The 57,671-nt window shown below is 47.4% G+C and carries 43 protein-coding genes (2 of these 43 cut by a window edge); 27 read left to right on the top strand and 16 right to left on the bottom strand.

Going from position 1 to position 57,671, the window contains the following annotated elements; all coding sequences use genetic code 11:
• Positions 1 to 451: the start of a DUF4249 domain-containing protein gene (locus VGN67_RS21365; protein WP_327488952.1), read on the bottom strand. Its footprint begins 833 nt before the window's first position; 451 of the gene's 1,284 nt are visible here — the first part of the coding sequence; the start codon lies at positions 449 to 451; its stop codon lies off the left edge, out of view.
• A 118-nt stretch (positions 452 to 569) separates the two neighbouring features.
• Here VGN67_RS21365 and VGN67_RS21360 point away from each other — a divergent pair, with 118 nt between their 5' ends.
• From VGN67_RS21360 to VGN67_RS21340, 5 genes are all read left to right on the top strand, one after another.
• Positions 570 to 776, top strand: a complete 207-nt coding sequence (locus tag VGN67_RS21360) for a hypothetical protein (RefSeq protein WP_327488950.1) — start codon at positions 570 to 572, stop codon at positions 774 to 776.
• A gap of 187 nt (positions 777 to 963) precedes the next feature.
• Positions 964 to 1,347: a hypothetical protein gene (locus tag VGN67_RS21355; protein ID WP_327488949.1), complete on the top strand. Its 384-nt coding sequence runs from the start codon at positions 964 to 966 to the stop codon at positions 1,345 to 1,347.
• Positions 1,348 to 1,442: 95 nt separating this feature from the next.
• Positions 1,443 to 2,360 (top strand): TolB family protein, encoded by a 918-nt coding sequence (locus tag VGN67_RS21350; RefSeq protein WP_327488947.1) that lies wholly within the window; start codon positions 1,443 to 1,445, stop codon positions 2,358 to 2,360.
• A gap of 292 nt (positions 2,361 to 2,652) precedes the next feature.
• The gene (locus VGN67_RS21345; RefSeq protein WP_327488945.1) at positions 2,653 to 5,295 is read left to right on the top strand and encodes a PAS domain-containing sensor histidine kinase; all 2,643 of its coding nucleotides are present in this window, start codon (positions 2,653 to 2,655) and stop codon (positions 5,293 to 5,295) included.
• A 675-nt stretch (positions 5,296 to 5,970) separates the two neighbouring features.
• The gene (locus VGN67_RS21340) at positions 5,971 to 6,747 is read left to right on the top strand and encodes a type III pantothenate kinase (RefSeq protein WP_327488943.1); all 777 of its coding nucleotides are present in this window, start codon (positions 5,971 to 5,973) and stop codon (positions 6,745 to 6,747) included.
• Between the two features lies 1 nt (position 6,748).
• On the opposite strand, the gene VGN67_RS21335 is transcribed toward VGN67_RS21340, so the two are convergent.
• Positions 6,749 to 7,141, bottom strand: coding sequence for a gamma-glutamylcyclotransferase family protein (locus VGN67_RS21335; protein ID WP_327488942.1), 393 nt, complete (start codon positions 7,139 to 7,141; stop codon positions 6,749 to 6,751).
• A 173-nt stretch (positions 7,142 to 7,314) separates the two neighbouring features.
• Positions 7,315 to 7,515 carry a hypothetical protein gene (locus VGN67_RS21330; protein WP_327488941.1) on the bottom strand — a complete coding sequence of 67 codons (201 nt, stop codon included), beginning with the start codon at positions 7,513 to 7,515 and terminating at the stop codon, positions 7,315 to 7,317.
• 546 nt (positions 7,516 to 8,061) lie between these two features.
• Between VGN67_RS21330 and VGN67_RS21325 the strand changes: the two genes are divergently transcribed.
• The 4 genes from VGN67_RS21325 (at position 8,062) to VGN67_RS21310 (ending at position 13,602) form a co-directional block, all read left to right on the top strand.
• A complete protein-coding gene (locus tag VGN67_RS21325; RefSeq protein WP_327488940.1) occupies positions 8,062 to 8,847 on the top strand; it encodes a polysaccharide biosynthesis/export family protein in 786 nt (261 codons plus the stop codon).
• Positions 8,848 to 8,935: 88 nt separating this feature from the next.
• Positions 8,936 to 11,149, top strand: coding sequence for a GumC family protein (locus VGN67_RS21320; RefSeq protein ID WP_327488939.1), 2,214 nt, complete (start codon positions 8,936 to 8,938; stop codon positions 11,147 to 11,149).
• A 50-nt stretch (positions 11,150 to 11,199) separates the two neighbouring features.
• Positions 11,200 to 12,666 carry a lipopolysaccharide biosynthesis protein gene (locus tag VGN67_RS21315; protein ID WP_327488938.1) on the top strand — a complete coding sequence of 489 codons (1,467 nt, stop codon included), beginning with the start codon at positions 11,200 to 11,202 and terminating at the stop codon, positions 12,664 to 12,666.
• A gap of 51 nt (positions 12,667 to 12,717) precedes the next feature.
• Positions 12,718 to 13,602, top strand: a complete 885-nt coding sequence (locus VGN67_RS21310) for a glycosyltransferase family 2 protein (RefSeq protein WP_327488937.1) — start codon at positions 12,718 to 12,720, stop codon at positions 13,600 to 13,602.
• A gap of 2 nt (positions 13,603 to 13,604) precedes the next feature.
• Here VGN67_RS21310 and VGN67_RS21305 read toward each other — a convergent pair whose 3' ends face one another.
• The gene (locus VGN67_RS21305; RefSeq protein WP_327488936.1) at positions 13,605 to 14,996 is read right to left on the bottom strand and encodes an undecaprenyl-phosphate glucose phosphotransferase; all 1,392 of its coding nucleotides are present in this window, start codon (positions 14,994 to 14,996) and stop codon (positions 13,605 to 13,607) included.
• A gap of 349 nt (positions 14,997 to 15,345) precedes the next feature.
• Between VGN67_RS21305 and VGN67_RS21300 the strand changes: the two genes are divergently transcribed.
• Positions 15,346 to 16,074, top strand: coding sequence for a GAF domain-containing protein (locus VGN67_RS21300; RefSeq protein WP_327488935.1), 729 nt, complete (start codon positions 15,346 to 15,348; stop codon positions 16,072 to 16,074).
• 91 nt (positions 16,075 to 16,165) lie between these two features.
• Here VGN67_RS21300 and VGN67_RS21295 read toward each other — a convergent pair whose 3' ends face one another.
• From VGN67_RS21295 to VGN67_RS21280, 4 genes are all read right to left on the bottom strand, one after another.
• Positions 16,166 to 17,293 carry a DUF1972 domain-containing protein gene (locus tag VGN67_RS21295; RefSeq protein ID WP_327488934.1) on the bottom strand — a complete coding sequence of 376 codons (1,128 nt, stop codon included), beginning with the start codon at positions 17,291 to 17,293 and terminating at the stop codon, positions 16,166 to 16,168.
• 105 nt (positions 17,294 to 17,398) lie between these two features.
• The gene (locus VGN67_RS21290) at positions 17,399 to 18,082 is read right to left on the bottom strand and encodes a GAF domain-containing protein (protein WP_327488933.1); all 684 of its coding nucleotides are present in this window, start codon (positions 18,080 to 18,082) and stop codon (positions 17,399 to 17,401) included.
• A 96-nt stretch (positions 18,083 to 18,178) separates the two neighbouring features.
• A complete protein-coding gene (locus VGN67_RS21285) occupies positions 18,179 to 19,276 on the bottom strand; it encodes a glycosyltransferase family 4 protein (protein ID WP_327488932.1) in 1,098 nt (365 codons plus the stop codon).
• A gap of 115 nt (positions 19,277 to 19,391) precedes the next feature.
• The gene (locus VGN67_RS21280; protein ID WP_327488931.1) at positions 19,392 to 20,261 is read right to left on the bottom strand and encodes a glycosyltransferase family 2 protein; all 870 of its coding nucleotides are present in this window, start codon (positions 20,259 to 20,261) and stop codon (positions 19,392 to 19,394) included.
• A 468-nt stretch (positions 20,262 to 20,729) separates the two neighbouring features.
• Here VGN67_RS21280 and VGN67_RS21275 point away from each other — a divergent pair, with 468 nt between their 5' ends.
• Positions 20,730 to 21,740 carry a glycoside hydrolase family 16 protein gene (locus VGN67_RS21275; protein WP_327488930.1) on the top strand — a complete coding sequence of 337 codons (1,011 nt, stop codon included), beginning with the start codon at positions 20,730 to 20,732 and terminating at the stop codon, positions 21,738 to 21,740.
• A 65-nt stretch (positions 21,741 to 21,805) separates the two neighbouring features.
• Here VGN67_RS21275 and VGN67_RS21270 read toward each other — a convergent pair whose 3' ends face one another.
• Positions 21,806 to 22,954, bottom strand: a complete 1,149-nt coding sequence (locus VGN67_RS21270; protein WP_327488929.1) for an EpsG family protein — start codon at positions 22,952 to 22,954, stop codon at positions 21,806 to 21,808.
• Between the two features lie 173 nt (positions 22,955 to 23,127).
• Positions 23,128 to 24,756 (bottom strand): catalase, encoded by a 1,629-nt coding sequence (locus VGN67_RS21265; RefSeq protein WP_327488928.1) that lies wholly within the window; start codon positions 24,754 to 24,756, stop codon positions 23,128 to 23,130.
• 521 nt (positions 24,757 to 25,277) lie between these two features.
• Between VGN67_RS21265 and VGN67_RS24635 the strand changes: the two genes are divergently transcribed.
• The 7 genes from VGN67_RS24635 (at position 25,278) to VGN67_RS21225 (ending at position 36,228) form a co-directional block, all read left to right on the top strand.
• Positions 25,278 to 25,658, top strand: coding sequence for an SPW repeat domain-containing protein (locus VGN67_RS24635; protein WP_422664347.1), 381 nt, complete (start codon positions 25,278 to 25,280; stop codon positions 25,656 to 25,658).
• Between the two features lie 221 nt (positions 25,659 to 25,879).
• Complete coding sequence (locus VGN67_RS21250; protein ID WP_327488927.1) at positions 25,880 to 26,311, top strand: MarR family winged helix-turn-helix transcriptional regulator; 432 nt, start codon at positions 25,880 to 25,882, stop codon at positions 26,309 to 26,311.
• Between the two features lie 2 nt (positions 26,312 to 26,313).
• The gene (locus tag VGN67_RS21245) at positions 26,314 to 28,779 is read left to right on the top strand and encodes an outer membrane beta-barrel protein (protein ID WP_327488926.1); all 2,466 of its coding nucleotides are present in this window, start codon (positions 26,314 to 26,316) and stop codon (positions 28,777 to 28,779) included.
• 354 nt (positions 28,780 to 29,133) lie between these two features.
• Entirely contained in the window at positions 29,134 to 32,970 is a 3,837-nt protein-coding gene (locus VGN67_RS21240; RefSeq protein ID WP_327488925.1) for a PVC-type heme-binding CxxCH protein, read from the top strand.
• 113 nt (positions 32,971 to 33,083) lie between these two features.
• Positions 33,084 to 34,121 carry a formylglycine-generating enzyme family protein gene (locus VGN67_RS21235; protein WP_327488924.1) on the top strand — a complete coding sequence of 346 codons (1,038 nt, stop codon included), beginning with the start codon at positions 33,084 to 33,086 and terminating at the stop codon, positions 34,119 to 34,121.
• Between the two features lie 443 nt (positions 34,122 to 34,564).
• Entirely contained in the window at positions 34,565 to 35,905 is a 1,341-nt protein-coding gene (locus tag VGN67_RS21230) for an MFS transporter (RefSeq protein ID WP_327488923.1), read from the top strand.
• Between the two features lie 140 nt (positions 35,906 to 36,045).
• Positions 36,046 to 36,228, top strand: a complete 183-nt coding sequence (locus VGN67_RS21225; RefSeq protein WP_327488922.1) for a hypothetical protein — start codon at positions 36,046 to 36,048, stop codon at positions 36,226 to 36,228.
• A 42-nt stretch (positions 36,229 to 36,270) separates the two neighbouring features.
• Here VGN67_RS21225 and VGN67_RS21220 read toward each other — a convergent pair whose 3' ends face one another.
• The 4 genes from VGN67_RS21220 to VGN67_RS21205 all read right to left on the bottom strand — a co-directional run bounded on the left by VGN67_RS21220 (position 36,271) and on the right by VGN67_RS21205 (position 45,072).
• Complete coding sequence (locus VGN67_RS21220; RefSeq protein WP_327488921.1) at positions 36,271 to 42,420, bottom strand: PAS domain S-box protein; 6,150 nt, start codon at positions 42,418 to 42,420, stop codon at positions 36,271 to 36,273.
• A 269-nt stretch (positions 42,421 to 42,689) separates the two neighbouring features.
• Positions 42,690 to 43,664 (bottom strand): DUF1259 domain-containing protein, encoded by a 975-nt coding sequence (locus VGN67_RS21215; protein WP_327488920.1) that lies wholly within the window; start codon positions 43,662 to 43,664, stop codon positions 42,690 to 42,692.
• Between the two features lie 108 nt (positions 43,665 to 43,772).
• Positions 43,773 to 44,177 carry a hypothetical protein gene (locus VGN67_RS21210; protein ID WP_327488919.1) on the bottom strand — a complete coding sequence of 135 codons (405 nt, stop codon included), beginning with the start codon at positions 44,175 to 44,177 and terminating at the stop codon, positions 43,773 to 43,775.
• Positions 44,178 to 44,196: 19 nt separating this feature from the next.
• The gene (locus tag VGN67_RS21205; RefSeq protein WP_327488918.1) at positions 44,197 to 45,072 is read right to left on the bottom strand and encodes a TIGR02587 family membrane protein; all 876 of its coding nucleotides are present in this window, start codon (positions 45,070 to 45,072) and stop codon (positions 44,197 to 44,199) included.
• Between the two features lie 321 nt (positions 45,073 to 45,393).
• Between VGN67_RS21205 and VGN67_RS21200 the strand changes: the two genes are divergently transcribed.
• The 4 genes from VGN67_RS21200 to VGN67_RS21185 all read left to right on the top strand — a co-directional run bounded on the left by VGN67_RS21200 (position 45,394) and on the right by VGN67_RS21185 (position 50,650).
• Entirely contained in the window at positions 45,394 to 46,392 is a 999-nt protein-coding gene (locus tag VGN67_RS21200; protein ID WP_327488917.1) for a TIGR03885 family FMN-dependent LLM class oxidoreductase, read from the top strand.
• Positions 46,393 to 46,460: 68 nt separating this feature from the next.
• Positions 46,461 to 48,071, top strand: a complete 1,611-nt coding sequence (locus tag VGN67_RS21195) for an alpha-amylase family glycosyl hydrolase (RefSeq protein WP_327488916.1) — start codon at positions 46,461 to 46,463, stop codon at positions 48,069 to 48,071.
• A gap of 209 nt (positions 48,072 to 48,280) precedes the next feature.
• Positions 48,281 to 49,375 (top strand): AI-2E family transporter, encoded by a 1,095-nt coding sequence (locus VGN67_RS21190; RefSeq protein WP_327488915.1) that lies wholly within the window; start codon positions 48,281 to 48,283, stop codon positions 49,373 to 49,375.
• Between the two features lie 60 nt (positions 49,376 to 49,435).
• A complete protein-coding gene (locus VGN67_RS21185; RefSeq protein ID WP_327488914.1) occupies positions 49,436 to 50,650 on the top strand; it encodes an AI-2E family transporter in 1,215 nt (404 codons plus the stop codon).
• Between the two features lie 82 nt (positions 50,651 to 50,732).
• On the opposite strand, the gene VGN67_RS21180 is transcribed toward VGN67_RS21185, so the two are convergent.
• Entirely contained in the window at positions 50,733 to 51,497 is a 765-nt protein-coding gene (locus VGN67_RS21180) for an oxygenase MpaB family protein (protein ID WP_327488913.1), read from the bottom strand.
• Positions 51,498 to 52,551: 1,054 nt separating this feature from the next.
• Between VGN67_RS21180 and VGN67_RS21175 the strand changes: the two genes are divergently transcribed.
• The 5 genes from VGN67_RS21175 to VGN67_RS21155 all read left to right on the top strand — a co-directional run bounded on the left by VGN67_RS21175 (position 52,552) and on the right by VGN67_RS21155 (position 57,233).
• Complete coding sequence (locus VGN67_RS21175; protein ID WP_327488912.1) at positions 52,552 to 53,688, top strand: glycosyltransferase family 4 protein; 1,137 nt, start codon at positions 52,552 to 52,554, stop codon at positions 53,686 to 53,688.
• Between the two features lie 312 nt (positions 53,689 to 54,000).
• Positions 54,001 to 54,897: a LysR family transcriptional regulator gene (locus VGN67_RS21170; RefSeq protein ID WP_327488911.1), complete on the top strand. Its 897-nt coding sequence runs from the start codon at positions 54,001 to 54,003 to the stop codon at positions 54,895 to 54,897.
• Between the two features lie 130 nt (positions 54,898 to 55,027).
• Positions 55,028 to 56,032: an NAD(P)/FAD-dependent oxidoreductase gene (locus VGN67_RS21165; protein WP_327488910.1), complete on the top strand. Its 1,005-nt coding sequence runs from the start codon at positions 55,028 to 55,030 to the stop codon at positions 56,030 to 56,032.
• Positions 56,033 to 56,163: 131 nt separating this feature from the next.
• Positions 56,164 to 56,484: a 2Fe-2S iron-sulfur cluster-binding protein gene (locus VGN67_RS21160; protein WP_327488909.1), complete on the top strand. Its 321-nt coding sequence runs from the start codon at positions 56,164 to 56,166 to the stop codon at positions 56,482 to 56,484.
• Positions 56,485 to 56,687: 203 nt separating this feature from the next.
• Positions 56,688 to 57,233, top strand: coding sequence for a DUF2911 domain-containing protein (locus VGN67_RS21155; RefSeq protein ID WP_327488908.1), 546 nt, complete (start codon positions 56,688 to 56,690; stop codon positions 57,231 to 57,233).
• 123 nt (positions 57,234 to 57,356) lie between these two features.
• Here the strand turns inward: VGN67_RS21155 and VGN67_RS21150 are convergent, their stop codons facing one another.
• Positions 57,357 to 57,671, bottom strand: the final stretch of a protein-coding gene (locus VGN67_RS21150) for a hydroxypyruvate isomerase family protein (protein ID WP_327488907.1). Its footprint extends 576 nt past the window's final position; the window shows 315 of its 891 coding nt (coding positions 577–891); its start codon lies beyond the right edge, outside the window; the stop codon is at positions 57,357 to 57,359.

Raw genomic sequence — 57,671 nt, 5'->3', positions numbered from 1 at the left:
GATTAAACTCCACCCGTATCTTGCCGATGGTAGGTACATCCGGCATAATCTGCTGGGTAGACTGATAGGTACTCCCATCGCTGAGTGTAAAGCGCAGCTGGTAGGCGTGGCCGATCTTACCCCGGAAGTCGGCAGGAAGGTAGTAGACACCGTCCACGGTTTCGTGCGCTTCCACTACTTGCGAAGAATCCACAATAACAAGTACCATGGCTTTGGTCAGGGGCATGAAGCCGGGCCGGCCATTGATGGGGTCGCTTTTGGAGCGGTTGAGCCGGATAACCTGCTGCTCAGGCAGGTTATTGATGGTACCATCCACGATGACAACATCAATATTCCCCGGCAGTTGCGGGTCGTAGCTATCCACGCAGGCGGTAGGTATCAGGGCTAAAAACAGAAGGCAGAGAGAAAGTCTGGTATAGGTGCGCATAGAGAACTGCAGGGGTGTGAACACTTTCGGTGGAAAAAGGTATAAAAAAATTTTCACTAATTACATATTTAGTTATATTTCTCCCGCTCTGTTACCGGAGCTACCCTCATTCACTATATTCCTCTATTTCCCACGCCTGTCTATGACCCGTTTTTACCTGCTCTTTTCCTTTGTTGTACTACTTGCCATTCACGGCTACGCCCAGCAAAGTTACACCCTCTCGGGTACCGTCCGCGACTCCGCCACGGGCCGGCCCCTGGTACGGGCGGCGATTGTGATTGACTACGAGAAAACCACCAACGGTACCGACAACGACGGAAACTACTCCATCAAGGTACTCTGCGGGTAGCATAGTCTGACCTATAATGTTAAGTTTGAGTAAACGAATAGGCTTCTGATAAACCTAAAAGAAATTACTTGGCTGGTCGTGTTGGCAGTTTGCCTGGCACTATCGGGCTGCGTGGATGCTTTTGACCCGCAAATAGTCGATGGCATGATTACCAACCTACCCGAGCCGCGGATTATCCGGATTAACCGTGGTCGAAACCCAGACCCAGAATTCGGGTAACCTGGCGGACACGCCACCTACAGCTCCCATCGGGAATATCCGGAATGCAGCCAATTCGAAGGAAATAGTAGTAGGTTTTTTCTCGACATCTACGGTTAGCGAGCTGCGCTACTGGCTCGACCGGAAAGATGTTATAGGCTTGCCCATTGGGGCTTATGATGAAAATGGTGAAATTCTAAATTGGGACGAAGAGCTATTTTTTGCTCTCATCGGCCGCCGTCCTACTCCTGAACCGACACCCCCTAATATGCCAGCAATCAGTATTTACGGAGGTCCGCCCCGGGTACCTACGGCCATCTGTGAGTACATTAATTCAAGTACCCCGTTTAAACCCGAAGGCTGGCGCGAATAAGCTTACCTCCCTGTTACCCTGCCTGTAATTATCAGAAAGTAGTCAGTATAACAGGTCATAGAGTTCGCTTATTAGAATAAAATAAAACGCAACTCATGAGACTAACCATACTATTTGGGCTACTGGCACTGGCTGTAAAACCTAGTCTGGCACAACCCCGTACCAACGTTGAAAGTACCCTGGAAACTATTGATGTAAAAACCGGCAAAAGGACGGTACTCCTGAAGGAGAAACGCCACTTTGAAGCGCCGAACTGGGCCCGCAATGGCCAGTTTTTCATTATCAACGCGGACGGCAAACTGGAAAAAATATCCAGATCCGGTAAGAAGCTGGGGATTATACCCACCGGCACCGCCGACCGCCTCAACAATGACCATGGTCTTTCGTTTGATGGAAAACTGTTGGTGGTCAGCCACAATGATCCCCTGGTAACGAAGGGGGCCAAATCCCGCATATATACATTGCCCGCCGAGGGAGGTACTGCCCGGCTGATCACTGAGAAGGCCCCCTCCTACTGGCATGGAATTTCACCTGATGGAAAAACCCTGGTTTACTGTGCCCAGCGGGAAGAAGCCTGGGATGTATATAGTATTCCAACCAAAGGAGGCGAGGAAAAGCGCTTGACCGATGCGCCCGGCCTCGACGACGGCCCTGAATACTCCTACGACGGCCAATGGATCTACTTCAACTCCAACCGAACTGGTCGGATGCACCTGTACCGGATGCAACCGGACGGGAGTCAGCAGGAACAATTGACCAATGATACCTACGACAACTGGTTTGGTCATCCCTCGCCCGATGGTAAGTGGCTGGTTTATATAAGTTACCTAGAAGACCAAAAAGGCCAGCACCCGTTCGGGAAAGATGTGAAGCTTAGGCTGATGAATATGGAAACCCGTCAGATTAAAGACCTGACGCAGGTCTTTTTCGGAGGACAGGGCACCATTAACGTACCCAGCTGGTCACCGGATGGCCGTCAGGTAGCCTTTGTTACTTACCGTATGCTGGAGTAGGTACCTGGGTTTAGAGTTACTATTTTTCTTCGGACGCGGGTACTCTGCCGAATAAGAAAACCATGCCGTTTAATAAATGTTGCCCCTGACTTTTCTAAGAAATTGAAACTTTAAATAAAAAACTCCTAAAATATATTAATTTTGCCAGGCGCTAAAATAGTAAAACGTTTGACGTATTTTCTAACCGTTAGGCTAGAAATAAGATACTCCTCCTCTCCAAATACGGAATTAATCCAATCATCTAACTTGCCCTTGCCAGTATAGGAAGGGGGTAAAGTTTAATTTCCTCGTGATGTTTGTGAATTTAGATCCTACACAGGTTTTATATAATCATGTCCTGGATAACTCTATCCATGGTTTCCTGATTTGTAACCCAAAGGAAGGCGGCGATGGGATTGATTTTGAAGTACGTGCCATTAATCAGCAGGCCCGGGCTTTGCTTGCCTGCCCTGGCCAGGTCGCCACGCCGATTTTAATTGAGGAAATAGTTTCTTCCGCTCCTTTTAAAAAATCTATGGCAGAAGTTTACAAATCAAAAGTTCAGCAGACGGGTCTGCTGCAACCAGCCTATTCTCATCTCCGCAACCAGGAACTATACTACCAGGTCGAAGCATTGGGAGAATCTTTGGTAGTTCGGTTGGACAATCCTGATGCAGCAAATGAAAAGGTGGCTATGGAAATCGGGAAACATCTTCAGCAGACCAACCTGACTTGCATCCTTATTTTTGAAGCGGTCCGGAATGAATTGGGTCAAATAGAAAACCTACGGCTTAGTTACCAGAACCAGGCGGCCATCGAAAATCCGGCATTGGGGGTAAATGCGCAAGTAGGCTGGTTGTTAACTGACTGGTATCCTGGCACAAAGTCGATCGGGCATTTCAGTAAGTACATCCAGGTTATTGAAACTGGAGAGTCGTTTGTAGATGAGCAGTACTACCCACAACATGAGCAGAGTTTTTACGTAGCTGTATCCAGGTGCGGCGATGGAATTATGCTGAGTTACTACAGCAGTACCGAAAAGCAAAAGGTCATACGTCAGGCCCGACAGCAGGCTCAACTCCTGGTTCAGATCATGGATAGCAGCCATGACTTTATAATGCTTTGGGAGCCAATCCGTAATGACAAAGGAACCATTGTTGATTTCAAGGCTACGCAATACAACCAGGCGGTACTTAATTCGGGTTTTTTCCGGGAAAAGGACTTCCAGAACTTAACCCTCCGGCAGCTTTCGCCGGAAGCCATCCGTTTTATCCCCTCCTACGCCGAAGTCATCGAATCCGGGGAGGCATTCCGAATCGAGCAACCGTTTAGAAAAGGGGAAATCAGGCTTTGGTTTGATGTGTCAGTTACCCGGCTTAATGATGGCGCGCTGTCCATTTTTAAGGATATTACCGAACGGAAAAATGCCAGCCTCAGAATACAGGCTCAGAACAAACTCCTGGAAAATATCCTGAACAGTTCTGAAAATGCCATTCTTGTCGCCGAAACCATCCGGGATACAAATCAAATAATAGTTGATTTATCTATTTCAAAGGCCAACCACATTGCTCAGGCCTATCTGGAACAAATATTCGGCTTTGATGTGGTGGGAGCTTCGTTGATGAAACTCACCGGAGGCAAGTTTGAGCTGTTTGAAGACTTTGTAAAGGTGGCCGAAACGGGGGAGCCCATGCTATTGGCACACCGCTATTACCCCCCAGTCAATAAATGGTTTAAAGTTTCTGCCCATCGTATTGAGAATGGCATAGTGATAAATTACGTGGATGTGACGGCCATTCATAAATCACTGGTGGAAGCCCAGCGGCAAACAGAAATGATTCAGGGTGTACTGAACGGGTCCCTCAGCGGATTATTCGCCATGGAACCGGTTTTAAACGAAGAGGGCGAAATTGAAGACTTTAAAATTTTAATCGCGAACAATGGAGCTACCCGGATCACGGGCATTCCCCTGGAAAAATTAACCGGAAATTCTTTCCTCTCCCTGTTTCCCGTGGTGGGCGAATCTGCTTTCAGAGATATCTACAGGAATTTCCTGCAAAGCGACGAACCCATTCGGACTGAAATTTCTTTTCCGGTTGGAGAAGAGGCTCACCTTTCCTGGTTCGATGTTTCCCTGACCCGTGTCAACGACAGCATGCTCATTCTTTCTTTTATGAATATTACAGACCGGGTACAGCTACGGCAGGAGCAGGAAAAGCTGCTGGAAGAACTCCGCCGCTCCAATCTGTACCTCGAGCAGTTTGCTTACGTAGCCTCCCACGATCTGCAGGAACCAGCCCGAAAGATTCAATCCTTTGGTGAAATACTCGACCGGCAATACGGCCATCTGCTACCCAGAAATGCCGTGGATATTGTGAACCGCATGCGCTCAGCAGGAAGCCGAATGCAGGATTTAATCGAAGGTTTACTTTCCTATTCCCGGTTTTCCAGCCAGAAAGAAGTACATAAGATCGTCGACCTGAACAGAGTAGTGCAAAATGTGCTTCAGGATCTGGATGGGGCTATTGAAGAGAAGAAGGCCCGGATACAGGTAGGTCAGCTGCCCGTGATCAAAGGAAACGTGGTGCAGTTACGACAGCTTTTCCAGAACCTGCTTAGCAATGCCCTGAAATTTTCCAGGGAGGAGGTTGACCCCGAGGTGTACGTCGAAGCGGGTCCGGCTACCCCGGAGGAATTGAAGGCGACCGCCTTGTCTTCTGACAAGCCCTGGGTGGCCATTCGGGTCCGGGACAACGGCATTGGTTTTGACGAGACCTACCGCGACCGGGTTTTTGAACTATTTGTCCGTTTGCACGGCCGCAGCCAGTTTGTCGGCAGTGGACTGGGACTGGCTATCAGCAAAAAAGTGGTAGAATTACACGGAGGCGGAATTACGGTTAAAAGTACTATCGGAAAGGGAACCTCCTTTAGTATAATATTGCCGCTGAAAGATTAACGGCATTACCCAAAAACATTATTGATAAGAGAATTGAGTTGTAAAGTTAGAGATGATGGGAGAATATGCGACAGGTCAGGCCCACCGCAGTGGTCGATACCCGGGCTTCGACCACTGCGGTGGGCCTGACATATACCTTTACTAACTAATTCATCTATCATTAAAATTACCAGGGTACCTGTACCTCCTTCCAAAACTACACAGCAGGAGTCTATTTCATTTCAGCTAAAACCGGACATTAAAGAAGTTCTGTCCAGCCGCTTGTATCGGTAATTTTTCCTCGCCTTTAATGGGATAGATGTTGTGTCCGTATCTGGTCAAAAAACCATGATTTTCGGATACGAAGTACCCATATCTGGTACCTTCTTTTAAAATTTTGCAAAAGACAAAGCTCTCTTTATAGCCGTTTTGACTCAACTTTTTCCCGCAAAAAGCCAGCAAAACAGGCTGGTACTTAGGACGAGGAGAAAGGAAAGTATTGAATGCGTTAAGCCCCCATTTTGGCCACTCAGATATTTTCCCTGACTTTTTTTGATTTATTAGTCAAAATGGTTAATAAAATAGAAAAGGAAACCTGAGTTTTTTTCTTCCGGCAGGTTTTTGACCAAAAGTTCTTAAAAAAGCTGATATTTTGCTTTAATGCCGTTTATTTGCCGGTGTATTAAAACTCCAACCATGCTCTTAGCCGTAGATGCCGGGAATACCGATACCGTATTTGGCTTGTATCAGGCCGGCACCTGGATACACGTTTGGCGCACCCGATCCCTGGTGCAGGAATCAGCCGTCTTTTACGAAACCACCCTTCGCCTTCACCTGCTGGAAGCCGGCATTGCTGCCGGAGAAGTCGGGACGCTGGTACTTAGTAGCGTAGTCCCCCCCCTTACCCCTACCCTGCAAACTATGCTGAAAGGACTCTTCGGAAAGGAGCCAATTTTGGTTGGGCCGGATATTTTTCCGGATATACACATTTCCATTGACCATCCTTACGAAATTGGGGCCGACCTGATAGCCAACGCCGTGGCTGCTTACACCAAATACCAGCGCAACTGCGTGGTGGTCGACTTTGGTACCGCATTGACCTTTACGACAGTTTCCGGGCAGGGAGAAATTCTGGGAGTAGCCATAGTTCCCGGCTTGAAAACGGCCGTGAAGGCGCTCTTTGCCAACACGGCCCAACTCCCCGAAGTACCTTTAGTACTTCCCGACTCGGCCATTGGCAAAAATACAACCCATGCGATTCAGGCGGGTATTCTGCTGGGTTACGAAGGTCTGGTCAAATCCATGATTCTGCGGATCCGAAATGAACTTCATGGGGACTGCATCGCGGTAGCTACGGGCGGGTTATCTTCTATTATTGACACCCTGTGGGAGGAGTTTGTGGAGATAGACCGGCGACTGACGCTCGATGGATTACGAATTATTGGGGAACGGGTAAGTACCTTAAAAAGTTAATTTATCCGGCAAAACATCCGTTACTGATGGGCCATAACTCCCGCACGGGCTGATTATAAAGGTAAGTCCAGCAGTTTAGCTCTATTTGATTGGCCAACATTACCGGTACTTCCCGCCTTAGGTACAAGCTGTCGGCTGCTACCGGTAGTACCTCTTCGTACAAGTCCAGTTCCTTAAGGAGAAGGCCTGGGTTTAGTAAATGGAATACTTCTCCGTGCACCAGACAAGACGATTCGGGTTCATACAGAGCCCCCGGATACCAGCTCACCTGAAAAAGCCTGCCGGGCATGGTTGCTTCACCTACCCAGCTGGAGTACTGTGGCAGCATCCTGGCAAACGGATTCTCAAAACCGCGCTTCAAGGTACCGTATACAAATAAGTACTCCTTTTCCATTTCCAAGGCCCAGGTACCTGAATATTCACTATGATTAGTACCTGTTCGGTCCACTAGTACTAAACAGAGCCGAAACAGGTTGGGCACCGAGGAGGAAAGTAAGGCCTCAATATTCGACCCCTGACTGGCTAGGAATCAGGCGCAAAAATATAATTTGTTAATTCAACCTACTATTAACAGGCAAACAGGAAGCAGGCCCACAAAATAGCCAGCACCAGGGGCATCACCGAAGCGGAGCGAATGCCAACCATGCGGGTGGAGGTGAATTCGACCAGAAAACGGACGGTATATTTACCTGAGAAGTACAACCAAACAAATTTGGAGGCCAGAAGAAGTACCATAAATAGCTCTCTCGACTGCAGAATTTCCAACATACACTGAGCAGGGTTAAAATTGTTAAATAAAGGGGTCTGCAAAGGATAATCCATTAAGTACCAGGTACCCCTCCTTAAATTTTGTACAAAAGTATACGATAAACCCTGAACTTTGAAACCACTCACGTAAAAGTTTTAAACATGGAAGATGCGTCTTACCCATTTACTTTATTGTAGCCGATTCATTACCTCTAAAGGTACCTCCCAAACTTGTCTATACATAAATAAAAATTGCCTGTAACATATAGCTTCTACGCGAGGTTACTTAAATTTAGGAATTCTGATTTCTTAGCCTTTACCCCTAAATTTATAGGTAGTTATCGCCGGAATTGCAGATAAGTAGCCTATTCCAGTCCAAAGTTCTTTACTTTGTAAGGAAAAGTATCCAAATAGTAATCAGCAGCTTTCCAAATTATTGGTAATGAATTCTTACTAAATAATCTGGCAAGGTTTTTAATAGGATAATCCTATCCCGTTTACAATAAAGCACTAATCCGGGAAAGGCTTACCCAAACAAAACCGAAAGGGCTGCTCTGAAAACAAATTATGAGAAGAATACTACCTCTTATATTCCTGATCAGCTGGGTTATATCCTCCTGCTCCTCCTCCCGAAACCTGGTATACTTTGATGATTTGGCAACTGGAAATGATTATAGAGAACGCCTTGCAACTATTCCTTCCATCCAAATCCAGTCCGGTGACCTATTGGAAATTATTGTCAGTAGTGTCAACCCGGAAACAAATATCCTTTTTAACAGCGGTATCATATTACCACCAGGTACTCCCCCGAACAACACTACCGCTACACCACGCCTGAACGAAGGCTACCTGGTTGACAAAGAAGGCTTTATTAATTTTCCCGGCCTAGGCAAGATAAACCTGGCCGGACTTTCCCGCGAGCAGGCAACCGAAAAAATGACGGCTGAAATAAGCAAGGTGGTCAGGAGTCCCGTGGTAAACCTGCGCCTGGTAAATTTTAAAATTACGGTAATTGGAGAGGTAAAAACGCCATCTACTTTCGCCGTGAACGCCGAAAAGCTCAACGTATTGGAAGCGTTAGGTATGGCGGGAGACCTTACCGAATACGCCCGACGAGACAATGTCCTCATCATCAGGGAAAGTAACGGAGAGCGTGTAGCCACTCGTTTAAATCTTAATTCAAAGCAGGTTTTTAACTCTCCTTATTTCTATCTGCAGCAAAACGATGTGGTGTATGTAGAGCCGTACAATAACATCAAAGTAGCCCAATCGGAACCGGCCAATCGCTATATTCCAATCTGGGCGGCGGCGATTTCCGCCCTGGCGTTTTCATTCATTACTTTCGTCAGATAGAAATATAATTTAACTAGTGTCTATGCCAGAAAGAGAGGTGAATAGCCCACAGGAACTTCAAGCGGGAAGAATTGATATCAGGAAATCAATGAACAGGTACCTTAGGCATTGGTACTACTTCCTCATTGGTCTGGTCATGGCCTTAGGATTGGCCGTCCTGTTTTTACTCGCTATTACACCCAAGTACCTTATTTTTAGCTCCATTCTGGTCAGGGATATTGACAAAGGACCCGATTTTCAGGCGGGTAATCCGGCTTTTCAGGACCTGGCTATTTTCAAACAGGCCACCAGTATTGATAATGAACTGGAAGCCTTCAGGTCATTGAGTCTTATGCAGCGGGCATTGGGAGAACTCTCGTTGCAAACCAGTTATTTTAAAGATGGGTACCTGCGAAAAGAAGAGATGTATGGAAATGAATTACCGATAAAAATCAGGATTCAAACCCTCCGAAAGTCCGCTTTTGAGGAGAAAATAACCATAATTCCCCAAGACCAGAGTACCTTTTCGCTGGTAGATTCCCGGGGAAGTACCTCCTACCGCTTCGGACAGACCATCGCCAAACCCTATGGGGTATTTACAGTAGTACCTAGTTCAACATCGTCCCGGATTGCCGCAAGCCCGATTTATGTGAGGTTTCAGAATATTCGTGAACTGGCCGTGGAATACAACAAAAATCTGAAAGTAGCCCTGGCTAATAAAAATGCGGATGTACTTACCCTGAACTTCCTTCATCCGTTACCCGAAAAAGGAAAAGATATTCTAGCCAAATTGATTCAGGTTTATAACGAAGACGAAAAAGAGGATCAGAACCGGCTGACCGTTTCCACGCTTGCCTTTATTGATGATCGCCTGGGAGAACTCACCGGCGAACTCACGGAAAACGAACGACAGGAAGCCCGGTTTAAAAGCCAGAACAATGTTACGGATGTGCGTTCGGAGGCCTCGTCGTACCAGCAGGAATTCCGGGATTACAGCCAGCAACTCTCCCGCTTAAATACCCAGATAGAAGTAGTTGGGTCGTTGCAGAGGTACCTGGCCAGCCAGGGGGAGCTTTTTGAATTGGTCCCCAGTAACCTTACCATTGAGGACCGGGCCTTGATGGAACTGACGGAGCGCTTTAACAATTTGCAATTGGAGCGTGAGCGGTTGCTCCGAACTCTGGAACCAACCAGTACCCTGGTTCAGAATATAAACGGACAACTGGCTACCCTCCGACAAAGTATTATCGAGAACCTTAAGATAATCAGACGGGGTTTGGAAGTATCGAGGGATAATATTGCTACCCGGGTTAATTCCTACCGTTCCCGGATCAGCGAAATACCCAACATAGAGCGCGAATTGAACGATATAAACCGGCAACAGGGCGTACGCCGCGATTTGTACGTGTACCTGTTGCAGAAGCGGGAGGAGTCGGCCCTGTACCTGGCGTCTACCGGCTCGAAGATTCGCCTCCTGGACCCGCCCATGGCTACCCTGAAGCCCGAATCACCCAATCCGGTTATCGTGCTGGCCTTAGCCATATTTGCCGGACTGCTGGTTCCTTTTGCTCTGGTGCTGGGCAAAGGCCTGCTGAGTAACCGGGTGAAGCACCAATCTATGGTTGAGCAAATGACCACCGCCCCCATCCTGGGTGAAATTTCCCACCAGAGAAACCGAAAACCTTTGATTCTTTTTCAAAAGCCTAAATCCAAAGTGGCGGAAGAGTTTCGGTTTATTCGAAGTAAGCTTACCCACATTGCCAATAAGGAGGGGAAACAGGTAATTATGGTTACCTCAGGCATGGAAGGGGACGGCAAGACCTTCGTAAGCGTAAATCTGGGAGCCAGCCTAAGCATGGCCGGGTACCGGGTGGTACTGCTGGACTTTAACCTACGCACCAACGACGATTTGTTTCACTACTTAAAATTAAAACCGGATACGGGCATTACTGAATACATCAGCAGCAAAACCCTGACCGCCGAAAACCTGATAAAAGTGGCCCCCAACACCTCGGGATTTTATTTTTACATGATTGGCTCCGGCAATGAATCCGGTCAGCCGGCCGAACAAATGATGAGTGGCCGCGTGCAGCAACTATTCGCTGAATTAAAGGATAACTTTGACTATATCCTGATCGATACGCCGGCCATAGGACAGGTCGCCGACGCCTATTCCCTAGCCTCGTATGTGGATCTTTGTTTGTACGTTATCCGCTACAATTTCACCAGGAGGGAATATATTGCTACTGCCAACGATGTATTTAAAGAAGGGCGTTTGAATTCGACGATGATACTTCTGAACGATGCCCGTAGAGAAAACTAAGCCGTAGCAAAACCAACCGTACTCCCCCGCTCCCCCAATTCAAATCCTTCATGTTAGGAAAGAAATTAAGTCAGAATTTTGCCATCAGCATTGTTTCCATGGTGCTTGGTATACTAAGTTCCATATTTATCGCCCGCATCGGAGGACCGGCCATCCTGGGTAATATCAGTCTGGCTATGTCGTTTCAGGTACTTATCAAATCGGTTTTTACCCATACCGTAAACAGCGCCCACCTGAAAATGTACAGCGATGACAAGGAAATTGGCTTAAAAAACTTCCTGTTTGTCAACATCTTCTACAACATTGTCACCACGCTGCTGGTACTGCTGTTTGTACTCTGGAACTGGCAAAGCGACAAGGGTACCTTTACTGATTTGCAGATTAACCTGATTGTCATATTTATCCTTCAGGATTACCTACTTACCCCCCTGTACCTGTACGTAACCGACCAGTCATCCAAGCTCAATATACTGCGGGCCAACCTGGTTGACTTCTCTTCCCAAATCCTGATCAATATTGCCAAGATTGTGGCCGTGGTCATTGGAGGTTCTGAAACTGCCATAGCCTGGTACATGATGGCCGCCTGTGGTTTGAGTGCCATTTATCCATTGATTCAGCTATTACAGGCCAAGTTCGGAACGTTTTCATTTGAGATATTCAAGAAGTACATCCGGTACTCCATCAGTATCTCCACTTCTACCATTGCCTATGGCTTTCTTTTGAGCTTTGATAAGGTACTACTGGGCTTGTATGCGGTGCCGGCGGAGGCCATTGGGTACTATAACGTGGGCAACCGGTTAGGTATCCTGCTCATGAGCATCGGGGTAAGTGTGGGCGGAATATTTTTGTCGGTCTTCTCCCAGAACATCCACGAAAAAAATCACGAAAAAACGCTGGACCAGCTCTCCAACTATGAGCGCTACATTTCCATTCTCTTTTATCCGGCGGTTTTGTTTTCTGTCCTTTTTGGCCGGGAAATAATCTCGCTGGTATTTGGAGAAATTTACGTCCGCGCCTACCCCATTCTGATCCTTTCTCTCTTATTTGCCTTAGTCAAAACCCTCAACATCCCTTATCAGAATTACCTGTTTGCCAGCAACCAATTCAAGATCTTCAACCAGGGCTCCATTATTTTTGCAGTTTCTATCATTGTCGTTTCTTTACTGCTGGTCTACCTTGACTTTTTTAACGACCTGACCATTTCGGTGGCGCTTGGGCTGTTAATTTCCTGCCTTATTGAGCGCCTCGTTTTTGTAAATGGGGCTTCCAAAGTTGATTCCCGCATAAAATTCATGTTTCATCCGCGGGTACTATTCGTATTTGGTACTTTAGCTTTGGTCTGGCTATTGGCTGAACAACTGTTCGTTGGAAACTCCTCGCTGCTATCTTGTGGAATAAGAGGTTCAATTCTACTATTAGCCCTACCCATAGGTTTCCTGACCGGCATATATACAAAAGCGGATGTTCAACTGGTTACCGGCTTTGTTAATAATAAATTAATGAAGAAAACTAGCTAATGAAATGGATAAATGGTACTATCGTAGTTCACACACATACAATATGTAAGCATGTCAATAAAATACAGTATCATTATTTGTACCTACAACCGGGCCTCATTCCTGAAAGAGACAATTGATTCCATTCTCTTTCATTTAACTGATACCGCCAAATACGAGTTATTGATAGTTGACAATAACTCCACTGACCAAACCGCCGACGTAGTCAGGCAGTACGCTGAGGTACCCGTGGTCAGGTATATCTTCGAAAAAAATCAGGGGCTTTCCTACGCCCGGAACCGGGGAATACAAGAAGCACAGTACCCGGTTATTGTTTTTCTCGACGATGATATTGAAATCCATCCCCGGTACCTGGCGGTCCTTGATTCACAATACCAGGACTCCTCTGTCCATATAGTGGGAGGTAAAGTACTTCCGTTTGAATCGCAGGTACCTGATTGGCTGCCGAAGAAATATTTCTACCTGGCCAGTGTTTATGATGCGGGAGAAAACCGTATGATAGTACCTAAGTTAATGGGTGCCAATCATTCTTTTCGTAAAGAAGTAGCCGTAAAAGTTGGTGGTTACAATACGGGAATCGGCCCCTTGGGAGACTTTAAATTGGGGGGTGATGAGAATGAATTTCTGTTAAGGGCTCAAAAAAAAGGTTATCAACTTTTGTACCATCCTGACCTAATTGTTTACCACAAAATCCAAAACCGGTTCAACAAAGAATTTATCCTTACTTATTCCTATAACATTGGGGCTACGGAGGCTAATATTGATTATTCACACCGCCCCCTGTTTCTTAACCTCCGTATCCTAAAATATAGGATGGAAAACTTGTTGGATAAGCTTCAAAGTACCATTGCACCTACTTCTGACTTTGTCAAAGTGTTCCGGCGGGAACACCGAAAAGGGTACCTCAACTTTATTAAAAAGCAAAGCAGGAAATAGACTCAGTAGGCGTTTTTTTCTCCTTTGAACACATTGTAAACCGTCAGGAAAATAATGTATAAATCCAGGGTAATACTCCAGTGTTCCAGGTACCACAAATCGTACTCGACCCTTTTCTTGATATGCTTCAGCTCCGTGATTTCTCCACGGTAGCCATTCACCTGAGCCCAGCCGGTGATACCGGGTTTCAGATAATGACGGATCATATAATGTTCCTCCAGAGCCTGAAAATCTTCGTTATGTTTTAGCATGTGTGGCCTGGGTCCTACTATACTCATTTCCCCTTTAAGTACATTCAGGAATTGCGGAAATTCATCCAGGCTGGTTCTGCGGATAAACTTTCCGGTCCTGGTTACCCGGCTATCGTTTTTAGTAGCCTGAACCGCCTCGGTTTCCTTATTTATACGCATACTCCTGAACTTATAGCACCAAAACGGTTTATTATCTTTTCCACTGCGAAGCTGGGAGAAAAAGATGGGTCCGGGAGATTCCAGATAAATTAAAATTCCCAGAAGTGGTACTAACCAGGAAAGAATAAAAATGAGAACAAAAAGACTAAATGCAATATCAAATGCCCTTTTGGTAAATTGATTAACCACCGATTGAAGCGGCTCGTTGCGTAGGGTTAAAATGGGTAAATCATTAAGCTGGTCCAACTGAACGGGGCGGTCAATTAAATTTCTGAAATCGGGTACTACTCTAAACCGGATTAGTGAAAGGTCTGCCTGGTCCATTATTTTATATACCTTGGCATTGTTCTCCGGCATTATAGTCGAATAAATTTCATTGATTTTTAATTCTTCCGATATTCTTAAAGTGTCACTTAAATTGTTATATACCGGATAATCAGCAAAATCTTTCTCCACCGTCCTGTCATCCACATAGCCCAGAATTTTAACATTAAATTCTTCCCGCTCAATGTAGGAGGCAAGTTTTCTGGATACGGAATTGTAACCCAGAATCAAAATTCTTCTTTTGGAGTGTACTTCCCTTTTAACCCATTCTTTAATTACTATATACAGGAATCGATTGAATATTAAGATAGAAAAGAAAAACAGCAAACTGTAGTAGACCAGGGAAGAAGAGAGCGGAATGAGGCGGGGTATGTAAAGGTAAAACAAAACCAGGAGGAGAAATACAAAAGCGGTCCAGGTGGTTTTTTTTAGAAATCTTTTAAAATTTGTTATTGCACTTGTGAAATACATCCCCCCCAATAAACTCAAAATAATCCAGAACCAGTTTGCTATTCCCCAATACTGAAAGTAGCGGAAATATTGGGCGGATATTTCATTTTCTTTGAAAAGACTTTGAGCAATTATATAGCCAATATTGAGGCCAATTAAATCAATGAGTATAAAAAATATTTGTAAAAACCGCTTGTAAGAATTATCCATACGCCTACTGTCAATTTACTTTCTACAGAAAAGGAAGATTTATTTAGGAAGTTAAGTAGGTGTGGTGAACCGTGGAAGATATGACACCATATCATATAATAGCGGTAATATTACACCAATTAAAACATTTCTACAATAGGTAAAAAATAAATTGACTTTCAATTGTAATTCATCTTCGATATGAAGTAAGTTTACGTTGGTAATGAATGTAGAACATCTCAAAAAAGTAAGATTTCAATACCAGCCTTACATTCTGTTTGAACAGTACGGATACGGGCAATTATCTATGAACGCTATTCAAACTGCATGTTAATTCCTTTTGTTATTCAATAAATATAGCATACTGCACATGAAACCAGCACCTTTTCCCGAAAATGAGCCGAACCGCTTAAAGGCTTTGTATGGGTATAACATCCTCGATACCTTATCTGAGGGGGTTTATGATGACATTACCAGGTTAGCTTCCGAAATTTGTGGTACTCCCTTTTCGTTGATTACATTGGTTGATAAGGATCGTCAGTGGTTTAAATCCAAACAGGGGATTGAATTACCTGAAACGCCACGTGAGCATTCCTTTTGTGCACATGCAATTTTAGAGCCAGATGAAGTATTCATTGTACCTGACGCCCGCTTTGACGACCGTTTTATGGACAACCCACTCACCACCGGTGACCCCCACATTATCTTTTACGCGGGAGTACCCCTCGTGGACAATGACGGTCACGCTTTGGGTACTTTATGCATTCTGGACAGTCGCCCCCGGGAGTTAACGGACCAGAAAATTATGGCCCTTAAAGCCCTGGCCAATCTTGTTAATGTTCATTTTGAATTAAGGAAGACCAGACTTGAGCTGGAACGAACCCTTGACAAAATAAAAAATGTCAACGAGGGGCTATCGGCCGGAGATATGAAAATACAACAAATCCAGCCTCTGCTTGATCCCTTGCTTTCTGATGTGGAAACTTTGCTTGAAAATGACCCGCGCGCCGATCAATTCCAAAAGCTGGGATCCATTCAAATGGTCGTCCATTCCCTTAAAAGGATGGTCAGCGATTCAGATTCGGCCCCGGCAAAGTAACTTTGGGCAGCTAAGCTGGAACTACTAAAAAGGACTCAGCGAGTAAACGCCGGGTCCTTTTTCTGGTTTTATTGGGTACTGTATCTCCGTTTTATACAATATTTTTTTGGCGTCGGTATTTATGGTCATAAATATCCTCAAAATGCTCGGCGTATTGGTCAATAATGCGATCCCACCGGTAAATTTCATCTATTTTTCTTCTATTCTCCGAAATCAAGTTTTGAAATTTCTCTTCTGATTTATCCACTTTTTGCAAATGCGCCGCTACTTCTAAATGGGATGTAAAGTACAGCGCGTCTTCTCCCAGAATATACCGGTTGAAGGGGTTGTCGTTGGCACAAATGAGGCTACTTGAGGCCATTGCTTCCAATAAAGACGGATTGGTACCTCCTACGGTATGGCCGTGAAAGTAAACATTAGAAAAATGTCGGAGGTTGTTAAGGGTTTGTAAGCTATAGATCCCTCCCACAAACCTGATGTTAGCGTTATCAGCAAATTTCTCTTTCAGGAAGGCACCGTATTTAGTTTCGTGTTTGCCGACTACCAGAAAGGGCTTGGCTACTTCCGATGCTGATACCCCTTTTAATATGGTATCAATACTATTTTCAGGTTCAAGCCGCGCAATAAGCATACTGTACTCGTAGGGATCAAGTCCATAGGGTTCAAGCTCACTTACATCCGGGTCGTTAAACAAATGGGCACCATAGGGTATGAATACTGACCTAACTTTGTACTTTTCCTGGAGGTAATCCTGTATACCAATGGAGTCAGAGATAAGGTAATTGCTTTGCTTCACGGCCAACTTTTCGGCTTGTTTCAGAAACTGCTGTACGGGTTTTGAAAACTTGGTCCGGCGCCATTCCAAACCATCCATGTTGGTAGTCAGAATGTACTTATCAGGTACCAGGTTCCCCCAAACCGAGCTACTGGTATAGCCCAGTTGTAAAATAATATCAAAATCCCGCTTGCGGACATCCATGATACAATTGAAATCATAAAAGAACTGACCAACGGTACCCATTTTACCTTCGGGGTCCTGGGCATGGATAATTTTTACCCCTTTCCATTCCTTTTCCTGGTACGGATGCGAGTGTGAATTATAGACTGTTACCTCAAAGCCCTTTTTTATTAATCCCAGCGCCAGGTACTCGGCGGCCTGTTCAAACCCACCGTAGTTATTGGGGATTCCTCTTGTTCCAATGATCGCAAGTCGTATCATGCCTTATATTTAAAATTACTGATTCAGCTCCGTATTTTTTATTTATCCCGATCAAAAGTCTGGTTATCCTCCGGTGGGTACTTTATTTTTTAGTCCATAAAGTAGTCATTCACTCTGAAGCTCAGGCTCAACAAACAGGGATTTCATGGCAGTAGTAGTATCCCTGAGCATTTCAATCAGGTTTTCCTGTTCCGGTGTCGGACTGCTTTGGCTTAACATGTCTATTTCATTCAGTACCGTATCAACCAGTGGTACCGCCAGCATGAGCCGGTCATTACTCTCCTCAAGGTGTATGTTTGCCAATCTTAATTCAAAATGCGCCTGCACTAACTTTGCCAGTGACCTCAGCGAAATCTTCTTTTCCTCACTGAGCTGACGAGGCTGGGTGTCAATAACACATAGCGCGCCTATTGGCTGACCATCGGAATCAACCAGAGGCATGCCGGCGTAAAAAATTATCTGGTGTTCTCCGGACACCAATGGATTATCGTGAAATCGGTTGTCCTCCCGGGCGTCGGGTACCATAAATAACTCCTGAGGATCAAGGATAGCGTGGGCGCAAAATGAAAGTTCCCTTTCAAATTCTTTGAGTTTGGTACCCCGGGTTGACTTGTTCCACTGCCGATTCTCATCAACCAAACTCAGTAAGGAAACGGAGGTTCCGCATATTTCGGCCGCAATTTTTGTAATATCGTCATACATTTCCTCCGAAACCGTATCGAGGAGCTGGTATTTTTTTAACGATTTTAATCTTTCGGCTTCGTTTTCTGGCTTAGGGGCTGACTGCATAGGTCGGTAATTGTAATGATTATAAAATCTGGTCTATTTGAATGCATTAGTATTTAAATCTGAAACAGAGTACCCAAATCTCCGGTATATGAATTTTTAACTATCCCTATTTTCTAGTACAATTTTATAGGCCGCCAGCGTTTGCTCGGCGGCGTGTTGCCAGGTATAATTTGCCAATATGTACTCCTTAAGTTGAGGGACTACGGGTTCCCGCCAGGCTTTAAGTACCGCCTCCCGAATGGAAGAAATATCATCCGGTTCGCAGTAGTAAGCCATATTCTGAAAGTACTCTTCAGTATCACCCTTGCGGGTAATAACCAGGTTACAATCCAGTACGCCCGCTTCCAGGGAACTCAGTCCGGTGGTTTCAAACCAGCTCGGCAATACATGTACCCGGGCCGCTTGGTAGAGCGAAGCCAGCTCATGGTGGTGGATATGGTCAATAAACTTTACATTACCGGCACTGGCTCCCAGTTGCTTACACTGGTGATAGTAGTCAATGTGGTTGGGGGAAGGTTTTCCAATAATGGTCAGGTGCAGGTCAGTCCCCTGCAGGGCTTTGATGAGGTTCAACTGGTTTTTTCGCCCCTCAATTCTACCCACACAAAGTACGTGATCCTTAAAATCATTATTGGGTTCTATGGAATTGTTAAATAAGGCCGGATCAATGGCGTTCACCACCTTCTGGTACCTTTGATTTACCTTATACAGATCCACAAAACGCTGGTATTCACTGTGGGAATTGGGAAGCAGCATAGCGGCATTCTCAGCAAGGTACTTGATTGACTGGTGCTGTCCGTGCCGGAGGTAGTACCCTGACTTTATCTTTTCCTTGTTTTTTACGCTTCGCGCCAGGGTTTTAATGTACTCAATCTGGTCCCGGTCAAAAACGCTGTTCATTACTTTGAGTACACCTCCCCGGTTTTTCTTCTCGTACTCAAAGTAGTCGACGAAAATGGTTGAAATGACGTAGGGTTGGCTGGTACTCTGGACGTGGGGAAGAATGTCATCTGGTCGAATAATATTGAAAAAATGCAGCAGGTCGTAGTCGTTGTACTTTAGATGTTCATTACTGAGTTGTATGTCTACCTGCACGCCCAGCTCGCGGAGGTACTTTGCCGTCATTTCTATCTGGGTGGTATCTCCCCCCGGTGAACTAAACAGCGTACTCCTGGCAATCATTAATATCTTCATACCAAATAAATCAAGTACTTATATGCTGAGGGTTGGGCCACTTAGATTTTCAGTTAACATCCAGGGGAATAAAAAACGAGAACTGCGTAGGCAATGGTCAAGGTACTATTTTATATTAATTCCCGGATAAATAACCAAGGGAATACTGCTGATTAATTTTAAAATAGGCTCTTTGTTTTTGATCAGGAGTATAGGAACCATACACCAGGTAAGCAAAGAGCATGGCAAAGGCCTTCGCAACTTTAAGACCATATTTTACCTTACTCTGCTGTAAATCAATGATACGCTCCGACCGGCCGAGTTGAAAAGAATATGTAAATACATACTCTTTATTAAGTTTATTGTTTATTTTATGGTAAACAATCAGCCCCGGATCGTACCAGATGTTATAGCCCAGGTTCTTGGCCCGGTCCAGGTAATCAATCTCTTCTCCTCCCGTGAGTGTATTCCCTTTTCTACCCAATTCAGGATTATACCAGCCGATTTTAAGGGCAGCGTCCTTTCGCATGGCGTAGTTTGCACCCATTAATTTTTTGGTGAGAATACGTTCGTTACCCAGATCAAAAATACTTACCAGGTAATAAAACTTCCGGGGAAGCCACGGAGGTACCTCCACTTTAAAGGGCAGTACTTTGCCACCCGCTATTTGAACGGAGGCATCACCAAATAGCGCATTGCCCCGGTCCAGGTAGTTGCTTTCTATGTCTATATCATCGTCCAGAAACACCAGTACTTCATTTTTTGCTTCTTCAATTCCTCGGTTTCTGGCGTGCGACAAGCCTTGTTTTAGCTCTTTATAGTACTTAAATACAGGTATATGCGCGTATTGCTGAGCCACCTGGGCGGTGCCATCCGTTGAATTATTATCCACCACAATCATCTCATACTCAAACCGGTTGCCAAAATGATTCCAAATTGATTCAATGGTTTCTTTTAAGTAATCAACTCTATTATAAGTACAGATTATAAGACTGAAGGTAGGCATTTTATAAGAGCGGACTTTCGGAAGTTTATATCACTGAATCATGACTATTGAATACTTAAAAGTAACTAAACATCCCATGAATACAACAATCAGGCCGGGAATTCATGGTGCTGTTTCGACCTGATTACCTTCTGCCAGATGTTTGTCGCATTTTTTGCGGACGTTACCCGAAGTACTTCCCTTAAGTACCAGCTACCTTATCCTTCAAATTACTAAGCTTACTATTTATCCTGCCTTTTCCTTTTAGGCGGGTATTCTCCCGGCTGCCTTCTCCAATATTTTTTAGTGCTTCCGGCCGTCAACACAGCAATCAAAATTAAAACACATTTTTCAAACTATCGGTCAGGATCATAAACCTTGATGACCGTTTACTAAGTTGACGGATTAATTCTGGTTTTTTATGAAAACAAGGCTTAATTTTTGTATAAAAATATTACTAAACGCACCCGAAACCTAACTTGTATCCCCTTGAAAAAAAATGTACGCCCGCTGAAAATTTCCTTGTACCTGGCGGCTGCCTGCGTTGCAATCGCCGGTTGCCAGACCTTGACCGAGCCGGTCAATGAAAACATTAATTCAGCCCTGGAATCTGCCCGGCTCACGAATAGAATTGTTTCAAAAGCGCTACGAACCGCAACCGTAGAAAGTACTCCTGATTACGACATTAATGAAGCTACCCTGTTAAACTCTGGTTGGAAAAAAACCTTTGATGATAATTTCGATTCTTCTCCGGCTAATGCTAACTCCCAATGGAATGTATGGGTAGGCGGCGCTTTTAATAATGAGCTGCAAATGTACACCGCCGATGCCGAAAACCTGGATGTGATCGCTGACCCGGCCAACAGTGCCAATAAATGGCTTGTTATCAAGGCCGTTAAGGAAAACGTTACCGGGCCCAGGTACCGGCAGGATGTAGATGCTACCCCTACTGACTTTAAGTTCACTTCGGCCCGCCTAGAATCAAAGTCCCGATTTACCCCAACCCGAACCGAAGGTCAGGTCAGGATGATGGCGCGCATCAAACTACCTTCTGGTTATGGCATCTGGCCTGCCTTCTGGGCGTACGGAGACAAATGGCCCACTAACGGAGAAATTGATATCCTGGAGGCCCGAGGTCACAAGCCCAATGACTACCAGACCAACTATTTCTATGGTCGAAAAGCTAACCAGAATCTGGTTGAAAATCAGGAAACCTACCTTAACACCCCCAACAGCCTACAGGAAAGCTGGCACGTCTACGAAGTAATATGGACAAAGGAATCCCTGACTTTTTTACTTGATGGTAATGTAGTGGACGTAAAAACCGGTGGCTACGTACCCAATCTTTTTGGAAAGTTAGAGATGCTTACCCTGAACATGGCCGTGGGTGGAGATTTCTTCTGGGAAGAAGGTAGTATACCCACCGCTGACCAGATTGAGATTGGCCCAAACGACGGAGTTATGCTGGTAGACTGGGTAAAGGTTTTTGTGAAGAAATAAGGACATAATATTCTGGGCGGGAAGGGATCGACTGATGTTGTCCCTTCCCGTTTTTTAAAACCTCTCTATTCAAAAAAGATAAAATTAAAGGGAGAAGTCTGGGCGGCAGAGTTGTAAATAGCCCGGTAAAAAAAGGCCAGCATCATTAGGGCAATGGTACTTCCCAGGACTACTTTGGGGATTTTTTCGGTAGCGCTGGCAAACAAGTAATAGCACAAAAAACTTAAAATCAAGACTCTGAAATTGAGCAGGTAGTCATTGGTCCGGGCCAAAATGAAATTATCGTAAACGATACGATCCATAAAAGCCCCGAGGAAGTAGATGTTATAGTACTTGTAAAAATCGTATGATTTAAAGGTAGTTTTAAGCTCGTCGCTGTACCAGATGATGGACATATCCAGAATGAAGAAAAGGATGCGGGCGGTACCCGCCCCAACGGCCCCTTCCTCCGTAATCTCATACATATAATCCAGATTCTCTACGTAATACCCATAGCCAATCAGGGAAACAATCGGAGAAGCAATTTCCAGGGCTATGGCTAATATCTGGGAGGCAAAAACGGTAACAAACAGCAAAAGAGCTATTTGAACGTACTTGTTCTTGAACCAGTCGAAGCCCAGTAGTGGAAATAGGGCAATGGCAATAACAATGCTTTTGTGAAAGCTAAAACCGAGCAGGCAATAAAGCAGGGCCCGTAAGTACTGTTTATCGATAGCAAGGTTCAGAGCGTAAAAAAATAGAAAATAGGCCAGCGTCTGCCGCATAATGTTCATACTACTGAACATAAGCAGGTAGGTAAAAAAGAAGAAGATGTACCAGGGAATCAGAAAGGAGAATTTTTCCAGCGATTTATAGAAAAAAAGGATCTGTAAGAAAGCCAGAATTATAAAGAGAAAGGCATAATGGGCCCCTAAAAAGTAAAGAAAATAGTTGAGCCATTCGTAGCCAAATTCAATTTCGCGGGGATAGATCCCCGTTTGCTTTAATTCAAGGTACCATTCCAGATAGGCCTCATAATCGATACCAACGTAATACCGGCAGCCGATAATAAACGAATACAGGATTATAAGCAGGAGCAGATTTGCTCCCCAATAGTGATAGGGTTCGGAGGTTAGAAGTACGCTTTGCTTGTTGGTAGTAGTTTGAACCGAAGGCAATGACAACAGAATCATACCTACCATTAGCAGTGTATAGAATATATAGGTACCTGCCATCCTTAGATTTCCAAATTTTTTAGTGTAAGGTGAAGCATTCAGAAACTTGCCCAAAGTTATCAAACTACCCAGAGCATTTATCAGGCCGTACTGAGTCAGTAGGTTTATTTTTACGGATTTGCATAAAAAAGAACTGCCGCCGCAGCGACAGTCCTTTCTTATACCTAAGTCAATTAATACGGTTTAGCCTGGTGCGATTTTTCTTCGGCATCTTTCACCCCTTCGCTCGATTTTGCTGAACCAATGGGTCCGCCCGAATCATCCGTTTTCGGCAAGTTCTTCAATCCTTCCGCTACGCGACGGCCGTACTCTTCGTCACATTGGGTGAATAACTCAACCATGCGGTCCTGGATGTGCTTTTGCGCGGGTCCTAAAGTATTAACCAGGTTCCTGATCAGCTCCTCACGTTCCCAGTCCTCAAAAAGCCGGAAGCGTTCACCCGCCTGCTTAAAATCGTTCGTGCGCTCCAGGGGCTTTCTAACCAGCTTACCCTCAATTTGAGGATTGTATTCATTACCCTCGGCCGGTGCTTCTTTCAACCCGTTAAGAGAAGAAGGCTCATAGTTAACGTGCGGATTGGCACCCGGGGCCACATCTACGTGGTAGGCCATTTGCCCACCCCGCTGATTGGTAGCTACCCGTTTTTTGGGTGCATTAATGGGCAGGTGCAGGTAATTAGCCCCCACCCGGTAACGCTGGGTATCCGAGTAGGAGAGCGTGCGTCCCTGTAGCATTTTATCATCTGAGAACTCCAGTCCATCGACCAGAACCCCCGTTCCAAACGCGACCTGCTCTACTTCGGCGTGGTAGTCCTGCGGGTTACGATCCAGCACCATCCGCCCAACGGGCAGCCAGGGAAACTGGTCTTCGGGCCACAGCTTGGTATCATCCAACGGGTCAAAATCCAGTTCCGGATGGTCATCATCACTCATTATCTGTACCAGCAGTTCCCACTCCGGAAAGTCGCCCCGCTCAATGGCTTCATACAGGTCCTGAGTACCGTGGTTGAAGTTTTTGCCCTGAATCATTTCGGCTTCTTCCTGGGTCAGGTTCTTTATTCCTTGTTTGGGTTCCCAATGGTACTTAACCAAAACCCCCTCGCCGTTCTCATTGACCCATCTGTACGTATTTACGCCGGAGCCCTGCATTTGCCGGTAGTTGGCGGGTATACCCCAAGGTGAAAACAGGAAAGTAATCATGTGCATTGCCTCGGGCGTGTGACTGATAAAGTCAAAGATTCGTTCGCCGTTCTGGATATTAGTAACCGGGTCGGGCTTAAAGGCATGTACCAGATCCGGGAACTTCATAGCGTCGCGGATGAAAAAAACTTTCAGGTTGTTGCCCACCAAATCCCAGTTACCGTCTTCAGTATAGAATTTTACCGCGAAGCCGCGGGGGTCCCGCAGGGTTTCGGGCGAGTGCCCACCGTGAATTACCGACGAAAACCTGACAAAGACGGGCGTACGCTTTCCTTTTTGCTGAAACAGTTTGGCGCGGGTATAGTTGGACACCGGCTCATCACCTGCTGTACCGTAGGCTTCAAAATATCCGTGAGCACCGGCTCCCCTGGCGTGAACTACCCGTTCCGGAATCCGCTCCCGGTCAAAGTGGGTTATCTTCTCCAGGAAATTATAATTCTCAAGGGTAGCCGGGCCACGGCTTCCTACCGTCCGGATATTCTGATTGTTAGAAATTGGATGTCCCTGCCGGTTGGTTAGCGTGTGGTCATCCCCGCCTTGCTGCTGCCCGTTACCAGAATTGGATTCCTGACCATTTCCTGGCTTATTTTCTTCATTTTCCATACACACAAAGTTTTGTTTCTGACTCCTAATCAACATCCCGAAAAAAAAAGTGTTTTACAAAAACCGGATTTATAGTTAATTAAACAGATGTGGAAGCACCGGTACTTCGGGGTCATATCTTTATATCCAATGGAATTTGAAACCTGATTTTACTTTTTTCTCTAATCAGTGCTTTCAAAGAGTTTACCAAACAGGCACATAAGCTAACAGCCAGATTAAGAGGCTCTTTTGGAATCTTATCCACAATCCATTCACGTTTCTGTACAATTATTTTCCTTATTTGTCACTCATCTTCCATCTCCTCCTGGCTCATACCGGTTTAATACTGCTCTGGCTTTATGCCTCTGCCTACCCCAAAATACTTGATTTTGATTGCTTTTACCCATTTTTGGATGAAAGACCATTTCTTTCTTTTGATTTGGGTGGAGTTTACCCGTACCTGTTTGCGTATAATGGCACAGTATTTTTTAACTATATCATATAATACAAGTGTATTGTATAACCTTTAACTTATTTAAGCTATGCGATTTATAAGCACAAAAGCTCACGGAGCTTTGGATTATCTTACGGGACTCCTGCTAATCGCTTCGCCATGGTTATTTGGATTTAATAATGGAGACGAAGCACAGTGGGTTGCGATTGGTGTTGGTGCGGGGCTTCTGCTACTTTCAATCATGACAGATTATGAAGCCGGTGTAATGAAGACCGTAAAAATGTCTACGCACCTAACTATGGATGTTGTTGCCGGTATATTCCTGGCTGCTTCACCCTGGTTGTTCGGCTTTGCCGACTACGTATTTTTGCCACACCTGATTATTGGTATTATGGAAATTGGTGCCGGTCTGATGACCGATCGGGTACCTTATCACCACCACGAAATAAGCCACGGTCATAACCATTAATCTGGAATGGTAAACAAAAATCAAAATCAGGCAGCAGGCCTCGGACATTTGTCTGGGGCCCGCTGCTTTTAAGGGTATTGTGGTCCTTTTAGCAGCTACTCCTCCCGTACCCCAAAGTATAGCCCTAACCTTTTGTCACCGGAAAATTCCTTTCATAAATTTTTTCTCCCATATATATGATATATCATATACATTTAAGGTATTATTTTCAAATACGCCCGATGTTATCCCGTATCCTCTTCTATTCCATAGAAAAAGCCATCAAGCGCTACCGCCAGTTTGCCCAGGCCTCCCTTGAGCAGGCGGGCTTTAGCATTACGATTGACCAATGGCTCGTCCTGAATGTAATTCAGGAAAAACCCGACTCGACTCAACTGGAAATTGCCGAACGTACTTTCAAAGACCAGGCCTCCATTGCCCGAATAATTAATCTGTTGATTACCCGAAAATTGCTTAGCGTAGGTGGTCACCCCTCCGACGGACGCCGTAGCCAAATGGAAGTAACGGCCGAAGGAAAACAGTTACTTGATGACATTATGCCTACGGTACTTAGTAACCGGGCCATTGCCCTGCGGGGAATCAATGAAGAAGAAATTGCTCAACTACAGTACCTGCTCGAGAAGATTTTTAATAATTGTACCAATCAAAAATAGCCATGAAAAATATGTACATGAGTTGTCTGTTTCACCTGATTAGTTGGGTTCTGATCCTAGTACCCGGGGCAAGTACCCAGGCGCAGGGCTTGTCAACCCTAACCGGCCAGGTCGCTGACCCGGCCGGTGCAGCCGTGGAGTTTGCCACGGTTACCCTACACAGGTCTGCCGATTCCGTGGTTGTGAAGAGCGATTATTCTAATGAAAATGGTGAATTTAAAATGGCTGGCGTATCCGGAGGTAACTATTATGTACAGGTTTCTATGGTGGGCTACAAGCGCTTTATTTCAGCTCCGCTAGCAGTGACAGTGTTGCCTGGCGCTGAGGCAGGTACTTTGTCCGTCCTTAAAGTACCTGCTGTTACGCTGGTACCAGCCGGAAGTACCTCTCTCAAAGAGGTGACCATACAGACCCGTAAACAACTTTTCGAGCGGGAATCGGACCGGATAATTGTGAATATTGAGGGAAGTCCATTGGCTGCGGGGGCAACCTCCCTGGAAGTACTTGCCCGCTCACCGGGTATAACGATTGACCAGAACGATAACATCAGTATGCGGGGCCGGCAGGGGGTACTCGTTTTACTGGACGGAAAAATGATACCCATGACCGGTACCGAACTGGGAAATATGCTCAGGTCCATGCCCGCTGAACAGCTCGAAAAAATTGAATTAATTACCAATCCTCCGGCCCGGTACGAGGCAGCCGGTAGCGCGGGAATAATTTCGATTAAAACCAAAAAAGATACCCGACTGGGTACCAACGGCAGCGCCAACCTAAGCTACGGTCAGGGGCAGTTTGGGCGGTTTACCTCGGGAATATCCCTGAACAACCGGCAAAAGAAAATCAACCTGTTTGGTACCTACAATTACAGCAACCGCTCCGGATTTTCGGTGCTGGACCTCCAGCGTGATTTTTTTGTAAACAACCAGCTGGCCGGGAGCAGCAAGCAATACAACTACCAGGAAATGCCTCTGCGGTCTCATTCTTTCCGGGGAGGTCTGGATTATACCCTTTCAAAAACTACCATGGCAGGCTTTACCGTGAGTGGGCTGTCGAATGAAATCCTGGTAAATGGCACAAACGATACACGTACCTTTGACAGAGCCGGACAACCGGAAGCGGTATATACATCGGTAAACGAGCGGTCCATAAAGTCCCCCAACCTGGTGGCCAACCTGAACCTGAAGCACACCATGGGCAAGGGAGGAGAATTAACCACCGACCTCGACTATGCAAAGTACCGCAGTGAGCGACTTCAGGAGCTTACTACCCGCTTTACCTTGGGTGGTATTCCTTCTCCGCTGGTACTCAAAGGCGATCAAACGGGTCTGCTTACCATAAAATCCGTTAAGGCTGATTATTCCAAAGCCCTGCCCAAACAAACCCGCCTGGAAACCGGAGCAAAGCTCAGTTGGGTACATTCGGACAATGACGTACTGTTCGTCAATATACTGGAAGGACGCTCCCAGATTGACTCCGGAAAAACCAACCATTTTATCTACGACGAAAATATAATAGCGGGATATATCAATTTGAACAGGAAGTTTAAAAAGTCGACCGTACAAATAGGTTTACGGGGTGAGCAAACCAACGCCACCGGCCTTCAGGCCATTGGCGACGAAGGTTTTGACCGGCACTACTTCCAGTTATTTCCGAGTGCTTCTTTCAAACATTCCATCACTGAAAAGCACGAAGTAAGTATGTCGATGAGCCGCCGGATTGACCGTCCGTCTTACAACCAGTTGAATCCGTTCCGCTCCTACATTGATGCAACTACCTACGGGGCCGGTAACCCTTCTCTGCTTCCCCAGTTGAGCTACAACATGGAGGCTGCTTATACGCTTTTGCAAAAGTATACCGCCTCTTTCAGCTATACCAATACCAGTCACCCCCTGATCAGCGTGGTGCAGCCCGCTCCGGATGGCGATCGGCTGGTGGTATCAACGTTCAGAAACCTGACCCGCCAGCATTACTACGGGCTTACCCTGACCGCACCCGTGGAACCCGCCAAATGGTGGCGTATGTATAATAATGTGGTGGGGTACTACGGGGTATTTGTCGGCGATTTGGCAGGTACTTCCCTCAATGCCGGACTTCCCGCCTTTTCCCTGAGCAGTAACAGTACCTTCACCATCGGGAAAGGCTGGTCAGCCGATTTGAACGCCACTTACCAGTCGCGAGAACTCTATGGCTTCCTGACGGTAAGGCCCCTGGGACAATTGACCGCTGGCTTTCAGAAAAATTTATTCAATAAAAAGGGGCTTCTGCGCGTGAACGTTACCGATATTTTCTACACCAACCGGGTAAGGGCGACCTCTTCTTACAATAACTACGTGGAGCGATTTAACCAGCGACAGGACTCCCGGGTCGGTACCCTATCGTTTACCTATCGGTTTGGCCGGGAAACAGTACCTCCCACCCGTCGGAATATGGGTGGAGCAGAAGAAGAAAAACGCCGCGCAGGATAGGTTTGTCTATAGTTTAAAAGTAAAATGTTAGGTAGAGAGGATTTTGCTGTGGAGCAGAATCCTCTTTTTTCTTGGAAAATCTAATTGTCAAGATTTATTCAACCTATAATTCATAACAAAAGTATTAAACCAAGTTTAGGCTCTTTTATAAAAATGTTTAACATGGTTGCTCAGGTTACCAACTTCGGGTACTCCCTATATTTTCTTAGGAAAAATCAGGAACTCCGGAAGATCTGGTAAGCCCAAAGGGAGAAAAAATTTAAATATCAGGATTAGGTTTCCTCTATTTATATTTATTATTGTTGAACTTTAACAATAGGTTAAACAACATTGTAAAATAATCAGGATTTTCCTATGCTCAAATCAGCCCCGCTTCTACTGCTCCTGTTATTAATGAACCTGAGCTTTCTTTTCCTGGATCCTACGGCCATAACCCAGCCGGTACCTGTCGATGAGGTAGAACTTCGGATAGTACAAAACGAAGCAGAAGAAACTATCAGCATTTTCAGAAAGGGGGAAACATCCCCCATCCTGACCCAACACGCCAAGGCAAATTTCCGGCCCTACCTGCACCCCCTGGTGGCCCCCGACGGTAAAGGTACCTTAACTGAATATAGCCCCGGTCACCATAAGCACCAAACCGGCATATACTGGGGGTATACCCGGGTAAACGGACGCGATTATTTTCATCATCCCGAAGGAGATTACTGGCAAAGGGTATCCGCCAAAGTACTGGAAACAAAAGGCAGCGAAGTAAAATGGCAAACCGTTTATAACCTTCTCGATTCCACCGGGCAGGCCGTCCTTACCGAAACCCAGACCTGGTCCATGCGACAGAAAGATGGCAGATATTTACTGGACCTGGAATGGAATGGAGAAGCTAAAACGGATGTGACCATTGGCAAATATGACTACGGCGGGCTGTTTGTACGGATGCCCTGGAAAGCCGGTATCAAAGGTGAAGTAGTCAATGCCGCCCGCCAGCGCAATGAAAAAGCCGAAGGGCAGCCTGCCATGTGGGTAGACATTGCCATGCAGGTAGAAGGCCGCGATGACCTGGCGCATATTGCCATTTTTGACCATCCTGAAAACAAAGGGTACCCCCAGACCTGGCGGGTTGACGGTCAGCTGGGAGCCGGTCCGGCCCGCGCCAGAAAAGGCGACTGGCACATTAAAAAAGGAGAAACCGAAGTGATTAAGCATCAGCTGGTGGTATATACCGGGGTGCTCAATGACGTGGAACTTACCGGCATTTTTGGAGAATTCATTGGAAACAAGGGTACCTATAATACCGCAGCTTTGTGGGCCATAGCCCAAAAGGAGGGCCGGGAAGCCAAATTTCTGAACGCGCAGGAGGCCGTAGCCGCCATGACCGTCAAGGATGGGTACCAGGTCAACGTATGGGCCTCCGAACCCATGATGACCCAACCGATGGCCTTTTGCTGGGATGACCGCGGCCGGCTCTGGATTGCCGAAAACAAAGATTATGAATCGAGGGGTAAAGGTTTTTCTAACGCGGGCGACAGCCGAATCCTGATTTTGGAAGATACCAATGGCGATGGTACGGCCGATAGCCGGAAAGTGTTTCTGGAAGGTATCGCCTTTCCTGCAGCCCTGGCGGTAGGTTTCGACGGGGTGTTTGTGGGTGCGCCGCCCAATTTGCTCTTTGTACCCGATAAAAATAAGGACGATAAAGCGGATTTGGACGCGATTGAGGTACGACTTACGGGTTGGGGTATTCGTGACCGGCACGAAACGTTGAATAGTTTCCATTGGGGCCCCGACGGTTGGTTGTATGGCCTGCAGGGCTTCGCCACTCCTTCCAAAGTAGGTAAGCCCAAAGGAAAAGGTAAACTCTACAAACACAGGGATGCCTTTCCGGAAGATATACTGGAGGGCGACGGGGTAGATATTAACGGAGGCGTATGGAGGTACCACCCAACCAGGGATATTTTTGAAGTAGTTGCCCATGGATTCAGTAATCCGTGGGGAATTGATTACAACGCGAAAGGGCAGCTCCTGATGACTGCCTGCGTTATTCCGCACCTTTGGCACGTAATACCCGGGGGGATTTACCACCGGCAGGGCGGGCAGCACTTTAATCCGTATGTATACGAAGATATAAAAACCATTGCCGACCACAGCCACCGTTCGGCCCACGGGGGAGCCCGGGTGTACCTTTCCGATGCCTTTCCCGAGGCGGAACGGGGTAAGCTGTTTATGGCTAATATCCATGAGCATGGCGTGCTATCGGATGTACTTCAACCCAGGGGTTCAGGATACAGCGGAAAGCACAGTGATGATTTTATGATGGCGAACAATGCCCAGTGGGTTGGATTTAGTATGGAGGTAGGTCCCGAAGGGGGTCTTTACGTACTGGACTGGCACGATGCCGATATCTGCGGCTCGGATGTACTTAATTCAGAAACGGGACGGATTTTCAGGATAATGCCCAAGGTTTCCCAGGCGCAGAACTGGAAAGGACGATACACGGACCTAAACGCCATGACCGACGCCCAGCTGGTTGATTTACAAACTTCCCCCAGCGAATGGCACGCCCGCCGGGCCAGAATTATTTTACAAAACCGCGCCTGGAAAAATTCATTAGCTAAAGGTACCCACGCCAGCCTTCGTAAACTATACCAGGGTGATTCCCCGGCAGATTATCGTTTGCGTGCTTTCTGGACACTGAACGTAACAAAAGGTCTGGACGGAAAGGCCCTGCTGGAAGCCCTGAATGACAAGGATGAATACGTCCGCTCCTGGGCCATTCAGTTTCTGTGTGAAGATAAAAAGCCAACGGCCGAGGCACTGGAAAAATTCAACCTGATGGCCCGGTCCGATAAATCTGCCGTGGTGCGGTTGTATCTGGCGTCGGCCTTACAGCGTATTGAACCCGCTAAAAGATGGGCCTTAATAGCGGCTCTGCTGACGCATCCGGAAGACGCGCAGGATCACAACCTGCCCAAAATGATCTGGTATGGTATGGAGCAAATCGTGAAGGAAAATCCCGCCCGGGCACTGGCCCTGGTAAGCCAAAGCCAGATTCCAATGGTGGCCCAGTTTACCGCCAGGCGCTGCGTCGACGCCGATGCCATTGACCCACTGGTAGCTTCCCTCACCAGTCTGCCAGTAGCCCTGACCAGTCTGCTGGAAGGAATGCGGGACGGATTGGAGGGGAGAAATGATTTTAAAACCCCCGCCAATTGGAATAAGGTCAGGGAGCAATTGGAAAAACAGGGCAAAACGACCGCTGAACTGGTCCAAGGAATATCCCGTCAGTTTGGGGATACCGAAGCTGCCCAGAATAATCTGGCTACTCTGAAAAATGAGAAACTATCCGCCGATCAACGTCGCAGGGCCATTCAGGCCCTGGCGCAACAACAGCGCCCGGAACTGGTAAAGGTACTTCCTGCCCTGCTGGATGATTCCAGCCTTCGGCTGGAAGCCATCCGGGCCATGGCCGGATTCGACAGTGAACCCCTGGCCAAAGGATTAATAGACCGCTACGCCTCGTTGGCACTGGCTGAGAAATCGGAAGCCATCCAGACGCTAGCTTCCCGTTCCAGGTCCGGTTGGTTGCTAACCCAGGCTATATCAAAAGGTATCATCCCCAAAAAAGATATACCGACCTACACCGCCCGACAGCTGCGCCGGGTGGTGGGGAGTGGCTTTGTGGAGGTGTGGGGCCCAATTGACCACGTAGCATTTGACGAAAAAGCGTATAAGAAGTACCGTACCCTGCTTAACGATAAAGCTATTTCCGCTGCCAGTCCAAACCAGGGCAGACTGGTTTTTCAGCGTACCTGTGCTCCCTGTCATACCCTGTACGGGGAAGGCGGAACCCTGGGACCTGACCTCACGGGCTCCAATCGCTCCAACCTGGACTATTTGCTGGGGAATATCCTCGACCCCAGTGGTGAAATACAGGATGATTACAAAATGGTGGTAGTAACCACCCGCGATGGCCGTACCTACGTAGGGAATGTATCAAAGGAAACGGACCGGCAGCTAACCTTACGAATCGTAGGGCAGGAAGCGGTAGTACTTAATAAATCCTCCATTCAGACCCGGGAAGCGACCCCGGCTTCCATGATGCCTTCGGGACTACTGGATGCTTTATCGGACAAGGAAGTTTCTGAGTTAGTGGCATATTTAAGAACCGTAAAGCAGGTTGAACTACCGAAATGATTATTGACTGAATAATCATACTTTTTTTAGTAAAATCGGTGTTTGATGTAAGGGTAGAATCCAATCACATTTGTTTTTGATTGGTATATCCTTTACTGAAAGAAGTCAACTGTATGAATTGCAATAATAATACAACATTAAAAAGTACCCTGTTTGGCACCCTGACAATCCTGGTTTGTTTGGGTTGTGGTACCGGGCAGGAGAAAAAAGGAGACAGTACAAATCTGGCCGTGGAAGAAACTCCCACGGCTAAGGGCGATACGAGCAACATGGTCTGGATAGAAGGAGGTACCTTCCTGATGGGCAATGACGAATTTCCGGATTCACGTCCGGTACACGAAGTAAAAGTAGCTGGCTTTTGGATGGACCCCCACGAAGTGACCAACGCCGAATTCGCTAAGTTTGTTGAAGCTACCAACTATATAACGGTGGCCGAAAGACCGCTTAATCCGGCCGATTTCCCGGGTGTCCCGGCGGATAAGCTGGTACCCGGTTCTGCGGTATTTACGCCAACGGCTCAAAGGGTATCGCTGGATAATCCGCTGCAATGGTGGACCTATGCACCAGGTGCCAGTTGGCGGCAACCCGAAGGTACCGGAAGTAGTATCATAGGCCGGGAAAATCTTCCGGTAGTACACGTCAGCTTTGAAGATGCGGTGGCCTACGCCAAATGGGCCGGCAAGCGACTACCTACCGAAGCAGAATGGGAGTATGCCGCGCTGGGTGGACAGAAAAATAGTACTTACTACTGGGGTGAAGAATTAAAGCCACAGGGCAAATGGGTCGCCAACATATACCAGGGCAACTTCCCCGATAGCAATACCCAGGAAGACGGATTCGCCGGAGCGGCTCCGGTAAAGTCATTCCCGGCCAATGGGTACGGGCTGTTCGACATGGATGGCAACGTATGGGAATGGTGCAGCGACCTCTACCGCCCCGATTATTACGCCAATTCTGCCAAAGAAAATCCCAGGGGTCCCTCCAGCAGCCACGACCCGGACGAGCCCGGAACCGTCAAATATGTCCAGCGGGGAGGTTCCTTTCTTTGCAGCGACCAGTACTGCGTGCGTTATAAAGCGGGCAGCCGGGGAAAAGGCGAAGTTAGCAGCGGTAGTAATAACCTCGGCTTCCGTTGCGTAATGAACAGGTAAATTTATTTGGGCACCTTTCCGTTCGGCCCAACATGAGGGTATCTTCAATCGAAAAAAACATTATGACCATCTAACGGAAACTTCGCAAACAGATGGACGAGGCCGTCCGGGAAATGCCCTTGAAAACCTGGGTTTAGGAGGGAACATCTGGTAGTTTACTGAAAACCGGTGACCTAAACTTTTACTAACCGTTCAACCCGTTGGCACTGGCCCAATCAGAGATCGTTGCCATTTTCTGGAATAAAAGGCTGCCCCCAGATAACAATTGAAAAAAAGTGGCCGAGATTAGAGGTAGAAGCCCTATTTTGTCGTCCGTACAGAAAGAATAGCCGCTTATTTCCTACCCGCCTTAGGTTGTACACAACCCGCAAAAGCGGGAAGAACAGTATACTTGGGAAACGGTGGCCTTCTCTTATACACAGTAAGACTAGAAAAACTTTAAAATGACGCAGCAGACCTACAAAACGTCTAACTCCTCCCACTCCTACGTGGATCTGAAATCGGTAATTGATACCAGAAACCTCAGCTGGCTCCAGTATACCACCATATTTATCTGTTTTCTGATGAATATGCTGGATGGAATGGATGTATTGATTATTTCCTATACCGCCCCCTCCATTGCCGCCGAATGGACCATCAGTTCCGAAACGCTGGGTTTGGTATTCAGTGCCGGATTATTAGGCATGACCGCCGGGGCCATGTTCCTGGCGCCAAAAACGGATATTATTGGACGTAAGCCCATGATTTTACTGAGCGCCATTCTTATGGCAGGCAGTATTTTCGCCACCGCCTACGCCAATTCAATCGTGCACCTGGTTATCTTCCGTTTTATCAGCGGACTGGGTATCGGTTCCATGCTGGCCAGCACGCCTGCGCTTACTTCGGAGTATACGCCCAACAAAACCAAAGACTTTTGGGTCAGTCTGGTTATCAGTGGCTATCCCTTGGGCGCGTTCCTGTCCGGCCTGGTGGCCGCCTCGGTTATTCCTACCTACGGCTGGCGAACCATGTACCAGGTAGCTGGTGTTGCCACGGCCATCACTATTCCTCTTATTTACTTTCTGCTGGCTGAGTCCCTGGATTTTCTTTACAAAACCCAACCCAAAAATGCGTTGGTGAAGTCAAACCGGATCCTCAGCAAAATGGGTCTGGATCCGCTTACCCACATGCCTGATGTCAAAAAGGAGGCTGTGAAGGTATCGTCCTTTAATTCCCTGTTTACTGATGGCCGGAAAGGAGCAACCATTGGTTTGTGGGTCGCCTTTTTTATGTCGTTCGTTACACTTTACTTCCTTACCAGCTGGATTCCCAAGCTGGCCGCCAACACCGGCCTGAGCCTTGAATTGGCTATTTACGCCGGTACCGTATTCAACCTGGGTTCCTTTGCCGGTATACTCACGCAGGGTTACCTATCCGGCCGGTTTGGCCTACGGAAGGTAATAGGTACTTTCCTGATCATGACCGCGCTGCTCATGTTTACATTTAGTGCATTTTCGGGCTCTATTCTGGTACTGGTACTGTTTGGTTTAATTGGATTTGCCATCCAGGGAGGCTTCGTGGGCCTTTACTCGGTAGCTGCTCGTATATACCCTACCGAAGTACGTACCACTGGCATTGGTTGGGCAATTGGGGCGGGGCGTATCGGGGCGTTGGTGGGCCCGTTGCTGGGCGGATTACTAATTGGAATGAACGTTTCCACGACCATCAACTTCCTGATCTTTGCCATTCCTGCCATCGTGGCTGGTATTGCCACCTATATGATTAAATCCAAAGATGTAAGCTGATCGATCTGCTTCAGAAATATCATAAATCATATATGAGAAATTCGCCCTGCGCGGCCCTTAGGGGCACCGGGCAGGTACCTTGAAATCTTTATTGCCGGGCGGCGGTTAAGTAGGTGAGAAGTAACAGCAAGGCCAGTACCATGGAAATGACCAAAGAAGAGTTTGACGAACGTTTTGTAGAAACCCTGGACGCGTTATTGGTTTCGATGGCGGAAAGCCCGGAAATAGACGTAAACAAATTTTATAACATGACCTGTATCCTGGAAAACCTGCGTTTTTTCAGTCCGGTCTTGTTTGCCACGATACAGAACGCCCGCCAATAATAACTGAGGCTGAATAGGGAACTATCCGGCCTCAGTTGATTTTTAAACCTCGCTGTCGGAATAGCTGACGGGAAAACTAATACTGAACCGCGTTCCTTTCCCTTCAATAATTTCTATTTCCATTTTCGCCTTTAACAGCTCACTCAATCGCTTTACGATAAACAGACCAATACCCTCGCCGGAGGAAGAACTTCCGAAACCAAAAATTTCCTCCTGACCGTCGTCTTCAAAGCCCATATCCGGGGAATCAGACGTTAGTCGGGCAAGTACCTTATCGGGTAAGCCGGGGCCGGTATCGGCAACTGTAAGTACCCAACGTGTCTCCTTTCGTTCGTCTTTTTGCTGGGTCCAGCTTACCTTCACCTCCCCCTTGCGGGAGTATTTAATGGAGTTAAGTACCAGGTTCTGGGCAATCCGCCTGACCTTGACCGCATCTCCTTCCACCAGTAGAGATTCCGGACCTTCATTTCCTATCCGAAGCCCTTTTTCCTGTGCCAGCGGACCGGTACTCTCACAAAGTTCAAGCAGTAATTCGGCTACGTCAAACCGGGCAATCTGCAACTTTTCCTGTCCCGACTCGAGGCGGGAAAAATCCAGTAGCTGGTTCACCATGTGGGTTACCTGGCGCAGATTGCGCTGTAGCAAATCAAGGGTCTGGGTTCGCTCCTCGTCACTGTCAACTATATTCAAAAGGGAGGTAGCGCCCACAATAACGCCAAAACTACCCCGCAGGTCATGGGAGGTAGTTCGCAGAAATTCGCCCCGCTTCCGCACATGCTGACGCATCTGTTCCAGCGACTGAATGGTTTCGTTAGAACGCTCCACCTCCCGCATCCAGCGCTTTTGCTGCTGCTCGGCTTCCCGGAGGCTTGTAATGTTGAGACCGGTGATTACCACCCCGTCCTCCTGCTGAATGACCGAAATACCCAGCCAGTAGTCTTTTCCGTGGCGGGTACTCTGGCGCTCTTCGTAGAGCTGCCGGCCAGTTTGTAGTACCTCATTCAGTACTTCGAACGTGCGCTCCTCCCAGAGCCGGGAGGCTATTTTTTTCTGGGAGGTACCCAACAGCTTTCCAATGGGCCTTTGCAGGTAGGTGGCAAACTTTTTATTACAGACCGCCAGGCTGAAATCCACTACATTTCCCTCCTGATTTCGTACCGCCTTAAAGTACCCGATTTGGGCCGGGGAGCTTTCCAGTACTATCTGCATGCTTTCCGTTAATTTCCTTAATTTATTCTCCCCTTCAACCACCTTCGTTACATCCAGGTCAATGCCCAGTATACTTACCGGCTGCTGATTTTCATCGTAAATAGATTCGGTATTGATACGGATCCATTTTTCCTTTTTATCCACCTTTATCCGGAAGGTTTCTTCGGGGGGTGCCATGCCGGACCGCATGTGCTGGCTTAATCTTTCAACTGCTTTTCGGTCGGCGTCCAGTACATATTCATAGTAGGTATCCAGCGAAACCGGGCTACCCTGCTTCAGGCCAAAGAGGCGGTACATCCCTTCCGACCAGGTTAGTTGATCGGTGGCTATTTCGTACTCCCAGCTACCAATACGGGCCACCTCCTCCGACTGCCGGAGTATCTGGTACTGCTTAATGAGATTTTGTGTTCGCTCTGCCACCTGCTGCTCAAGTACCTCATTAAACTCTATAATTTTTTGCTCTGTCTCTTTTTGTTCGGTTATATCAAGAACAAACTCAACGCATTCATTTTCGCTTAACCGTTTCCCGGCAAAAAGGCCCCACCACCTCGAGCCATCCGGCCGAATGTATTGTTTTTCGTAAGGGGTATTTTGCCACCTGGTTAAAAACTCCTCCCTTGATTTAAGCGTTACTTCCATGAATTCTGGTGGCGTCAATTGGTCCCAGCGCGCTTTACCACGTACAAAATCTTCTTTGGCAAAACCACTCATTCGTTCAAACGCTCTGTTTGCATCATGGATACCTCCGTCCAGGTCAAAATAAATTACCCCAACCGTTTCGATTGAAATTGCCTTTTGCAAACGTTCTTCTGACTGCCGCAAGGCTTCCTCGGCTTTTGCTCTTTCTACCGCACTCCAGGTACGTTCTGCCATCTCTCCCACTAAGGCTACCTCAATGGCTGTCCACGTTCTGGGTAAGCATTGCGTGAGGCAAAGAATGCCAGCAGGCTTACCGTTTTTGATGACTGGTACATCCACAAAGGAAATTTTTTGCAGGTCAATACAGAGCTGCCGCAGGTTATCGTCCAACAAGTCCGTTGTATTAGAGTCTTGAACCACAATAGGATGCCCGGCATCCAGCACGGATTTGAAGAGGGGCATGCTGCTGAGCGAATAGGATGCCGCTATCGAAGGCAAGCCTTCCTTTGAGGCATCCTGCCGGATACTGGCCGTATCATTCTCAATTTCACAGTAATAGCACCGGTCTGCGCCAAAAAAGTGCATGGCGAGGCGGGTAGCCACGGCCTGAATTTCGAACGGGTCTGATACAGGACGCAACTCATCGCTTAATTGAAGTAAAAATGCCTGTCGCTCTTCACTTTCACGCAGAATTGACTCTGCTTTTTTTATTTCGGTAATGTCTTCAAAAGAAATAATAACCCCGTCACCCAGCTTAACCGTTGTGATATTAAACCAGTTGTCAAGGTGCTCAAAGATGTAACGCAACTGGTACTGATGCGGCTCTCCGGTTTCCACTACACATTTTACCACCTCATGATAGTCGGTACCCCTGAAACCAGCGTGGACTTCGGAATATAGTTTCCCTTCCAGATCATATCGCTTGTTGACTCTTTTGGTGGCCTGGTTAGCAAACAGGTATTCCATGTCCACCAGTTCACCCTCTTTGTTTCGTACGCTTTTAAGTACGCTCAACCCATTAAATGACACATCAAATACGGATTGCAACAGGTCCCTGTTTTGCTGCAACTCCTGCTGGGTTGTTTTTAGGTCAGTAATATCCTGGAAAACAACCACCACTTCCCGGCTGGCCTCATCACCAACCTTTGTGATGTAAAGGTCAAACCATTTTTGATCCGGCTCCGAGTATTGTGTCAGCCGTTTGCTTTCACCGGTAAGCGCCACCTCACCCGAAATTTGAAACCAAAAACTTTCATAGGCCGGATTGATTTCTTTGAGCGTCTTTCCGGTGAAGCTCATTCCGATAATGCGAACAGCCGCCGGGTTTTCTTCCAGGTAACGGATATCAATAGCCTTGTTGTCTTCATCGAAAATAACTTCACTCCGATAAAACCCTTCATCAATAGAGTTGAAAAGGGTAAAATATTTATCTGTCGCTTTTTGCGCCAGCTCCTCTTTCATTTGTAGCAACTGCTGTTCGGCCGCTTTTCTTTCTGTGATATCCTCGGTGGAAACCACAACCCCCTCACCCATTTTAGTGGCTACCGTGCGAAAGGTAGCTTTCATGCCATCACCATCGAACTGGTACTCCTGGTCGAAGGTTTCTCCGGTGTGAATGACCCGTATAAACGCTGGTAAAAGAGATTCGCGGGAACTGGGGAACAGTTCAGAATAACGGAAACCTACCAGATTACCAACACCGGATATTTGGGTAGTTACCTTATTTGAATAGGTAAAAATCAAATCAATGATGTTGCCGTTTTCGTCCCAAAGCGGTTTAAAAGCCGAAATGCTTACTGTTTGCGCTTCGGCTATGCCGTTCAACAAGGCCTGGCCTTCGCTGATGGCTTCTTCCGCTCTTTTCCGTTCAGTTTCATCCTGTATTGTAGCCAGCAACTTTTGGGCATTTCCTGCGTCGTCGACTACCACTATTCCGTGCGCGTGAATGAGCCGCATTTCTCCTTCCGGAGTAAATATACGCCGGTAGTAGGTGTACGGCTGTTTGTTTTCGACGGCCTTTTCAAGTACCTGTCTTACGGAAATAATATCTTCCGGGTGCGAGCGGGATTCAATAAATTCAATCGAAGGCTGAAATGAGTGGGGCTCTTCACCAAACAGGCGGTACATATTATCCGAGAACCGGAAGTTCATGGTGGCAAGGTCAGCTTCGTAGGTACCCATACCTCCCACTATTTCCGCTTTATTGAAGATAGCCACGGTTTTGGTTAACTCTATTTCCGCCTTTTTGCGGTCATTTATGGGCTGGCAGGAATAAATCAGGCCATCTTCGTGCCTGACCAGCGATACATCCATCCACATATCCAGGCCATCCAGGCCGTACCAGCACTCAAACCGGCTGGACTTCCCGGTTTGGTAAACTTCGATCATCCGTTCCCACAACTCGTGGGTACGGTACCCCGGCAGGCTGTCACTTATTTTGCGTTGGGGACCTATTTTTCCCTTTTTCCCCACCTTCCAGGAGTTTTCGCTGTTGCTGAGAATAACCCGGAAGTCCTCCACCTGTCCGGCGGGGTCAACCACGGCTTTCAGATAGTTAATCTGCACCTGCACCCCCTGAAACACATCCTGAAAGAGTTTCGAGGTTTTTTGAGCTTCTTCCTCCGCCCGCTTGCGATCCGTAATGTCTTCTATGGTCAGTACCAGGCCGTCTTCCAGTTTAACGGCAATAAGCCGGAACCAGTTACGGTAGCCCTTTCCGGTAAAGTACCTTTCCAGATCCGCCGCCTCCCCCGTTTCTACCACCCGTTTGTAAATATCAAACAGGCCATAGTTCCCATCCACCGGATTCAGCTCCAGGTACCTTTTACCAACCAAACTACCTCCGGCCACGGTTTCGGCCACTTTATTCTGCAATTGGTACTCAAAATCAACAATATCACCTTTTCCGTTTCGAACCGACTTCAGGACAATCATTTCAGAAAGTGCTCCGTTGAAAACCGCATCCAGCAGCCATACACTTTCAATGATTTCCTCGTAGGCCTGTTTCATGTTCGTCAGGTCCTGAACCGTACCAAACACCTTTACGGGTTTCCCCCGCTCGTCGGTGAGTACTTCGGCCCGGCGGTGTACGTAGCGAACAGCGCCGTCGGGCCGCACCACCCGGTGGAATATGTCCAGCGGCGCGCCCATGGTATGCGAAACCCAAATCTGTTCCCGCAGGGCCTTCTGGTCTTCGGGATGGATATAGTTGAATAGCCGGTCCACGACAAATTCCCCGTTCTCGGGTTCCAGTCCGTGAATCCGGTAAAACTCATCGGAACATATCATGGTATTGCCTGGCAGCGGACGCTCAAAGCTCCCGATATGACCCAGTACTTCGGCATTCATCAGGCGCGCGTGTTCGGAAATCAGCATTTCGTGCGTCTCTTTTTGCTCCTGAATGTCGGTTATGATTCCAATGGTCTGGAGTACAGTACCGTCCTCATTTCTTAAAAATGCCCGGTCCCTGACTTTAAACCAGCGCCACGACCCGTTCGCCACCTTCATGCGAACTTCAATTTCCTTTATTTCATCTTTTTTCAAATAGGTACATTCCGCAATGTGCTTCATGCGAGCCTGGTAGTCGTCCGGATGCAGTACTTCCTTAAAAATATTCTTCCCCAGGTTATACACCTTCTGGACGTTATCGTGCCCAAAAACCTCGACCGCCCTTTGGTTGATATAGGTAACTCTTCTTTTCTTAATGTCGAGGATATAAATAATATCCGGAGTTGTGTCCGTGATTTTTTCAATGAAGCGCTGTTGCTGAACATCCGCCAGCTGAAAACTTCCAATGCCATTTTTGACCGGCTTTTCTTCCCGGGCTTCTATCTTCGCTGCTACCTCTTCGGGGGTACTTACAGTGGTATTTCCGGCCGGATCTTCTTCGTTTGGGGCGGCATCGTCCAGGTACAATAGTTGGCCGCCCCTGTGCCGGAACTGGTCCAGGACGGTGGGCCACCTACGCTCCGCCCAGGAAGGTACTATGGCTATGGCAGGGGGGGCTGACTGATCCCAATCCGGGCCAAATACGGCTTCCGGAGTAGTGGGCCCCAACGCGGTAGAAACAAATACGCCGTTCTCCAGCTGAAGGCGGGCAGCAGGATACAGGACGTACACCTGATTGGGTAAAACCGCCAGTCCGGCAGTAGCTTCCCATACTTTAAGGGAGGTAGCCTGGTTTATTTTCAACCAAAACGGCAGTACGGATTGCCGGTCGGCTTCAACAAATAGAAGGAACGCGTAACTCGAATTTGCAGGTAGTTTTTCAAAAAGCCTGACTACTACTTCGGAAGCAGCAGACGGGGCAATAATTTTTATAAATAATGGGATTTTGTTACTCATTTTTTATTCAATGCTGGAAAGTACACTCTCTTGTGTGTACTGATTTTTAAGGAAAAACCCCCGCTTTTTGGATTAAGAAGAGAAGGAAGAAAGCCTAAACCAACAGCTTCTGCAATTTCTCCCTCCTCAACCTTCCCACGAATCAGCTTGTTGGAATATTTTCTAAATTATAAATAAATAAAGTGATAATTTTTCAATTATTTGCCATATTTAACGTTTTTATTTTCTTGATTAGGCGCATCTCGCACTGGTACCTAATAAAAATTCTTTTAATGTTTCATGGGTCTTTCGTCTGGTTTGCCCAGCTCATCCAGGGCCGCTCTGAAACCCAGCGCAAGTTGGGTAGCCGGTCCCCGGCCGTAGTAGTGAAGGAAGTACATACGGGGGTTGTCGCCCAGCATGTGGTTGTGCAGCGCCACTACCTCCAGGTTGTTGGCCCGTAGTGCTTTAATAACCGGATTTACCTCGTGCTCCAGCATGGTTATGTCACCCGCAATGTGGGCATTGTCTTTAGTACCCGCGAAGGAGGCCCACGAGTTAAGGCCCATGGCGGCGGTTATTTCGGTACCCATGGCTTCTACTGTCAAATCCTCCCGGCCAACCGTGTACTTATAGGTGGGCCCGTTGACCGTCCCGAAATTTTTTACAATAGCATCCAAACCCGGAATGTCAAAAATCTCTCCCGCTGCCCGCCCGGCCGGACCGGAAGCTGCGGGCTGGTTGGCCGGAAAAAGCTTGGTTTGCTTGATGGCAGCGGCGTACTTCTGGGCCAGTTCGGCGGTACTACCCATACCGTGCAGGTGCATGTAGAAGATCCGGGGCTGCTCGTAAAAAAAGTGGTTATGGATGGCCCCTATCTCGAGGCCATTAGCCTGTGCGGCCGAAATAAGCGGATTCACTTCTTCTTCCAGCAAAACCGTATCACTCATAAACACGGTAGCGTCTCCCTCCATGGTTTTCTTGAAGGCCACCCAACCCCCAAACCCAAACGGAATAGGTACGGCCTCGCCTTTCACCGTAATTTTTAGGTCGTTGCGGGGGAGGGACGTGGAATGGACTCCCTGCGCTTCTATATAAGTACCTTTTTTCCCCAGGGCCGTTTCAATGGCTGAAACTTCCTGGCGCGTCATGGGGGGGGCTATTTTTTGGGGGGAAGAGTAGGCTTTAGTACCTACCAGGCCGGACACACCCAGCAGTGCCGAGCTGCGGAGCAGCTCTCGGCGACTTAATTTTTCATTTTTCATATATATTTTGTACGGCTAAGGATTTATAAAGTAAGACTATAACCTTTCTGAAAAAAGACTGTTCAGGAATCCTGTTTTTATTTTTTACAGTCTCTAAATATCTGAATTTTAGGGTTTATTGTAACTAACTACCCTGGCCTTGATGGTATCTGCTTCACTGGGATTTGTTAGGAAAGATACCCACCCCTCCCGATAGGATTCTTTGGGGCAAAAAGCTACGTCGAGCTGGGCCACTTCCAGGGCTTCTCCGCCTTTTTCCAGGGCCATTTCAACTATTATGGATTCGGCCGTTTCGGCTCCTTTGTTGTGCACGATAATATGGTACCTATTGGGCTCATAGTGCCCCGGCTCATGAAAATATTCCAGAAACAGCTGGGGCGGCCCCTCGGAAACTGTTATGGTTTTATAAGTAAGATAGCCGATAATTATCAGCACCAGTACAAGGCCGGTTACCGCCACCACCCATTCAAGAGCGTTTTTTTTGTCGACATAGGTACTGTTTCCGCTTTCCATATTACTCTGTGTTGATAAACTACCGTATAAGAAGACTACCGGCCGAAGCACCCAACGATGAAAGTACCCCCAACGCTATGGTTTGGGAAACATTAACCGAAAAACTGGTATTGTCAAAGCGGCCAAAGAAGGAAAGTACCAGCGCCGAAGTACCAAGGGCTATCAGGTAGCTGAGACTGCTATGCAGTAGTAAAATCCTGGCCGCCACTTTGGACCCCTCTTTTATACCGCCTCTGAAATCGCTGTAAAAAATAATAAGCAGACACAGTGCAAGGGAAACCAGCGCCATAACCAGGGTTTGAATTGGTTTGGCTTCAATCCCGATCATCAGAATTTCTTCGGTTGGGGCCACGTTACCTCCCACCACTATACTACCACAAATACCCAGTATGAGCAGCCCGAAAAGACTGTGCTGCCGCTCTTCTTCGAGTTGTTTTATTTCTTTTTTCTTATCCCCATTATTCACCTCATACTCTGGCGACATACCTAACTGGGAGGTACCTATGGATACGCCAATTGATACGACCATGGCCTCAACGACCACCTTGCCCACTATTTCTATAAGCGACATGGTTTTAAAATCAATTCGCCCGAGCATCAATAAAATGCCGAAGGCCAATAGAAATCCAATGCCAATTTCCTCGAAAGAATCAATGACAACGCTTCGCCAGTTAGCTTCGGGGTGCATACCGGCGTACCGGTTATAACCCAACAGGAGTAAAAACGTAAAGAGTATGACCAGAATAAGTTCAAAGGGTCTGGCAATGAAACCTGACCACCATACTTCCATGGTGTATAACAAGGGAAAGCTGAATAGTAGTCCTCCTGCGATGCCCCGTCCGTACTCTTCCTGTGATTCACTGATTGGACGGTTAGAATCCTGCCTTTTCTCCATTCAAAACGAACGATGGATCTTTAAAAAAATAGTAATACGATAACCATTTAGGTGTATTAAATACTATGCCACCAGTTAATATACAAATACCGGTCAACCTTCGAAGTACTTTCCCCTTCCATTTAGGCCAAGTCCTGGTCCTTTTCCAGGAGGCTTATTAATTACCAGGGGAGTGGTAACAAGCGAAATGTTGACCCAAGTGATTACCCCCGTCGAATATTTACAACCTAACATCCACCGGGTTTTACCGGTTATAGTCTAAACGCAGGGTTTTACTACCCTTTGTAAAATAAATTCTACACAATAAATAAGAACGATCCAATGGCTGTGAACGAGGATGTTAAGGTAGGATTCCATAATTCTCACGAACAATTTAAACCCAGTGTACTCCTGGACCTGGTCCAGAAAGCCGAGCAGGCGGGCTTTACGGAGGCCTTGTCATCGGACCATTACTTTCCGTGGAGCGAAACCCAGGGTGAAAGTGGATTTGCCTGGAGCTGGCTGGGAGCGGCCATGCACGCAACCCAAATGAGTTTTGGCATAGTGAGTGCGCCCGTGCAACGCTACAGTCCGGCCATCGTAGCGCAGGCAGTAGCCACGTTATGCGAAATGTTCCCGCACCGGTTTTTTATCGCGGCCGGAAGCGGTCAGTTTCTCAATGAACACATCAACGGTGAAAAATGGCCGCCCAAACAAGCGCGCAACGAACGACTCAAAGAGTGCATCGATATAATGCGGGCGCTGTGGAGAGGCGAATCGGTTACCCACAAAGGCCACGTAACGGTGCAGGAAGCCAAACTGTATACCCGCCCGGACTATATTCCCCCCGTTATAGGACCGGCTATTACCGCCAAAACGGCCGAGTGGCTGGGAAGCTGGGCCGATGGCATGATTACTACCTCCCGACCACCCGAAGAGATGAAGAAGATTGTGGAGGCCTTTCATAAGGGGGGTGGAGAAGGAAAACCTATTTATGTAAAGGTGCAGCTATCCTACGATACAACCCGGGAGAAAGCCCTGCTGGGTGCCCACGCCCAATGGAAGAATAACATTTTTCCGTCGGCGCTGCTGTCGGATATACGTACTCCCGAGGGTTTTGACGCGGCTGGTAGCATGGTTACGCCCGAGCAGATGGAACCGCACGTTCGTATATCGGACAGCACCGACCAGCACATTGAATGGCTGATGAAAGATATAGAACTGGGGGTAACCCACCTGTACCTCCACAATGTAAACGTGGAGCAGGAGCAATTTATAGAAGTATTCGGGGAGAAGGTACTTCCGGTATTAACAAAAAACAATAGTCAGGTTTCGGTTTGAAACTGAGCCAGGCTGGTAGTACCGGGCGGGCGGGCTAACCCGGCATGAACGCTAAAAACTAATAAATAATGAGTGAAACTAACAAAGAGTACCTCTGGTGGCAAAAAGGAATAGTGTATCAGATTTACCCACGATCATATCAGGACAGCAACGGCGACGGTGTAGGTGACCTGAAGGGTATTCTGCAAAGGCTCGACTACCTGGAATGGTTGGGTGTGGAGGCTATCTGGATTTCCCCCATTTTTCCTTCGCCCATGGCCGACTTTGGCTATGATATTTCGGATTATACGGGTATCCATCCGCTTTTTGGCTCCATGGACGACTTTGATGACGTACTCAGAGAGGTCCACCGGCGGGGGATTAAACTCCTGCTGGACCTGGTACCCAACCACTCATCAGACCAGCACCCCTGGTTTCAGGAATCCAGGTCGTCGAAGGACAGTCCTAAACGGGACTGGTACATCTGGCACGATGCCCTGGAAGATGGATCGCCGCCTAATAACTGGCTCGCTATGTTTGGCGGTACCGCCTGGGAATGGGACGAAAACACCCAGCAGTACTATTACCACGCTTTCCTCAAGGAGCAGCCGGACCTGAACTGGCGCAACCCGGAGGTACAACAGGCCATGCTGGATGTCATGCGCTTCTGGCTGGACAAAGGCGTGGACGGCTTTCGGGTAGACGTTATGTGGCACATGATCAAGGATGTTCAGCTTCGCGACAATCCAATAAACCTGAATTTTAACCCCAAAGAAGACGTAACCTATAATCGGTTATCACCCGTATACTCCACCGACCAGCCCGAAATTCACGATATAGTACGAATGATGCGCGCCCTTACCGATGAGTACCAGGAGCGGGTTATCATTGGGGAAATTTACCTGCCGGTTCATCAGCTGGTAGCCTACTACGGGCAAAATGGAAAAGGCGCCCACCTGCCCTTCAATTTTCAGCTGATTTCGCTGCCGTGGGACCCGTTAAAGATTGCCACCTCCATTGATGAATACGAAGGAGCACTTCCGGAAGGGGGCTGGCCCAACTGGGTATTGGGTAACCACGACAACTCACGTATAGCCAGTAAGGTGGGGCTGGATCAGGCGCGGGTGGCAGCTACACTGTTGCTTACCCTGCGCGGCACCCCTACCCTATACTACGGCGATGAAATAGGAATGCGGGATGTACCCATTCCGCCCGATAAGGTACAGGATCCCCAGGGGCTGAATATGCCCGAACTGGACGTAAGCCGCGATCCCGAACGAACCCCCATGCAGTGGGACGAAAGCCCAAACGCGGGATTTTCGGAGGCCGAACCCTGGTTACCCCTACCCAAAAATTACAGTCGGGTCAACGTGGAAAGGCAACGTAAGGACGAGCATTCCATGCTCCTGCACTACCGGAAGCTGATCAGCCTGCGGCGAAAGGAACCGGCCTTGCACGTAGGTACCTATAAACCCGTTTTCTCGAACAAACAAATCATAGCCTACCTACGCGAGAGCGACAACCGGCGGTTTCTGATCGTACTTAACCTCAGCCACCGGTCGGGTTGCTTTTTACCCAAAGGCGATCCCCTGCGCGGGGAGGTCGTTCTGGGGACCGAAGGCGAACGGGAAGGGAGCCGGATTGAACATACTATTGAAATGGGTGGCGATGAGGCAATAATTGTCCTGCTCGATTCTTAAATTTAGCAACAACCTAGTACCTGAAACGGCGGCTTTCCCACGAGTACCCGGGAAGCCACCGTTTTTGATTATACCCAGGAAGGCCTGATCATAGGCTCTGGTATAATTTTTTTTATAACAATTGCCGGGAAGGTACGGTAGGATGAAAAAAGGGAAATGTGGTGGTGTACCTCTACAAAATCACTGAAAATTTATCTTTTTCAATCTTTATGAAACCTATTTCTATTTATAAGGCTAGCGCTACTACCCTATTTGTTCTGCTGCTTGTTGTTGTACTCTATTATGGGCGGCCGTTTCTGGTCCCCTTCTTTTTTAGTATAATACTTTCCATGCTACTGGTACCTATTGCGCGTCGCCTGGAAAGCTGGGGTATCGGTCGGCTTATGGCTACTATTCTCTGCCTGTTATTGCTGGTACTGTTTATTGCCGGCTTTGTGTGGGTAATCACCGCCGAAATAACCCGTATTTCCGAAAACCTGACCGAAATGAAACCCCGCCTTGACCAGGTTGTAAATCAGGTGCAGCAGTGGGTCAACAGTACCTTTGGAGTACCCCCCAGTAAGCAATCACAGTTTGTCAGCGAACAGGTAACCAAGCTGACTGAGTCTTCAACCGGGTTAGTTAAGAGTTTTCTGAACGGTGTACTGGGCATGGTAAGCTCTATAGTGCTGGTACTTATTTATATGCTTTTCCTGATGTGGAAGCGGGATAAATACCGGACCTTTTTCCTTAAGCTGGTATCCCGCGAAAGTAAACCCGACGCCAGGGATACCATAAAAGAAATTACCCAGGTCTCTTCGCAGTACCTGGTCGGCCGACTTATTTCCATGCTGTTCCTGGCCGTTTGTTATACGGTTGGGTTTTCAATAATTGGCCTACCCAATGCCATCTTACTCAGCCTCATTGCCGTTTTGCCTACCATTGTACCCTACGTTGGGCCGTTTGTCGGTAGTTTTTTTCCTGTCTCCATGGCGTTGCTGAGTAGTAATACCGGGCTGGTCATCCCGACCGTTGGCATACTGGTGGTCGCGCAGGCCCTTGATAATAACCTGATTGAACCGTTTGTAATGGGGGCAAAAATGAATCTCAGTCCCCTCTTTATAATAATTGGTATCGTGTTGGGGCAGCTGATCTGGGGCGTCGCGGGTATGATACTTTTTATTCCCCTGTTTTCAATCATCAGGGCGGTATTTGATCATATTCCGGTACTTCATCCTTACAGCTACCTGCTCGAAGACGATATATCCGAATCGGTCTGGATTGGAAATATAAAAGATTATATTAACAAGCTCAGAAACAAATAGGCAGGGCTATTGGTAGTTTTTGTACCCACACTAATTACCAGTACACTATTTTGACCAAACATGAAAAACCGAGTCTTTACTATACTGGTAACCTTTACGCTGCTCGTAGTAGGGCTCTACTTTTTCTTTTGGGGTCTGGTAAAAGCCAAGGCATTTCTGGCTCCTTTGTCGGTAGCCGCCCTGCTGGCCATGGTGATGCTGCCCGTAGCCAACTGGTTTGAGCATAAGGGAATTAAACGGGGCTGGGCAGCTCTGCTAACGGACTGTATTATTATCCTGTTTTTCGCGGTACTTGTCGGGGTACTTGCCTTTCAGGTAAAGAGCTTTTCGGAAGACTGGCCCCGTATCAAAAAAGAGCTTACCAGCCAAAGCCAAAGGATTCAGGAGTTTATCAGTGAAAAAACCGGCATATCGGTTGAAGAACAGAAACAGAAAGTACCCGGCAATATTTTGGGTGGCTCATCGTCGGGAAGTTCAGGTACCGGATCGTCCGGCCAGCCGCAACAACAGGAAGAAGGGGCTTCTACCGGACAAAGCAAGCAATCAGGAGGTGGTTCCATGTTAGCGACGGCGGGGAGTTTTATGATGCAGTTTTTCAATTTACTGGGTACCTTTCTGCTTGTCCTAATCTATATCTTTTTCTTCCTTCTTTACCGGAAAAAATTCCGAACTACTATACTGAAAGTAGTCCCGGAGCAGAAAAGTGAGGAAACTAATAAAATTCTGCAAAACATCCTGCAAGTATCCCAGAGCTACCTTTTTGGTCGTTTTTTACTCATTCTGATACTGGCAGTTCTTTATTCCATCGGCCTTCTAATCTCCGGAATTACCTATGCCATCCTGATTTCCGTTTTGGCCGCCGTACTTTCACTGGTACCCTACGTGGGCAATATTATCGGGTATGCACTGGCCATTGCCATGGTGCTGTTTTCGGGGAATGGTTCCACCGGGATAATAGGAGTAAGCATCACCTTCGGGTTCGCCCAATTTGTTGAAAGCTACATTCTGGAACCGTATGTGGTAGGAAATAAGGTGCATATTAACCCGGTATTCACTATTCTGGTGGTGGTACTGGGCAACGCGGTATGGGGGGTGATAGGTATGCTCATTTCAATTCCGGCCCTGGGAATGATCAAGGTAATTTTTGACCAGGTACCCGCTCTGCAACCCCTGGGGTATCTATTCGGCGAAGAAGACATTTCAGACGAGGATGACAGTCCCGATATGTTTGATAAGGCATTAAACTGGGCCAAACGCAAGTTTAAAAAAGGATAGGCAGGAATAAACAAAAACCCGGTACTTACAAATAGACAATACCGTTAGTACCCGTTGTTCTTTAATTACACTTACCTTTTAATCAATTCGTTTGCACGTCCAGTTGCCTGATTTCGGCTTTGTACTGCGGCGGTAGTAGTATGGATTTCAGTAGCCACTCACTCTTAATTTTCCGGCTCCACTTATACACGGCGAGTACCGGTTGTAACAGAGGTAAGGTACCTAACCCCAATAATTTATTTACTATAGGAGGTACTACCAGTACCTGAGCTTCCAGCAATAGCCGGTACCTGACCAGACCCAGATGCTTCCGGTACTGCCGGTACAGGTCCGAAGTAAAGTGGCTTTTGGCTAGGTCCCGGGCCAGGTGCTGGTCCCGCCTGAGTACCCATTCGTCATAGGTAGTTGGCAGGTCTTTAAGGCCCATCCTGATACCCACCCGGTTAAATACATCAAAAACCTCCGCTTTCTCTTCGTGGGTGAGCTTTCTTTCCAGTAATTCAAACGAGCGGATGGAATAGTCAATCAGCATAAAAAGCACATCGCGGTAGGCCCAGTCCGGAATGGTCGCGCCCCGGCTGGCTTCCACCCCCGCGTGAATGGCCGTAATGCGGTCAATAGCCTTGTTGGCTGCCTCTAACTCAGAGAAAACAATTTGCCTGGCATAGGCCACGGTGGAGAAAAGCCGCCCCAGCGGGTCGGCCGGAAGTTTCCCCGTATAGTACAACCAGTCAACCGCCTTGTTCAGCGCGAATTCAGCGGAGGCCCCGGCAAAAATAATCAGGATGGTGTCTCCTGTCCCCCAAATTTCCCGGACAATGGAGCCCTTTTTAACAAAATCTTGCATTTTCAAAAACTAAGGATAGTGTAAAAATAGATTACACTTTTATCTCTAATACGATTTTACAGGTAAGGTCGTTCGCCAACTCCATTATTTTCAAATTAATATTCTGAAAATATAACTTTATTCCAAACAAAATAAATAGGGACAAGTTGTAGTCTTGGACCTGCCGGAGTACCTCCTTAAATTTACTCCCATACCCTCTAATCAACCACCGAAATAAAAAGTTCAGACCAAAATTTTTTAACCGTGAAAAAGATGAGATGCGACAAATGTAGATTTTGGCTTTATTCCACCGATACAATTGGTGGTAGTTGGGGACAGTGTGTAAAACTGGACCACACCGTATATGATGGCTTTGAGAACGCGCACAAAACCCATGAAAGGCGTTCGATGGTACTTCGTAAAACTCCGTCTGAAATCCAGGCGGAAGGAATGGTACATAATCCGGCCAAACGTACATTTACCCACGAACATTTTGGCTGCGTAAAATTTAAAATAAAAAAGGAAGTTCATTAACTTTCAATACTTCTATCCTGGGGTCTGTATTTTTTCTTGATAACACCACTCCTGACCTGTATCCAGCACTATACTACCAGCACTATACTATTGGATACAGGTTTTTCTTTTTATGCCTGCCTGACGTGTACATTTACACGCTTAACAATCATAAGGTAAAAGTGCTTTCCACTCTTACTGAAACTTCAAAAATCCTGAAAGTCAATGTATAAAAACTCACCACAGAGTTGAGGCAAATCATAGAGGGCTCTTTCAGTAGGGATATTCATTCCTTCAAGGTGCCTGCCGAGACGGAAGCTGAACCCTGCTATATGAGGAGTGGCTCCAAAAGAGTAATAATTTTTTCTAAACATTTTTGGCTCTTTTTATGATTTTAGAGTAGTACACTTCTATGGTACCCGTACCGAAGTCCTGTTTTCAGGACCAGATAAATGGGGGGCAGAGCAGTAGTTGACCGGACGAGTAAGCTGGCAGAAGGAAGTGGATTGGACACCGAAATTGATTCAGTTGTACAAGTAGCAGAAAGAATAGATAAAAATTTATGGAAGAGTTTAGTAACCATACCTATCCCAAAAAAATGTTGATGACCGCCGATACCGTCGGCGGCGTCTGGACTTACTCACTGGAGCTGGCCAGGTACCTGGGTACCCTGGGCATTGAGGTCCACCTGGCTACCATGGGGGCCCTACCGGATGAAAAACAGCTAAAACAGGTTGCTACTATCAGGAATCTGGTGCTGCACCCGAGCGCGTTTAAACTGGAATGGATGGAGGACCCGTGGGAAGATGTGGATCGGGCCGGTGACTGGTTACTTCAGTTACGGGATCAGGTAAAGCCCGATCTGGTACACCTCAATAATTTTTGCCACGGGAACCTCAACTGGGGCGTACCGGTTCTGATGGTGGCGCACTCCTGCGTGTTCTCCTGGTGGGAAAGCGTAATTGGCGGTACTCCCCCCGATACGTACCAGGAGTACTTCCGGCGCGTACAAATGGGTCTTCGGGCGGCTGATCTGGTAGCGGCTCCCAGTCGGGATATGCTCACGTCCATTAGCCGGATTTATGGAAACCTGGAAAATAAGGCCATTATTCCCAACGGTTGCGAAACCATACCGCAGAATCCACAGGCAAAAGAAGATTTTATATTCAGTATGGGTCGGCTGTGGGATACTGCCAAAAATATTGAAGCCCTAAACCGGGTAGCCGCCGAACTTTCCTGGCCGGTGGTCATCGCAGGGGATAAGGAGGTACCAGGTACTTCCGGAAATACCACCTTCGGGCATGTCAATCATCTGGGCAAATTGAATGGTACCGAAGTTCAGGAAGTCCTAAGCCGCGCTTCCATCTATGCCCTGCCCGCTCGCTACGAACCCTTTGGACTTTCTATCCTGGAAGCCGCCAATTCCGGTTGCACCCTGGTATTGGGAGATATCCCTAGCCTCCGCGAAAACTGGATTGGAGCGGCCTTTTTTGTGGAGCCGGGCAACCAGGAGGCTCTCCACTATACCCTGACTACCCTAATTAACCGGCCGGAATTGCGGGAGAAATACGCCGAAAAGGCGGCCATCAGGGCCCAAGCGTTTACCCTGGATCGAATGGGCAAACTATACCTGGCCGGGTACAATCAATTATTGACCAAAGAAAAAGCATCCACCCAAAAGATGGATGGCATTGCTTAGCCAAATACATTCTGTACAACGAAAGCCACAGAAAAGCTTGTTTTCTACAAATTGTATCAGCGGACTGGTGGGGAGCGGCTGACTGTGAATTCAGGATAACCATCCTACCTATACTCTTAGAAATTAAAACAAACCCTGATTTGTACTAAAAACCACGAGCAGGGTAATCCGGTGGACGGCTGGAACAAGAGTGAGTACCTGTCGGCGATACAGCAGAACTGGCAGCAGGAGGTAAAAATGAAAACGGCCAAGTAGGCTGGAAATCAGAAGCAATCCGTTTATTTTACTGAACAATTGCTGAACCAGTCCCCCATGCTCGATTTCCGCCTGTTCGTATTTTATACTGTTGCCAAAAAACTAAGCTTTACCAAGGCCGCGGCCGAATTGTACATTACCCAACCGGCCGTAACCCGGCACATTCATGAGCTGGAACAGCAGTTTGGAATGGCTCTCTTTGAACGAACCGGCAAACAAATCAGGCTCACCACCGCCGGGGAAGTAGCGCTTCGGCACGCCGAAATTATCCACGCCAACTATCGCCAGTTAGAATACGAGCTGAACAGCCTGAAAGGCCGGCACTCGGGTACGTTGCGATTGGGGGCCAGCTCCACGGTTGCGCAGTATGTACTACCGCCGGTGCTGGCCCGATTCCACGAAAGACACGCTGAAATAACTATTTCGCTGCTTAGCGGTAATACCGAACAGATTGAGCAGGCCCTGTTGAATCGTGACATTGACATGGGAATTGTGGAAGGACGCACGCACCTCCACGAGCTTCGCTACACCCCCTTCGTTCCGGACGAAATTGTCCTGGTAAGCCGGGCGGAGCACCCCCTGGCGAAGCAGGATGAAGTTTCGGTGGAGGAGCTGAAAGGGTTTCCGTTTTTGCTGCGGGAGCGGGGGTCAGGTACCCTGGAGGTCATTGAACACGCGCTGCGCAAGGTAGAGGTAAAGCTGACAGACCTGACCATTGAGATGTACCTTGGCAGTACCGAAAGCATTAAATCGTACCTGTTTCATTCCAATTGCCTGGCTTTTATTTCCATTTACGCCATTGAAAATGAGCTGAAAGCCGGTACTTTCAGAGTCGTGGATGTTCAGGACCTCGAAATCTCCCGCCCCTTTTATACCATCCAGCGCCAGGGCGATACCGAACCCCTGGCCGATACCTTTCTTCGCTTCGCCCGCAGGTACTATAACCAGGGCTAATGACACATAACAAATAGTAATTGGTCTCTCCTTTCCGGCTCCCTTACCTTTGAACCATCAAAAGGCCGCTACCGTCTTATTTACTAATCTTTATAATCCGGGTAGGGAGTACCATTTAACTTCTAAAAAAATGATAACTACTGATTTATGTATAATTGGTGCCGGCCCGGTCGGACTATTTGCTGTTTTTGAGGCCGGTTTGTTAAAAATGCGCTGTCACCTCATTGATGCCCTCCCGCAGGTAGGCGGACAGCTTTCAGAAATTTATCCCCAGAAACCCATCTATGATATTCCGGGATTTCCCGAGGTAAAGGCCCAGGAACTGGTTGACAACCTGATGGAGCAGATTGCTTCCTTCAAACCTACTTTTAGTTTGGGTGAGCGGGTGGAGCAGCTCGAAAAACAGGAAGACAGGTCTTTCATCGTTGGTACCAACGAAGGTACCAAGGTACATTGTCAGGTGGTCGTGATTGCGGGTGGTTTGGGATGTTTTGAGCCCCGGAAACCAGAGATAGCGGGCCTGGAACACTTTGAAGGCAAAGGGGTAGGTTATATGGTCAAAAATCCGGAACTGCTCCGCGACCGCCGGGTGGTACTGGCCGGAGGCGGCGACTCCGCCCTCGACTGGACTATCTTTCTGGCCGATGTGGCCAGGGAAGTTACGCTCGTTCACAGAAGCGATACCTTCCGGGGAGCACCCGACTCAGCCGAAAAGGTTTTTGACCTGGCCAAAGAAGGAAAAATTAACCTTATCCTGAACTCGAATATTAGCTCCATCAGTGGAAACGGCCACCTAAAAGAAGTGACTGTGGTGGCCAAAGACAAAAGCCAGACCACCTTCGGGGCCGACAACCTGATTGCCCTCTTTGGGCTTACCCCTAAGCTGGGGCCCATTGCCGACTGGAACCTGGCCATTGATAAATCAGCCATCAGCGTCAATACCTTTGACTACAGTACCAGCGTGGAACGCATCTATGCCATCGGCGATATTAATACCTACCCCGGTAAGCTGAAACTGATTCTCTGTGGTTTCCACGAGGCGGCGCTGATGTCCCAAAGCGCTTTCAAATACGTTTATCCCAATCAAAAGCTAAGCTTTAAATACACCACGGTCAACGGGGTACCTACATTTTAGTTTATTTGTGAATATTGATTGAGAGATTGAGTGGATGGAATAAACTTCCTTTAATTACAGCAGGATGGCCGTCACTTACCACACAAAACCTAAGGCAACGACATTATAACCTAAAAAGCTAATACCTACTAATGATACAGTTTGTAGTGGAAGACCGTACCGGTGACCGGCAGCCGGTTGAAGTACCCGGGGGAATCGGACTAAACCTGATGGAGGTTTTAAAAGCTTCCGATTATACGATTCAGGCCACCTGCGGGGGCATGGCCCTGTGCGCCACCTGCCACGTGCAGGTACTGGAGGGGCACGACAATCTTCCCCCGGTCAGTGACGCGGAACTCGATATTCTGGACACCTTACCCACTGCCCATCCGGATAGTCGGCTGGCCTGCCAACTGCGGGTCGAGGAGTGCATGGAAGGGGCTTTGTTCCGGATAGCCAGTGAAGAACCCTGATAGAGCTTCCAAAACAATGCACAGGAGCCAGGCCGAAAGACTGGCTCCTTTTATTACCGGAAAGTCAGTCTTTCAACCACCCCAATCTTTCCCGATTTCTCCTGTTACTTCACAAAAAAAAAGAGAAATAGAGTAGTTGGTTCTAAAAATCAGTACTTTAAGGCCTAAATCTATCTCTATACTCACCTTTCAAAATCACTCACATGAAAAAGTCTTTTAAATGGATCGGTATTTCCTTAGGTGTACTTGTAGTACTTCTGTTTGGTGCCTTCAAGTTCATGCAGTACAATACCAAAAAAGCCAGCCCCGAGACAACCGCTACGTACCAGAAAGATGGTACTTCCATTGAAGTAGTGTACAGTAGTCCTTCTAAAAAAGGGAGAGAGATTTTTGGTGGCCTGGTCCCCTACGGAGAAATATGGCGGACGGGAGCCAACGAGGCAACCACCTTCACGACCAATAAAGCGTTGCAGCTGGGTGGCGAAGAAGTACCTGCGGGTACCTATACCCTCTGGACAATTCCGGGAAAAGACAACTGGACGGTATTGCTGAACGGCCAGGAATATTCGTGGGGACTGAATTTTGATGGGACGTCTCCCCGCGACCCGGCGGCCGACGTGGCTAAGGTGGAGGTTCCGGTGGAGCCGCTCGCGAACCCGGTGGAGCAGTTTGCCATTTCGTTTGATGAGGCAAATCCGGCCATGGTACTTGCCTGGGATAAAACCAGCGTAAGGGTACCTATTAAATAACTACTCATAAAAAGGAGCCGTACCTGAAAAGTACGGCTCCTTTGTTTTATTACAAATCAAGATTAGGCAGCCATGGCCATCTTCCGGCAAAAATAAAGGGCTTTGATTTTTTAAGTACCTGTATCAGGCTACGTCACAAATTCCTATACTTTGCTTGAGCGATGCCAGGGCGTCGGAGCGTTTGGGAATAAACTCCTGCGCCACAAACCCTTTATAGCCCGTATCAACAATTGCCTTCATAATAGCGGGGTAGTTGAGCTCCTGAGTTTCGTCAATTTCGGCCCGGCCGGGTACTCCTCCGGTGTGGTAATGACCAAAGTACTGGTGATTTTTTTTGATAGTGGCTATTACGTCCCCTTCCATGATCTGCATGTGGTAAATATCGTAGAGCAATTTAAATCGCTCCGAACCTACCCTTTTGCAAAGTTCAACGCCCCA

Origin of the sequence: Telluribacter sp. (assembly GCF_035998675.1) — a bacterium.
GTDB lineage: Bacteria > Bacteroidota > Bacteroidia > Cytophagales > Spirosomataceae > Telluribacter.
Note: the sequence above shows the minus strand (reverse complement) of the source record. Positions and strands in the feature narration are given on the sequence as shown.

Coding starts and splice junctions, on each gene's coding strand:
- VGN67_RS21360 (WP_327488950.1), top strand. CDS start 570: ATGACCCGTTTTTACCTGCTCTTTTCCTTTGTTGTACTACTTGCCATT.
- VGN67_RS21350 (WP_327488947.1), top strand. CDS start 1,443: ATGAGACTAACCATACTATTTGGGCTACTGGCACTGGCTGTAAAACCT.
- VGN67_RS21345 (WP_327488945.1), top strand. CDS start 2,653: ATGTTTGTGAATTTAGATCCTACACAGGTTTTATATAATCATGTCCTG.
- VGN67_RS21340 (WP_327488943.1), top strand. CDS start 5,971: ATGCTCTTAGCCGTAGATGCCGGGAATACCGATACCGTATTTGGCTTG.
- VGN67_RS21335 (WP_327488942.1), bottom strand. CDS start 7,141: ATGGAAAAGGAGTACTTATTTGTATACGGTACCTTGAAGCGCGGTTTT.
- VGN67_RS21330 (WP_327488941.1), bottom strand. CDS start 7,515: ATGTTGGAAATTCTGCAGTCGAGAGAGCTATTTATGGTACTTCTTCTG.
- VGN67_RS21325 (WP_327488940.1), top strand. CDS start 8,062: ATGAGAAGAATACTACCTCTTATATTCCTGATCAGCTGGGTTATATCC.
- VGN67_RS21320 (WP_327488939.1), top strand. CDS start 8,936: ATGAACAGGTACCTTAGGCATTGGTACTACTTCCTCATTGGTCTGGTC.
- VGN67_RS21315 (WP_327488938.1), top strand. CDS start 11,200: ATGTTAGGAAAGAAATTAAGTCAGAATTTTGCCATCAGCATTGTTTCC.
- VGN67_RS21310 (WP_327488937.1), top strand. CDS start 12,718: ATGTCAATAAAATACAGTATCATTATTTGTACCTACAACCGGGCCTCA.
- VGN67_RS21305 (WP_327488936.1), bottom strand. CDS start 14,996: ATGGATAATTCTTACAAGCGGTTTTTACAAATATTTTTTATACTCATT.
- VGN67_RS21300 (WP_327488935.1), top strand. CDS start 15,346: ATGAAACCAGCACCTTTTCCCGAAAATGAGCCGAACCGCTTAAAGGCT.
- VGN67_RS21295 (WP_327488934.1), bottom strand. CDS start 17,293: ATGATACGACTTGCGATCATTGGAACAAGAGGAATCCCCAATAACTAC.
- VGN67_RS21290 (WP_327488933.1), bottom strand. CDS start 18,082: ATGCAGTCAGCCCCTAAGCCAGAAAACGAAGCCGAAAGATTAAAATCG.
- VGN67_RS21285 (WP_327488932.1), bottom strand. CDS start 19,276: ATGAAGATATTAATGATTGCCAGGAGTACGCTGTTTAGTTCACCGGGG.
- VGN67_RS21280 (WP_327488931.1), bottom strand. CDS start 20,261: ATGCCTACCTTCAGTCTTATAATCTGTACTTATAATAGAGTTGATTAC.
- VGN67_RS21270 (WP_327488929.1), bottom strand. CDS start 22,954: ATGGCAGGTACCTATATATTCTATACACTGCTAATGGTAGGTATGATT.
- VGN67_RS21265 (WP_327488928.1), bottom strand. CDS start 24,756: ATGGAAAATGAAGAAAATAAGCCAGGAAATGGTCAGGAATCCAATTCT.
- VGN67_RS24635 (WP_422664347.1), top strand. CDS start 25,278: ATGCGATTTATAAGCACAAAAGCTCACGGAGCTTTGGATTATCTTACG.
- VGN67_RS21250 (WP_327488927.1), top strand. CDS start 25,880: ATGTTATCCCGTATCCTCTTCTATTCCATAGAAAAAGCCATCAAGCGC.
- VGN67_RS21245 (WP_327488926.1), top strand. CDS start 26,314: ATGAAAAATATGTACATGAGTTGTCTGTTTCACCTGATTAGTTGGGTT.
- VGN67_RS21240 (WP_327488925.1), top strand. CDS start 29,134: ATGCTCAAATCAGCCCCGCTTCTACTGCTCCTGTTATTAATGAACCTG.
- VGN67_RS21235 (WP_327488924.1), top strand. CDS start 33,084: ATGAATTGCAATAATAATACAACATTAAAAAGTACCCTGTTTGGCACC.
- VGN67_RS21230 (WP_327488923.1), top strand. CDS start 34,565: ATGACGCAGCAGACCTACAAAACGTCTAACTCCTCCCACTCCTACGTG.
- VGN67_RS21225 (WP_327488922.1), top strand. CDS start 36,046: ATGGAAATGACCAAAGAAGAGTTTGACGAACGTTTTGTAGAAACCCTG.
- VGN67_RS21220 (WP_327488921.1), bottom strand. CDS start 42,420: ATGAGTAACAAAATCCCATTATTTATAAAAATTATTGCCCCGTCTGCT.
- VGN67_RS21215 (WP_327488920.1), bottom strand. CDS start 43,664: ATGAAAAATGAAAAATTAAGTCGCCGAGAGCTGCTCCGCAGCTCGGCA.
- VGN67_RS21210 (WP_327488919.1), bottom strand. CDS start 44,177: ATGGAAAGCGGAAACAGTACCTATGTCGACAAAAAAAACGCTCTTGAA.
- VGN67_RS21205 (WP_327488918.1), bottom strand. CDS start 45,072: ATGGAGAAAAGGCAGGATTCTAACCGTCCAATCAGTGAATCACAGGAA.
- VGN67_RS21200 (WP_327488917.1), top strand. CDS start 45,394: ATGGCTGTGAACGAGGATGTTAAGGTAGGATTCCATAATTCTCACGAA.
- VGN67_RS21195 (WP_327488916.1), top strand. CDS start 46,461: ATGAGTGAAACTAACAAAGAGTACCTCTGGTGGCAAAAAGGAATAGTG.
- VGN67_RS21190 (WP_327488915.1), top strand. CDS start 48,281: ATGAAACCTATTTCTATTTATAAGGCTAGCGCTACTACCCTATTTGTT.
- VGN67_RS21185 (WP_327488914.1), top strand. CDS start 49,436: ATGAAAAACCGAGTCTTTACTATACTGGTAACCTTTACGCTGCTCGTA.
- VGN67_RS21180 (WP_327488913.1), bottom strand. CDS start 51,497: ATGCAAGATTTTGTTAAAAAGGGCTCCATTGTCCGGGAAATTTGGGGG.
- VGN67_RS21175 (WP_327488912.1), top strand. CDS start 52,552: ATGGAAGAGTTTAGTAACCATACCTATCCCAAAAAAATGTTGATGACC.
- VGN67_RS21170 (WP_327488911.1), top strand. CDS start 54,001: ATGCTCGATTTCCGCCTGTTCGTATTTTATACTGTTGCCAAAAAACTA.
- VGN67_RS21165 (WP_327488910.1), top strand. CDS start 55,028: ATGATAACTACTGATTTATGTATAATTGGTGCCGGCCCGGTCGGACTA.
- VGN67_RS21160 (WP_327488909.1), top strand. CDS start 56,164: ATGATACAGTTTGTAGTGGAAGACCGTACCGGTGACCGGCAGCCGGTT.
- VGN67_RS21155 (WP_327488908.1), top strand. CDS start 56,688: ATGAAAAAGTCTTTTAAATGGATCGGTATTTCCTTAGGTGTACTTGTA.